Raw genomic sequence first — 57,671 nt, 5'->3', positions numbered from 1 at the left:
AGCTGAAAGGACCTATGTTCTTTGATATCGAAAAGTATCCGGTGGCTACTTTTGAGATTACAGGCGTAACAAACTTTAAACCTTCCGTAGGCAATGAAGTGCTGATGAAAGATGCGAACTATACCGTGCAGGGAAACCTGACAATGAAAGATTCAACTAAGAATATATCCTTCCCTGCTTATATCACAAGAGAGAAAGGCGTGATCAGGGCTGAGGCGAATTTCAATATCGACAGAACCCTCTGGGGCATGACCTACAGAGCCGATCAGTCCATGCAGGATAAGTTGATCAATTCACAGGTAAATATTCAGTTTAAACTCGTTGCAAAACAATAGAAAAAAGAGGTCGGAGAAAATTCAAACTTGATCCGGCCTCTTTTCATTTAGTTACTTTTCTGTTTTATAAAAACCGCCGGCTCGTCATCCAGTCTCATCTCCAGCCTGTTTATATCTCCATTATCATCCATGAGGAAGTGTATAACAGTCATATTTATTTCTATGAAATCAATTTCGCTGATCGCATCGAATATATCATATCCCCGATGTTTCAGATGCACCGTCTTAAACGGCAATTTTGCAAACAGTGAATCATGTTGCCGGGATACTTCAAAACTACCATATAGGTTATTTGTATAAGTGCCTGTCAGCTCTGCAAGTGGACGAAGCACGGTTGTGCCTTTTATTATAACCGTATCCTTTTTCTTTTGTTCCGCCGGAGGAACTGTATGCAGCTTCTTTTCTGCCTCTCCATACCAGTCTATCTTACTCAACTTCAGTGCCCTGTCTGCAAGTATATTATGTACAATATCAGGCACGAAAGATCCCCCCTGATTACACAGTACGACGATACCAATGCTATCGGTCGGAAACAAACAGGTAAGCGCAGTAAAACCGTCTATATTACCGCCATGCTCTGCCTGGTAGTGCCCTCTGTAAGAGCGCAGGAACCAGCCTAACCCATAGCCGTTAAAGTGCAGATCAGGATGTACTTTGTCTGGTTGGTTGTACCAGATAGCCATCTGTAAACCGGTAGCCTCCTGTACATAAGCCGCTGGCAATACTGTCTTCCCTTTGTATTTTCCACCATTGAGCCACATGCGCACCCAGTTGCCCATATCCAGCACATTGCTGTTAATACTGCCGGCAGGACCTATTACGTCAATATTGTGGTATTCCTGTTTTTTGATACTGCCATCCAGCGCTACCTTATATGGCAATGCCACATCCTGTTGCTTTACCATATCAATGACTGATAAGTTTGAATGTGACATTTCCAGCGGGTCAAAGAAATATTGGCGAATATTGTCTTCCCAGCTCTTCCCAGTCAGTTTCTCGGCCACCTTGCCCTGGGCCAGGTACATAAAGTTGTTGTACTCCCACTGTGAACGCAAGGGCGTGTGTGGTTTGAAATAGCGGATACGATACAGCAGGGTATCCCTGCTTTTGGGCGGGAAAAAGAACCAGGAGTTATCATAGCGCTGGATCCCTGTACGATGGGTCATCATATCGCGTAGGGTCACCTGCTCGTTCAGCTCATCGGTAGCAAAAACCAGTTCCGGCAGGAAATTACGCACAGGCTGTTCGAAGTCCAGCTTCCCCTGATCCCTGAGTATGCCCAGTAAACCAGCTGTAAACGCTTTTGTATTAGATCCTACAGCAAAGAGGGTATTAGGCGTTACAGGTACTTTGTGCTCGTAATCCCTAAAACCAAATCCTTTGGCATAGATGATCTTATCCTTTTCCACCACGGCAACAGCAAAACCGGCTACATGCCAGGTATTAAGGATCGCATTAAATTCTTTGTCTAATCCGGCAAACCGGGGATCTTCTATAGTGTGTGTCTGCGCATGTGCCTGAGAGAAAGACAAGGCTGCCATGCAAAACCAAAGGGTTAATTTATTCATGGTGTGGGAGTATTGCAGTAAGATACTAAAAGTATACTTACGTACAGGAGTTTTTCACAACGTGAAATGCTCAAGGCAATACTATACTGCGACTGCTTTCTCGTCGTAGATTACACTGGAAAACTCACATAGCTTTTCCAATAGGCCACAAAGCTCTACTCCATTTTCCGTAAGTGAGTAAATAACTTTAGGCGGCATGCCGGGAAACTGCTGACGCGTGATCAGTCCAGTCTTCTCCAGCGTCTTCAGCCGGTCTGACAGGATATGATCTGTAATGTATGTCAGCTCCTCCCTGATTCCTGAGAATCTATTATTGCCTGCTTCGATACAGAATAAAATATCTGTCGTCCAGCGACGGCTCATAGAAAACAACAACTCATTCAACGGACACTTGCTCTCCAGGAACGATTGATTCTGATAATTAGACGAATTAGTCTTTCTTTCTGCCATAGTGCTCTAAAATTCAAAGTTTACGATCGGGTTCGTCCTTTTAAAAAGTGACAGTATAGAAAAGATACTGCTATTATGGAAATTAGGCAAACTAAATTACTGTTAATTGATGAGTGGCAGCAACACAGCCAGCTCCCGGCAGCCTGAACCGGATTATTAGCAAAAGTACCGAAACCAAAAACAATTATTCCTACGTATGTTATCATACCGGCAATAGCAAATCTGTCGGCTGCACATGATCACTTTCCTAAAACTACTCTTCAGCGCTTTGTTAGTCTGGATGTGTTATGTAGTGATCACGACCAGCATGAAAAGCAGCCTGTTCAGAGAATGGAATTTCCTGGGAAGCATTCCCTGGATGCGGGCCACACTTTGGGACTTCTATACAAATGTACTAGTCATTTTTATATGGATCTGTTACAAGGAAAAAACAATTTTCAGCAAAGGAATCTGGCTCATATTACTAGTCACACTGGGTAGCATTGCCAGTTGCATATATATGCTGGTCCAGCTGTTCCGCCTCACGCCCAAAGAAGGTCTTAAAGAACTATTCGGAAAACAACATGGATAACCTTACAATTGTCTTACTACTCATCGTAGTATGCGGAATGATCATGGCCATGGTCTGGGGATGGGCGCACGCTATTCACAACGCCGGCGTAGTAGACATTTTCTGGTCTTACAACTTCCCGGTCATAGGCATCCTGTTATTACTCATGGCAGGTGGTAACCACATCCGTAAATACCTGATCTGTAGTATGGTCATCATAGCCGGTATCAGGCTGGGCACTCATCTGCTCTTCAGGGTCTCCGCACATCTGGATACGGAAGACGGCCGCTACCAGCAACTGAGAAAAGAGTGGGCACCTCATGCAGACAAAAAGTTCTTTTGGTTCTTCCAGTTCCAGGGACTTTCAAATGTACTGCTGTCCATACCATTTATCATCAGTGCACTCAATCACAAAACAGCATTAGGCATTCCAGAATATACCGGCATTGTACTTTGGGCCATCAGCGTGACAGGCGAAGCAATTGCAGACAGGCAATTACATTTATTCAAAAATAAAAACAAAGGCTTGGTATGCAACACCGGACTGTGGCGCTATTCCCGGCATCCCAATTACTTTTTCGAATGGATGATGTGGGTATCATACAGCGTATTCGCACTCGGCTCTCCCTATGGATACCTGGGTGTTATCAGTCCACTTATTATCCTTTACCTGCTCCTGAAAGTGACAGGTATACCAGCTACAGAAGAGCAATCATTGCGCTCCAAAGGAGAAGCCTATAAAGCCTATCAGCGCAGCACCAGCGCCTTCATTCCCTGGTTCCCTGCCAGACAATAAGATTCCGTTTTTACATATCGTGTTTATTACTTTTCAATCATATTTAACATGTGGTACGATACCCTCATTGAAAAAAATACCGTTCCTGATCTCCTGCTACGAAAAGGTATCAGGAAACTGCTAAAGCAAAGACTGGACGATGAGAACAAAGGAGACGCTGAAGCACAACAGGCGCACCTCATGTCACTGATCGATCAGCTGAAAGCCTCTCCTATTGCCGTAAATACAGCGGAAGCCAATACACAACATTACGAAGTACCTACTCTCTTTTATCAATATTGCTTAGGCAAACACCTGAAATATTCCTGCGGATACTGGCAGCCTGGCGTAAATGAACTGGACATAGCAGAAAGAGATATGCTGGAACTGACCTGCAAAAGAGCAGAGCTGGCAAACGGCATGGAAGTGCTGGAACTGGGTTGCGGTTGGGGCTCACTCTCACTCTACATGTCAGCAAAATTTCCGGGCAGCACATTCACCGTGGTATCCAACTCCCGCACTCAAAAAGAATACATCGACACCCAGGCCGCGGAACGCGGCATCACCAACCTGAAGGTGATCACTGCAGACATGAATATCTTTCATACAGATCAACAGTTCGACAGGGTGGTATCTGTAGAGATGTTTGAACATATGCGCAACTACGAGTTGCTGTTAAAAAAGGTCGCTTCCTTTTTAAAAGCAGAAGGGAAGCTGTTCATTCATATCTTTACACATAAAGAGTATACCTACCTTTTCGAAGTGAAGGACGAAACTGACTGGATGAGCCAGTATTTCTTTACTGGCGGCGTGATGCCGGGCGATGACCTGATGTTTTACTTTAACGATCATTTGTCCGTTTGTCAACACTGGCATGTGACCGGTACCCATTATGGTAAAACCGCAGAAGCATGGTTACGCAATATGGACAGTCATAAAGCGGAAATAATGCCGCTGTTCGAAGCTACCTACGGAAAGGACCAGGCACTGAAATGGTGGGTATACTGGCGCCTGTTTTATATGGCCTGCGCCGAACTATGGAATTATAACAAGGGGAATGAATGGATAGTCAGTCATTACCTGTTTCGCAAAAACACTGTATGATCCGTCTTATTTTAATGATTCTTTTGCTGCTGACTTCTTTACTCACAGTTATTAAAGCGCCTACTTACAACCTGTGGAAACTCGCTATTGGTGCCGCAGAATTTGCCTGGGTTTTTATCGCTATCACTATAGTGGTTTTATTGAGTGGCTACTTTGTACAACACTACAATACCCTGGGAACAATACTTGGCATCCTGGCCATTATACTATTTCTCTCGCCACTCTTCAAAGCCTATGATGTAGCCGGCCGCCTGCCCAAAGCCATGGACGAGGCACTGGGAGATCACTCAGACGCAACACCTTTGAGCCTGTCTGTCATCTTCTCCGGTTACAAAGAAGCACCTGTTGCATTCACAAGCCTGCCCTATTACGGCAATTTGCATATGGACTTCTACCCTGCCATTCATCCCGGCAATCATCCCTGTGTTGTAGTAGTGCATGGCGGATCGTGGAGCAGTGGCAATAGCCGGGATCTTCCGGAACTGAATATTTACCTGGCCAATCAGGGCTACCATGTAGCTGCTATCAATTACAGGCTGGCTCCGCAAAACATCTGCCCTGCACCGGTTGAAGATGTCTACCTGGCTATGGATTACCTGCGTGCGCATGCTGCTGAACTAAGAATTGATACAAACAATTTTGTGCTGATGGGACGTTCCGCCGGTGCACAGATTGCCCTGCTGGCAGCCTATCGCGAGCATGTACCCGGATTGAAAGGTGTAGTAGATTTCTATGGTCCTGCCGATATGGTATGGGGGTATTCACTGCCCGCAAGTCCGCTGGTAATGGACTCCCGCAAGGTAATGGAAAACTACCTGGGCGGTACTTACAGCGCTGTACCTGATAATTATGCTGCCAGTTCCCCCGTTGAATTCGTACACAAAAACACTGTACCTACCCTACTCATTCATGGTGAACAGGATGTACTCGTAGCATACGAACATAGCATCAGACTGGAAAAGAAACTACAGGAAAACGGTATTAAACATTTCTTTCTCTCACTGCCCTGGGCCACACACGGATTTGATTACAACCTGAAAGGGCCGGGCGGACAATTATCCACCTACTCGGTATTAAGATTTTTACACAATATATGTTACGAACAGCAATCATAGGCACCGGCATAGCCGGTATGGGATGCGGACATTTTCTCCATCCTACAGACGATATCACGTTTTATGAACAACTTGATTATGTAGGTGGTCATACAAACACAGTGACTGTAGACGAAGATGGAAAACCCGTATATATAGATACAGGATTTATGGTATTCAACTACCATACCTATCCCAACCTTTGTAAACTGTTCGAACAAATCAAAGCACCCGTGAAAAAGACAGACATGTCTTTCAGCGTGCAGCACATACCTTCTGGTCTTGAATACAGCGGTTCGGGCATCAATCACCTGTTTGCACAGCGCAAAAATATCTTCAGTCCCTCCTATATCAGGATGCTTATGCAGATTGCACGCTTCAATAAAGAAAGCGTCAGGATCCTGGACGATCCAAAATATGCTAACCATACCATCGGTCAGTACATCCGCGAAGGTGGTTATGGTGAAGACATGCTTTGGAAATACCTGGTACCCATGAGTTCCGCCGTATGGTCTACTCCTATGCAACAGATGCTGGACTTCCCGGCGGTCACCCTGATCCGCTTCTTCTACAACCACGGTTTCCTGGGCCTGCATACACAACACCAGTGGTACACGCTGGACAAAGGCAGCCAATCCTACAGAGAAATATTAATCGCCCCGTTCAGAGACCGCATTCACATCAACCGGAAAGCGGTGAAGATAACGCGTACGACTGATGGAAAAGTAATCGTACATGCAGCAGATGGCACAGCACAGGAATACGACAGGGTGATACTGGCCTGCCATGGCGATCAGGCACTGGCACTGCTGGACACACCTTCTGACATGGAGCAGCAATTACTCTCTGCATTCAAATATCAATACAACAAAGCAGTACTGCATACAGATGAAAAGACAATGCCTGCTAAGAAGCTTGCCTGGAGTAGCTGGAACTATCGTATAGAAGATAAACAGCCCAGCACTATTTACTGGATGAACAAGCTACAAGGTGTATCAAACAAGAAGAATTACTTTGTGTCTATCAATCCACATGCACAGCTGGATGCCGGCAAGATCATTAAAGAAATCGACTACGAGCACCCCCTGTTTGATCTGCCTGCCATTGAAGCCCAGTCTGCTTTGCCACAGCTGAATGCAAATGGCCCTGTTTACTTCTGCGGCAGTTACTTCAAATATGGTTTCCATGAAGATGCATTTACAAGCGCAGTCAATCTCTGTTCTCATTTGTTAAAGCGCCCTGTTATTTAATCCATACAGCACATTATTCCGTAGATATTTTCATGAGCGGGATCTTTATTCATTCATGTTTATACAGGGCACAGGTCATGCATCACAGGTTGTCGCCAAAGCGCCACCAGTTCAACTACCAGGTGTTCATGTTTTACATCGACCTGGATGAAATAGATTACCTGTCCAGGCACCTGCGCTTTATGAGCAGGAACCGCTTTAACTTATTTAATTTCCGGGACAAAGATCACCTGCAGATCAGTACAGGAAACGTCCGTGAACAGATCCTTGCATACCTGCAGCAGCAAGGCATTACAAAGCCTATCGGGCGCATTATGCTCCTGACTAATTTATGTACACTGGGTTATCAGTTCAATCCCGTTTCTTTCTATTATTGTTATGATACACAGGGAAACCCTGTCTGTTCAGTAGTAGAAGTATGTAATACATTCGGTGAACTGAAACCATATCTGTTAGACCATACAACACGCACCCGAAATGGGTTCCGGCTGTATACAGGAAAGTACTTCTACGTCTCTCCTTTCTCAGATATGGATACCCAATTCGATTTTGACTTAGGTATACCAGGAGAACAATTGAACATACGCATCGATGATTGTCATAAGAGTGGAGAAAGATTTTTAATCAGCACGCTAAAAGGGGAAAGAAAACCGCTGACAGATGGAATGCTCCTGTATTACTTTTTCAGCTTTCCGCTTATTACATTCAAGGTAATCTGGAGTATTCACTGGCAGGCACTTCGCCTATGGTTAAAGAAGTTACCCTATCACGCAAAATCAGCACACAAAGAATTACAAAGAGACTTATACAGACCTTATAAATCTTAATCCTATTCATTAACAAGGGAAACTATTAACAGGAGTTAATGGTAATGGCATTCCCATATTTATACTGATATGCAAACAGGCACCCTTCCATATGCAAAAAAGAGTAAAAGTATCTACCAGGATCTCGTACTGAAAGTAATGGCTGGTATGAACCAGGGATTACTACATCTTACATTGCAGGATGGAGAGAAAATCATAATCGGCAATGGTGATGCTCCGTTCAGTGCCAATATGCGGATCAACGATGCAGCATTTTATAGCCGGATTTTGCTTTATGGAGATGTGGGGTTTGGCGAAGCTTATGTAGATGGACTCTGGGATACAGACAATATCACCAACGTGATCAAATGGGCATTGCTGAATGTAGAAAACACACCGGGATTATCAGGTAGCCAGACGAAGAAATTTGCTTATAATCTCTTCAGCTGGTGCAATAGATGGTACCATAACAGAAGGGCAAACACACTGAACGGATCACGGAAAAACATCTCTGCGCATTATGACCTGAACAACGATTTCTTTGCCAGCTTCCTGGATCCGACCATGACCTATTCAAGTGCCTATTATTATAAAGACGGACTATCCCTGGAAGAAGCACAATTGGCGAAATATGAAAGATTGTGTCAGCAACTGCGTCTCACCAAAGATGATCATGTACTGGAAATAGGTAGTGGATGGGGTGGCAATGCCATCTATATGGCCAGGACCTATGGTTGTAAAGTTACTTCCCTGACTATTTCACAGGAGCAGTATAAGCTGGCACTGGAGCGCGTAGCCAATGAAAAGCTGCAGGATAAAGTCACTATTTTACTACAGGATTACAGGATGATGACAGGCAGCTTCGACAAGATCGTATCTATCGAAATGCTGGAAGCTGTAGGACATGATTACCTGCCGGTGTACTTTGCAAAGTGCCATGAGTTGTTGAAGAAGGATGGCATCTTAGCCATACAGGTGATCACCGCACCTGATTCGAGATATGATAGCCTGAGAAAAGGAGTAGACTGGATTCAGAAACATATCTTCCCCGGCTCGCTTTTGCCTTCTGTCGGGGCCATTAATAGTGCTGTGAATAAAAGCGGCGATCTGACAATGGTAGATCTGAAAGATTTAGGATTGGACTATGCCAGGACATTGAAGGCATGGTTCGATGCCTTCAATGACAATTTGCTGCCTGATATGGGCGCTGCATTTATTCGCAAATGGAATTACTACCTCTGCTATTGCGAGGCGGCATTTGCCATGAGAAATATCAATGTAATGCAACTGGTATATACCAGGCCCAATAATATGAGACGATAATTGATAACCTATAGATGGATGTGGAGAAGAAGGCAACCTGTAATGGGTTGCTTTTTTCATTTACACCGCGTCAGGAACGAAGTTAATCTCTGACTCGTCTGTAAATGCTACATACACCCGCTTCCATGGCTGGTCATCTATCAGCTGCCATTTATGGCCACTGCCAGTAGTATCCATCGCAATCAGGATATCTCCCGGTTGTAATGTAAAGGTTTCACCCGGGCCGGTTTCAAACAACAAGGTACCGGAAAGCGTAATTACATATTGTGTAGTAGGTGCCGGATGCCAGTCATAATAACTATGCGCCGGTGTTTCGTTGAACATAATTGATGCAGCAGGATTCACCTGCAGATTCGAGACTGTGCCTACCTGTACATAAGAATGGCCATCATTGCCTGTGTATAACTTATACGCCCTGATCATAATTATTTAAACATTTTTCTAAATGATTCCAGCAATCTCACCGGCAATGATTTTGCGCGGGAGAATGCCTTTTCCGAAGCCTTACGTTCCTGCAGTATTTCTGTATTGATCACAGGATCTACTTTTATATAGCGCGAAAGACGTTTCACCAATCTAACTCTTTTTCTCCTTACATGTATAAGCTGTATCAGCTCCTCATTGCCAATTTCACCCCTCATCTCCTTCCTTTGCAGGTCCGGCACAGGATTGTTGCCTGCTATAATACTGTTAATTTTTTGCATGTAGCCCCACCCTACCTGCTGCCTGCTATGCACCCGGTAGCGGATCAATGGCTCTTCTATATACCCAAGCATCTTTGCATTTGCAGCTACCAGCGCAATCCACGCATCGTGCCAGATCTTGTGCACCAGGCGGAATGGCAGGATCTGTCCAAGACTATCTTTTTTCAGTGCCAGCGTCGCCCCCGTTACTATACGACCATGCTTTAATAAGTAACGCAGCAGATCGTCCTTCGTCTGCACATGCGCCCTTACCTCCGCCGTGAATCCCACTACATCCCACAAGGTAGCAGGCAGCTTAGCACTGTTTTCATCCATAAAGACAGCATTGGTAAACACAACTTTGTCTTGCGGATGGGTATTAAAATAGGCCACCACCTTCTCTACTTTCCCGGGCAACCAGCAGTCATCATGATCACTCAGAAAGATAATCTCCCCTTTCGTCTCCGCCAGCGCACGCTCGAAATTTTTACGCGCCCCCCTGTTCTTTTCATTGCGGATGATGCGGAAAAGATCCGGGTATCGATTAGCATAATCATTCAAAATTCCGATAGTCTGATCAGTAGAAGCATCGTCGATCACTACGATTTCATTCACCCTAAGGGTCTGGTGAATGATGGTTTCCAGTTGCTCCGGAAGGTATTTTTCACTGTTGTAGGTGCAGAGTCCGACGGATATCATCACTGTTCTTGTATTTGCCTGCAATATATAAAAAAAGGGGCCGCTGTTCCAGCGGCCCCTGCATTCTTTATGCTACTTCTGCATCGGATATTTTATCCTGCAATTCTTTTACGGTCATATTGTAAAGCACACTATGCCTGTTGTTCACCCTCTGTACCAGGTGCACATGCGCAATGAACTGTTGTACCACAGAGATCTTATCACTAGGCGTTACTACCAGCAGCTGCAGATGCAACTGCTTACACAGCTCCATCAGGTAAGTGGCCTTTTCCTCATCCTGGTTACTGAAGCTCTCATCCACTGCAATGAAGCGGAGACTGCGGGTATTCTTACCTTCTCTCGTGATGCCAAACTGGTACGCGATGGCACTACAGAGGATGGTGTATGTGAGCTGTGCTTTCTCACCACCTGACAATTGTCCCATCTGGCGGTAGATCTTCTTCGATTCATTGGTAGTACGATACCTTTCATCTGCCCAGAATTCAAACCAGTTACGTGCATCCATTACCCTGCTTCTGTAAGTTTCGCTTTCATCCAGTGCGGCAATCAGCGGCATCACTCTTTCCCTGAAGTGCGTAGCCTTCTCCTCGAAGGTGCTCTGCTGCCAGTTAGCCGCCTGTGGTAAGGCATCGAGTAAGCGGCTTTTGAACTCTCTTACTTCTGTACCTGTTGGCACAGGCCGTTTCACCAGCTGGATATAGGTATCCGGCAGGCGGTTGAAGTTGATGCCACTCAGAGACTGGTTCAGCTTCTGGATCGTATTGGAGATATCACGCTCCCACTTCTCCATCTCTTCATTCAGACCACCAATCTTGTAAGTGATAGTCACATTGATATAGCTTTCAAAGTCCTTCTTGAAACGGGGCAGGTTATCATTGCTCAGTTTATCCAGCCATTCGATGTATTCGCCCGCATTTTTCGCTTCTTCTGACATCGCATGTACATCTGCACTCCAGTCGGGGAAACGCGCTAATAACTCCGGAGAAGGGTTTTTAAGACGATTGATACTGCGGTTCAGCAATACCTCTTCCTTATGACTGGCTTCTTCCGCCTGTTTCAGTTGCTGTTCCTTGGTTTCTCTCAGCGATTTGTAGATGCTGCCGATATTGTCCAGGGTCACTTCACTCAGCTGCTGGCTGTGCTGCTGCTGGAATTCCAGCAATGCATCCTTATCAGCATCGGTAATGTGCTGCAACAGGTGCTGCAGGTTCTCCTGCTCTGTCTCCATATCGGAGATGCTGCGTTGCGCCAGCGCTTCGTTCCTGATCAGGGTCGCCTGGGCCTCCTGCACATGCTGCTTTGAACGTTCTATGTCCTGCAGCTGTTCTGTCATAGCATCCAGCTCATTGTTTTCATCACGCATAGAAGCGATCTGCTCTTCTGCCTTGTGAATGTTCTTCTGGATTTTAGGAATATTCAGTTCTTCAAAACCCTTGTGTTCCTTTAAGCGGCCGGCAGCATAGAATTGCTTTTGCAGGCGGGCAGAACGGGTCTTGCAGGTTTGTAATATTTCAGTGCTGGATGTAATGGCTTCATTCAGCTTATTACGTTTAGCGATCAGGGCTTCCTTCTTGCGGTCATTGTTCCAACCCATTACATAGCGGCTCTCATCGTTCCTGCCGGAGCGGTCATCCTTTTCGTGGCGATCCCTGTTCTTGATCAGGCCTTCGATCGTGATGGCCATATCATAACGCTGCAGGGCCTTTTCGTTTTCTACACAGGTGTAGTTGAAGTGCTGGATGATTTGTTGCTCTACCCACTCGGTGAGTTTGTGATCAGGATGGAAATCCAGTTTTTCGTAGACTGTATTTTCATCCGGGTACAATGTCAATGCTGATTCCTTGATCTGGTAGTAGACCAGGCGGGTACGCATGTTATTGTTGTTCACATAACTGGTTACCTTCTTGTAATGCTTATCCGGTACCAGCAGGCGCAATGAGAATGAATGTAACAGTTTCTCTATCGCAGGCTGCCAGTGCTGTTCTTCAGGTTTCACCTGGATCAGCTCACCGGCAAAGAGAATCTCTCCTTCATCTATCCGCAGTGTATTGCACATGTCTTTGCGCAACTGCATCAGGTGAGATGGAATGTTGTTCTTAGACTGGTGCAGGAGTTCTATTTCCTTTTCCAGGCTGTCTCTTTCGCTATCTGCTTTTTCTTTTACGCGCTTGGCGCTATATTCATCTTCTTCGTTGAGACGCTGTTCTGTTTCCAGTTTCAGTGCCGCACGGCCAGCTTCTTTCAGGAGACGTGTATAGGTAGCTTCATCATTGATCTCGTTATCTTTGATGTGCAGGGTCTCGCACCAGGTCATGAATTCCTGGAGATTGGCTTCGGCTGCTACTTTCTTCTGGCGCAGTTCATCGATGGTCTTTTCCAGCTGTGCCATGCGTTGGCCAGCTTTGTTCTGCTCCATCATATTGCGTGTAGTACGCTCCTGCTCCAGCAGCTCATTCATCTGTCGCTTGGATTCTTCAATATTGCGGAGCAGGGCAACCACTTCTTCACGTTTCTCCTGCAAGGCCTGGCCCAGCAACTGGCTGCGTGTGTAACTGTTCCAGATGGTCGCCGTGTTCAGGTCCTGCTTGTAGCCGGAAATCTTTGCAGCGTAACTGGCGAAATTCGCATGGTGCTCCTTGATAGGCTCCAGCATGCGGATCTGCTCTTCTGCCTTTTCAATATTACGCTGTGCATCGAGTAAGGTGGTCAGGTGCTTTTTCAGTTCCTGGAACTGCTCTTCCATATTACGTGGCTCCAGCATGTTGGTACGGATAAAGTCATCCAGGTTCCCCAACACCTTGATACCTACAGTCTGGTTAAAGAGCTGCAATGCCTGGATACTCTGCATACCCAGGGCATCTACCAGTCGCTGTGCATATTTGCTGGCGGCATCAAACCATTCTACCTGTTTGCGCGCACCCTTGTTGTAAAGCTGATCGATCCGTTTCTTCCACTGACCGCCCAGGTCAAATGGACGAAAATCTTCTGAGATGTGCATAGCCCTGTGCGCCACTCCGAAGATCTTACGCATATCGCCATTCACGAAGTAGCGCACCTGGAAAATAGTCACAAACTGTTCTGCCTCATTGGCAAAATTTGCCAGCAGAATGCTGTAAGCCTCTTCTTTGTTCTCTCGCAGGTACAGGGTTTTGGTTACGCCTGTAGCTTCGTTGTTGATCATACCATAGCCGCCCATTACATAGGAGTCTTCGGTACGGTCACCCTTCTTTTCACTACCACTACTCTGGTTGTAAAAACGATATTTCTTTTCCGGCACCATCAGTGTGAGCAGGGCATCAATGAAGGTGGTCTTGCCGCTACCATTGGCACCGGTGAGCAGACTGGTTTCCCCTTCCGGCCTGATGGTATGAATGTGTTCATCAAAGGTTCCCCAGTTGAACACTTCCATATATTGCAGGCGGAAGCCGGTCTTCTGACTATCTGTACTGAATACGTTTAGTTGCATTGGATTGTTGGTTTTTCTTACTCAGCCTCCACAGGTGTTTCCTGGTGTGCGAGCAGTTGTTGCTGGAATTGTTCCAGCGCTTCGCTGTCTACTTTAGCTTTGATGATCTTTCTGATGCGGAACTTCTGCTCATCGATCAGATCGTGGTTTTCTATTTTTTGCAGGAAACCGTTTTCTTCCACTTTATCGATCAGCCTGTCTATATCCTTAAGGAAACGGATGCGGCTTGCCCCTTCCTTGAAAAAGAGTTCTGCATATTCCTTGATCTCTCTTCTCTTTTTGATCAACTCACGGGAAGAGGAGTCACTGATTTCAAATTCGGCCATCATCTCGCGCAGCAATACCAGCATAATGCTCTCTTCATAGCTGAAAGAGCGGCGCTGTACCCAGCTCACATAGGCTTCTTCGTCTTCAGACATGGCATGCTTTACAAATGCGTAGCCATCCTGCTCATCCAGTACCAGGGTGAGGCCCAGTTGCTGCAGAAAGATGATCAGTTCCACCTTGTATTGCAACAGTTTCTCCCAGGCACTTTTTTCTACATATTCTACGGGTCCTTTGAGCAACTTGACTACTAAGGAAGCGTAGGGTAATATTTTGACAGGTGTACTCATACTGGTTTATTTTCCGAATAAAAGATAAGGTACTTCCAAAAAGCGGGTCTGCTCCGCATTGAGAGGTATCAGTTCTGTAGTGTTTTGCACGGTGTATGCCTTGCCTCCTTTCTCCCTTACAAAGTCGTAATAGCTGATGATCTCAGCGAGACCATATTCCAGCGGGGAGGCTTCCAGCACTTCCTTGAGTGTTGCAGTCTGCTTGTCTTTCAGCACGCTTTCCACTTTCGTCCACAAATATTTTTTGTTGATGTGAGAGGTGTTGAGCAGGCGGCTGAAGCGTGTCATGTCCTCAATCTTCTCTGTAGCAGTAGCAGGCTGCTTTACTTCTGCAAGTGTTTTCTTCTGGTCCAATGTAAGCCTGCGTTCCAGGATCATCCTGATTTCAGCACTGTCATCGATGCTGATACCGGCATCCACATCCTCTTCTTCTTCCTTGAGGCCAAACACCAGTTCCTTGATGCTGTTGATCTGCTTGCGCAGGCGGCGGTGCCGGGCAATTTCTTTTTCTGAGATAATGCGGCTGAGTTTTTCTGCCATCTTATCGTTGGCATCGTATACGTTCTTTCCCTGTTCCAGCAGCAGTGATTTGATGTTGGTCAGGAAAGATTCATCGGCCTGAATGCCTCTTTCACCTACCAGGTGCATGAGCTGTTCGGTGAGTTCGCGCCATTCTTCCTGTCCTGCACGGGAGATGAGGAAATCCCAGAAGGCGTAGAAGCTCTTGCCCTGGTTACTGTTGCGCAGGGAATCGTAGGCCTCGAATGCGAAACCGATGATGGCACCTTTGCTTTGTTCAGCGCGTGTATGCTGCTCTACGATTGTGCGGTGGATCTGTTTGAAATTATCTTCCACCTCACGGAAATCGCTGATCAGTTCGTAGCAAAGCCGGGTAAAGAGTTCCAGGCGCTCCTGTACCTGGGCATTATTGTACCTGTCCGGTGTGATACCCAGTTCAAGTGCCTTGATTTCCTTATCAATTTCGGCCCGCTTGTTCTTGAGAATTTCCAGTTTCTTACCCCTGTCATCTTCCGTGTTTTCCACGATATCGCGGAGGGAGTTGAAGAGGAGTTTGAAGCGGCTTTCAGTACCTACGTGCTGTCGCAACTGCAGGGTCTGCATCCACTGGAATACTTTTTCAGTATAAGCGCTCAGCTGATAGCGGGTATTCCCCTCGGCATCCGGCAGGTCCTGCAGGATGCGTTTCTGTACCCAGTTGAGTATATATTTTCGGCTACGTGTTTCTTCATCTTCACCAAAGTTGATCCTTGCTTCTTCCAGGTCTTCCACACCATCTTCCTGTAGGCTGAGCGTTTCGGCCAGCATTTGTACCAGCTGGGACTCAGGGATAGAGAAACGGTTCTCTTCCTTGAACACACTGTACAGGAATGGAAGTATCCAATGGGTGTTGCGCAGGCGCAGCATCTGGATAGCAGGTGAAGAGGAAATGAGCCAGAATAAATCGTCTTTGTTCATAGAGGGTGCAAATTGTAGAAAAAAATGGAGTGAACAAAGAAGGAGTTACCCCCATTAGCTGTTGAAAAATAGTGTCGCCTTGTAATCCTCTGTACGGGCGATCCATTCCTGCGGAATCTGTTCAGTACCAGCGGATAAGGCGACTATGCTTCCCACGATGGCACAGGTGGTATCCCGGTCGCCCAGACCATTTACGGTAGTCCAGATAGCAGCCTCAAAATCATGCAGATGGTGGGCAGCACACCAGAGGGCAAAAGGAACCGTATCCTGGGCGAGCATTTTCACGCCGCTCCCAAGTACAGAAACGATGGTCCGGATATCGTAATTGGCTGCTAAAGTGGCTGCTTTTTGAATTTTGGACCGGGTATCGCTATCCGGTGTGTGCTGAATGATGAAAGCGAAAAAATCAGCCGCGGAGATGTCAGGCTGCCGGATCACAATACCCGCAGCCAGGGCCACGGCAATTGCACCGGCAATGGCTTCTTCATTGTAGTGGGTCACTGCTGCTGAGAGGCGGGCCTGCTGTTTGAGGACTTCCACATCATCGTGGAAGTAGGCACCCAGGGGAGCTACCCGCATGGCTGCACCATTGCCCATAGAGCCCATGCCGTCAAAGACATTGCTGCTCACAGTTTTCCAGTCTTCGCCCTCCCCTATTGCACGCAAAATAGCGTGAGCAGTACCACCGTAACCACGGTAATCATCCAGCTGGTAGTTACGGGCAAATTCCGCTGCAAGTTTTACCTGGTCAATCTTTCCGTCCTGTTCCAGCATTTTGTAAATGCCAATAGCCATGACCGTATCGTCAGTAATGTTCCAGGGGCCAGGTTTTAATTCCTTGTAAATAAGTCTTTTGGTGATGAGGTCTTCATTGCCGAAGAAGGTTTCTCCAAAGGCATCTCCTATTGATAGACCAAAAAGAGAGAGGCTGGCGAGGCGTAGTTTTTCGTCTATGGTCATAGGGTATAAAGATACTAATATATGCCTTCTGCACATATTAGTATCTTTTACTGTTATTGCTTTTCCACGGCCTTCAATCTGGCCTCCATCGCATCCATTTGCTTTTGCTGCCGGATGATATACAGCGTGAGCTCTTCCACCTTCTGTAATAATGCTTTATTCATTGCCCCCAGATCCTGCCCTTCTTTTTCAACCTGCGCAGCAGACGGGATCTCCGGCAGGTGTTTATTGGCTTTGATAAAATTTTCTACTTCTGCAAGGGTAGGCAGCTGGTAATGCTCATCAAATACAAAATCAGCCCATCCGTTAGCTGTTACCTGTATTTTCTTAGCTGTAATTGTACCATTTACAGCCAGCAAAGACTGAGGTGCCTTTGTTCCAATCCCCAGGTTGCCACCAATTATATAGCTATTGCCATATGTGTTCAGGTATACCTGTCTTGTCCCCTGATGACTTAAGGCAAAGCCATGTTCCCCGGCATTGTTGTTGGTATACCATTCAAGTGTGCCATCTACAGGGGAATACAGTTTTTTATCGGAAGAAGTTCCGTCAAATCCAATACCTCCCCCCTTAATGGTCAAAACCTGATCAGGGCTGGCAGTACCAATCCCTACTTTGCCTCCGTTAGGGTTCAACAGCAAACTACCATCCATTGCAGATGAAGAAAATGCCTGGATCAGCCCACTGTTATTCTGACCAATAGTCATGGCCATACCACCTGTAAACCGGGTGTTGTGGAATTCCAGGTGACTACCATACTGGAAGATATTATTGCCTTCTATGGCAGCATTCAGGTATAGTCGTTTGGTAAGGGAAGCCCCACCATTTACCTGGAGGGCCGTGCTGCCGTCATCTGTAGCGTTAGCAATGAGGGTACGACTATTGGTGGTAATAGTAGCACCATTCAATGCGAGGGGCAGGAATGCAGTAGTCGTTCGGTTGTACGTTTGTAAAAATCCGGTACCACTCAGATATCCCAGTTCCAGACCGGGGCCGGTAAGTGTAAATGGTATGTTAGCTCCTGTAATACGGATTAGATAGTTAGTAGTATCTCCTGCGGAGGTAACATTCTGAAGGGCTTGGCCCTGGGCAAGGTTTACAAAAACTAAGCAGGTCATCACTGCCAGATAGATTTTTTTCATGGTATAGATCTATTATTTAAATTATAGAGTTATCAATGCCGAATACATATTACCCTGCCCATAAGCAGAAGCACGTTCACTTAATTTTTTAATCTTCCTGCCAGGAAAATGGGTGGACAATTTGCTATAACTCACCGGGAAAGGCACCCAGGTAGGTACTGGTTTTTCTATATCGTATTCAATGATAATAAGACGGTCGGTATGATTTTTCAGTTTCCGTACAAATGCGGCCTGGTCTTTTACATAATGCAATGAATTGGCCATCAGTACCCCATCAATCTGCCCAAAAGGCAGTGGATCGAACACAAAATCGAGATTGAATATTTTAATCCCATGCCCGGCAATCCTCGTAGCCGGTTTATGATCTATTGCATAGATCGTACTTCCTTCAGGCAGGTAATGCGCCAGTGCCGTAGAAAACAGGCCACTGCCACAGCCCAGGTCAGCCCACTGGCTGATGCCTGCATGCTGCAACACATCACATTGTATAAACTGAATGGCTTCGGATAATTCCATGGCTAAAGGCTATCTGTATTCAACATGGCTTTGAGGATATTCGCTTCTATATCCACATCACTGAGGTTCTGCAGGAAGTTCACATCATCAATCTTATTATGGTAGTCTGATATCAGCTTCCTAATATCAGGCGGGATCTGTGTTTTTATCACGCTGGCAGTACTTTGCAGCTGGTCGTTCTTGTCCGCTATTTCCTGGATGATCCTGGCTTTCTTGGAAATATTGTTGTGCAGATCTATGCCCGACAGCTCCGCCAGTTCGAGGAAGAGAAATAAATTGCGGGAGGGTACAAACAGGAAATACCTGTCTACACCCACGATGTGGTATACTTCCAGGATCAGGCTCCCCGCTGTCAACCCGCAATAGAATTCACTTTTAAAATCCACTTTGTTCAGGATGCCCATCAGCTTCCTGTGGATGGTAGCATATGCATTGCGGTATACTTCTGCCGGGTTATAGTCTGTAAGTTTTTCTACCAGGTCAAAGGGGATATCGTAGAAGAAATCGGCCGCGAAACGGGCACTGAATGCATTGATATTTTTAGAGAAAGGAGATTCATCCTTTTCCTCTGACAATAGCTGGAAAAGCCGGCGCAGGGACTGGTTGACTTTCAGTGCCTGTCGCTGCTTTTCCAGGTTATAACTTTGTTCTGTGAATACGTTGCTATTCAGCTTGTCAATAAGGTCTCTGTTGAGCTGGATCTCATCATGAAGGATGAGTACATTCCGCTCGTTGGCACTTTTGATTTTCCTGAGCAGTTCGATGATGGTCAACGAATATTGAACATGAAAGAGTTCGAGCTTATTCACATCCAGGTCCGGATTGTTCTCAAATAATTTATGGATCACCTGCGTACGCAGAAAGATCTTATAGACTATTTCATCCTCAAAAAACACCGACAGCAGCTGCAATTTGCTGATTGTCCTGTTTGACTCACTTAATATGACGGCCCGGTTCTCCTCCATTAGCTAGCGTTCCTTATACGTTGGTTACGTTCTTTCTCAGCTCTGTTTCAAGTGACTGCAGTTCTGTATTCAGTTGTTTTCTGTTTTCAGTACCCTGGTCATGGATGCGTTTCACTTCTGCAAGTGTTTCAATCAGGGAAGAAGTGGTACGTTTCAGCGTCTCGATAGATACGACTGTACTTTCATTCTGCTTTGCTACTTCGATACTGTTTTGTTTCAGCATGTCCGCATTCTTCTGCAGGATAGTATTGGTAGTATCTGCCACTTTCTTCTGCATTTCCACATTCGCCTTTTGTCTTTGCAGGGCAACGGCGATCGTCAGCTGGTTCTTCCACACAGGAATGGTGGTTGATACGATTGACTGTGCTTTTTCAGCAATGGCAGTATTGTTGTTCTGCACCACTCTGATCTGCGCCAGGGATTGCATCATGATAAAGCGTACAATCTTCATATCGGCCAGGCGTTTGTCCAGGCGATGCAGGAACTCACGCATATCAGAGATTTCGTAATCCTGGTACGCTGTAGGGTTACCTTCCATTTCAGCCAGTTTAATACTTAGCTGATTATATTTGTACTGACCGGAGATGATCAGTTCTTCCATCTGCTTGATGTAGTTCACATTGTTGTCAAACATCGTCTGCAGGGCAGTATTGTCCTTCAGGGAGTTGATACGACCCGCTTTGATCTTGTTCGTGATCTTGTCTACATTGGCAATAACGGTATCATACTTCTGGAACATCGCTTTTACATCCACTACCAGTTTTTTGAAGAATGGTATTTTGGACATGAAAGACTTGAACCCGCCCTGTTCCAGTTCATCTACATCTATATAGTTCAGTTCTGTCAGCAGATCATTGATGTGATTACCTACCTCTCCGGAGTTGAAGGTACGTACGGAGGTGAGAAAGTCATTGCTGTACTTATCCATGGATTTCTCCACTTCTGCACCATAGTTCAGGATGGCGTTTACGTCACCCGGAACGAGGGATTTGCTGACCTCTTCGTACTTTTTACTTTCGTCCGAGGTGACGGTGGTGAGGTCTACATTGCCTTCCCTGTCTATGTGCGGGGTGGCAATGACTACATCAGTTGTCGTATTTGCATTAATATCCATACGCAAATTTTTTAGTCTATAAGTATTGGCGGGTTACTGTATCAACAGTTTCCTGCAATTTTCTGTCTTTGGTAGCTTCCCCGATGGCATTGAATTTCCATTCGCCATTCTTCCTGTAGAATACTCCCATGACCATGGAAACGTGGCCGGCAAAGGCTGCATCGTGTGCAATGTCATACTTTGCAAATACTTCGGTCACTCTGCTGGGTGTACCTTCGTAAATGCGGATAGATGCAAATGGGATGGTACCGAAATCCTGCCCCCTGAAGCTATTGAGCACAAATGCCACATAGTTTACAGAAGGATTCAGGATAGAGAAATCCAGTGTGATTACCTCGTTATCCAGCCCGTCGTTACCATTTACATCCCCGGTGAGGTCGTCACCGCTATGTCTTACCGCCCTGTCTTTGGATTGCAAGTTACCAAAATAGACAACTTCCAGGGCCTGTTTATTCTCGTTGTATAATATACAGCTACCATCCAGGTCTACAGCTTCTTTTGTCTTGCCGAGTCCGAATAATCCTTTCTTTTCAATAGCTCCCCAGTTGATACCTACGCAGATCCTTTCCAGCCTGGTACCATTGCTTTTTTCGAGGGAGATGCGTTGTCCTTTCTGTAAGTTGATAGCCATGATAATTAGTTGTATTTATTCAGATAATCCTGTAAACCGCCTTTCATACCGGCACCTACAGCTTCAAATTTCCATTCGTTGTTTCTCTTGTAGATACGGCCAAACTCAACGGCAGTTTCAATAGAGAAATCTTCTTCCAGTTCATACTTAAGCAGTACCTGGTTATTGGAAGCATCAACGATGCGCACATAGCTGTTTCTTACCTGGCCAAAGTTCTGCCTTCTTTGCTCTGCTTCATGAATAGTGACTACCACGCAGATCTCAGTTACATTCGGATCGATTTTGGACAGGTCTACTTTGATCTGCTCATCATCGCCCGCACCCTCACCAGTCAGGTTATCGCCGGAATGCTCAATGGCGCTGTCCGGAGATTTTTTGTTGTTATAGAATACAAAATGAGCATCTGAAAGAATCTTTTTATTTTCACCGAGAATGAATACAGATGCATCCAGGTCAAAGCTGCCGCCCGTGGAAGAACTGTTGGTATCCCAACCCAGCCCGATTGTAAACTTAGGCGCATTGATTGCCTCTCTTTGTCCTTTTTGAAGGTTAATTGCCATTTTCTAAGCTTTTATATTATTTGTCGGATATATACATCTTTTGATGAAGCCGAGGTTACGGGCGTAAGCGTCTATCGTGTGGTACCCGTTGCCCACGGCCATGTTATACAACAGATTGATAAAGGTTTCCGTTTGATTTTGTAAAAAGATACAAAATGAATCGTAATCATAGTTGAGTATGTACTTGACAATCCTCGTATTGATAAAGAAACTGTCTCCCTGTATAATCTTTTCCAGATCGAATATAGACTTTACATGATGATAATTCAGCTGATTCTCAATATTTGGATGAATAGCCGGATTAGCCAGTTCTGCAAAGTACAGGAGGTAAATATCATTCTTTAATTCGTATTCCTCCACCATCCGCAGGATCATTTTTTCATGACTACCCGTAATCCGGATATCATCCAGGAAAATTAAGGTTTTTCCTTCCAGGAAGGACCTGTCTATATGGAATGCATCATTACCAATGAGTCTTAGCCGCTCAGCCGCATTCAGCTCACCATAGTCCTCCTTGTAGGTAATGGTACGGTGCACCTTTGCCTCCTGGATCACCGGGTATCCTTCTTCCGCCAGCCAGCTGTTGAGCCGGAAAACGAAATGATTCTTCATCGCAAAGGTAGCAGTAGGAATGAAAGCGTATGGGCTGGAAATAACAACCAGTTGCTTTTCCAGACCCGCATAGCGCAGACGATCCCTGATAAAACCTTCGGCAAGAGCTGTACCAAAAGCCCTGGCTACAGTATCATCTCCAAATTTAAAGCGGCTATAGGCATCCGGAGAGAAACCGAAACTATCAGGGTGGTGGATCTTATGTAATGAATAGGTAAATGTCATTAGTTTAACAAACTTTTTTAGTTCATAAGGTAATTTACAATACAATCAACGCCTGGTTTTGGGTCCATAGCTTTTTTGTCCCTCTAGTCAACTTTTTAAAAATAACGAGATTTTTCGGGTTACGTTAATTTGAACTTTAATATTTAATGAACTTTTGGTACAAATGGGAAAATTAGGAAGCAAACGGTTAACATCACAAACAAAATAAAAAGTTTACATATTACATTTTTCAATTTAATTTATATAAAAAAAGGCACCGGAATGCCCGGTGCCTTTTCGATTCAGGGTTTAAATGCCACTTTTCAGAAGTATTTTGCCTGCACTAAGCCCTTTCGCCTTAACCTCCACCACTATCTCACCTGCCTGTTCTTTCGACTGGACAATGGCCGTCAACTCGCCGTTAAATGCATGCATCCGGGGTAGATGAAACAAATCCAGGGAGCTGGCATCTCCATTGGCAGCAGCCTTGTAAGTGCCCGCTCCTGATACACTAATGTTGACCAGGCGCTGATCTGCCGGGCAAACATTGCCATCCTTATCTACTATTTTCACCCGGATATAAGCCAGGTCTTTGCCATCCGCCACTATCGCGTCCCTGTTAGCTTCCAGCACGATGTGATGTGGCTTACCTGCTGTACGCACAACCTCTTCTGCCGCCGCCTTCCCATTTGCATCATATGCTACTACCTTTATTTCACCCGGTTCATAAATGGCATTCATCCACATTAAGCGATAACGGTGCTGTGTGGTAGAATCATTCTTGAATCGCTTTCCATAACTTTTCCCATTGATGAATAATTCGGCTGAAGGGTAACTGGTATAAGCAAATACCGGTGTCTCCTGCCCTTCCCTACCCGGCCAGGTCCAATGTGGCAATACATGCAAGGTTGGTGACTGCCTATTCCATACACTCCTGTACAGGTAATAACGATCCTTGGGAATACTGGCCAGATCAATGATGCCAAACATAGAACTATGATTGGGCCAGCCATCTACATCGTAAGGAGACGGCTCTCCTAAATAGTCAAAACCTGTCCATACAAACTGCCCGATGGACCATTCATTATCTTCCGCCATCGCCAGATCTTCGTCCGGCAGGTTGGACCAGGAACAATATTCAAAGTCGTAAGATGATGACTGATGATCTTTGTATACCGCATCCGCTTTCCTCACTACCGGGAACTTATATACGCTCCTGGAACTAACTGTGGATGATGTCTCTGTACCTAAGACCAGGTTCTGCGGCAATTTGCCATATGCCTCTTTATACCGGTGTACACGGTAATTGAAACCCGGTAAATCGATCATGGAAGCAAAGCCATTACTCAGCACACAACTTACCTGGTCCATGCCACAGGTTACAGGCCTGGTAGGATCTTCCCTGTGACAAATGTCCTGCAGGAAAGATGCTACCTTGTATCCATCAGGACTACATTGCGTAGGTACTTCATTCCCGATACTCCACATCACCACACTCGGATCATTGCGGTAGTGGCGTAACATATTCACCATGTCTTTCTCCGCCCAGTCAGCAAAGAAACGATGATAACCATTTTCACATTTGGCAATGTCCCATTCATCAAATGGTTCTATCATCATCATAAAGCCCATTTCATTACACAGGGCTACCAACTCGGGAGCAGGCATATTGTGTGATGTCCTGATGGCATCACAACCCATCTCCTTCAGCAGTGTCAGCTGATAACGCAGTGCTGCTGTATTGATCGCAGCCCCCAGTGGACCCAGGTCATGGTGATTACATACCCCCTGGAACTTGCGCAATTTTCCATTCAAAAAGAATCCCTTATCTGCCACAAACCTTATATCACGGATCCCAAAACGGGTGCTGTAAGTATCTACCTGCACACCATTCATATAGATCACAGATCGTGCTGTATATAAAACAGGTGTTTCAGGAGACCACAAGGCAGGCTGGTTCACGATGAAGTTCTGTTCAAATGGTTGGCCATGCGTTACTTTCTGCACATTTTCCTTTATCGCTACCCGCACTCCTTTTGCATCGAGGATTTCGGTGATCACCTTGACATCCGCATCGCCGGTATTGTCAATAGCTGTCTTAAGATTCACGGCAGCATATGCATCGGATACAAACGGAGTTGTAATGTAAGTGCCCCATACCGGAACATGTGCTTTACCAGTTGTGATCACATGTACATTCCTATACAAACCTGCACCGGAATACCAGCGGGAAGATTGTGGCTTATTTTCTAAACGAACTGCTACCAGGTTATTCTTTCCATCAGCAGTGAGATAAGGCGTTACATCTACAGAAAAAGAATTATAGCCATTCGGCCAGAAACAAGCCTCTTTACCATTCACATACACCCGGGCTTCGCTCATCGCACCGTCAAACAACAGTGATACAGTTGTACCTGTGGGTACATCAAAATGATTGCGATACCAGCCGACACCTACATAGGGCAGACCACCTGTTCTACCAGTCTTCGTGCTGGCCACCGTTTCTCCATTCTGTTTTATAGCTACCTCCTGCAGGTCATTGTTACGGTCAAAAGGACCGTAAATGGCCCAGTCATGCGGCACTGAAACAGTCTTCCAATCCTTGTCGTTAAAGGTCTGCTCCATAGCACCCGATGGATCGCCCTGGGTAAACTGCCAGTTCTTCTCCAGCAAAAATTCCTTCCGGTCCTGTGCCTGTAAGCAATTTGCGATCAGCACAAATAGCAGACACCATCGTAATATCATCATATCGTCTGTTTATTTAAATGCGTCCAGGGCTTCAGTGGGTTTTCCTGAGTCGTCGAATGCGCCCATCGTGTAGTTCTTCCAGGCACCGTATGCCTCCGGCTCCCAGTAAAATACGCCTAATACTTTGTTATCGGATACAGATTTTGATTTGGCTATCAGGTCTGTCAGGAATTCTTTGGCAGTGGCTGCCTGCTCCTGGTCCATTCCTACTTCGCAGATCATGATGGAAGAACCATAGCGGGCAATCATATCCTGCATGTTCTGGTAGCAGGCTGTATTCAATGCCGCCCAGTTATCTTTTGTAGGATACAGGGACATACCAATCACATCCCACTTTCCACCATTAGCTTTCAACCCGTCAAAGAGCCATCTGAACAATGAATTATCATTACCGTTCTGCAGGTGCACAATTACTTTGGCATCCGGGAAGACCGCTTTCACTGCATCATAACCGGCATTCGTAAGGGTAGCGTAATTAGCCATATTTGTAGCGGCCTTACCATCATTCCAAAGCATGCCATTACCTGTTTCATTACCTACCTGCACCCACTCAGGCGTGATACCTTTTTCTTTTAACAGTGTAAGTACTTCCTTGGTATGATCAGCTACTGCTGTTTTTAATTCATCAAAACTCATATTGGCCCATGCAGCAGGCTTTGTTTGCTGACTTGGATCTGCCCAGGTATCGCTATAGTGGAAATCAATCATGATCCGCATACCCAGGCTCTTAGCACGATATGCTTTTACCAGCAGATCGCTTTGATTGCACCAGCCATCTGAAGGATTGACCCATACCCGCAAGCGCACTGCATTCGCGCCCAGACTTTGCAGGAGCCTGATACCATCCATCTCTGTCCCCCCGGCATTGTAAAACTTTTTGCCGGACGCTTCCATCTCTGTAATCCAACTCACATCTGCCCCCTTGGCGAATCCCGAGGTATCTGTAGTACTTGTTGTAGCGCCGTCATTCTTATTGCAGGCGAACAACAGTATAATAGCTGCTAATATTCCTAATTGCTTCATTCTACTGAATATTTAAACTTCTGTGGATCACTCAGGTCCAGCTTTAATGTGTAGGTACCTACTTTTGTATATGGGAACCCATTTGCGTCTGCGGTGTATAAAGTACATACACCTGCTTCATCACTGGTACCGAAGAACCAGCTCCAGCTTTGATTGACCAGTACTTTGATCCCCCATTGCTCTGCGGAAGTCGTGGTGATGGTAGCCGTCCATACCTTGTTGACAGCATCGTAGGTCATAGGAGTCGCAGTAGTACTCCAACTGTTAAAGTCACCTACTACGCTGAGAGAGTTTACCACTGTTTCACTCCAGGTGAGCGTATTTGTATTGGCAGCGATGTAGAGGTAGCCGCCATTGGAGGTCCACAAATTCCAGTGATCACCCGCAGCTGATAATACATACTGGTTGCCATCTGCAGGATAGCTACCATAGATTACTGAAGCACTGTTGCTTTCTTCGTTTGTAAGCAGGAAATTGTACCACTGGTCTACCTTCACAAACCCATCATATTTACCATCTTTATTCCTTGCACAGAGTTTCCATGGAAAAGAAGTCAGATCAGTGCTGGCCATGTACAGGTAAGCAGCATCACTACCTGCTTCGTAAGGAGTGATCTTTAGTGTAAGGACATTGCTGTATTTAGAAGATGTATTGGCAGCAAGCGTCGTTTTTAAACGTACATACAAATTACCACTTTCACCCGCTGTCAGGCCAAATCCGATCACTAAATTGTTTAGGACAGCAGTGGTGTAAGAGATAGCTGAACTGGTGACTGTCACCTCTTTTTTAATATTGCTGAAATCAGCGTCCAGTGCATATTGCACAGTAGTTTGCAGAAGTGATTCTTCTACGGAATAACCATTGGAGACACTTAGTTTTCCCGCATCCCACATGAGCTGCAGGACCACGCTATCTTTTGCAGATTGTGACAATGTCAGTTGCGTAGCAGTCGCAGTCAGTGCCCCATCCTGATAACCAGATAACACTGCTTGTGATCCTTCCTTTTTACAACTGATGAAAAGGAAGATACTCAGTATATAGAGAAGTATTTTTTTCATGAAATTGTGTTTAGTAGCCTGAATTTTGGATAAGGTTAGGATTAGAAGCCAGGTCAGTTGTTGGAATCGGATACAGGTTATATTTCGTATCTACAGACTGCCCGTTTACAGATCCACCTTTCCATTGCCATAAGTAATCACCGCCTGTAAACTTGCCGTAGCGGATCAGGTCTGTACGGCGGGTACATTCCCAGAACAGTTCACGGCCACGTTCAGCCAGGATGAAGTCCAGCGTCAGGGTAGAAGCATTGATATCGCCGGCAGTATTCTGATACGCACGTTCCCGCAGTTGATTCACATAGTTTACAGCATCGCCTACTGTACCACCGGTGCCGCCTCTCAATACAGCTTCTGCATACATGAGGTATACATCTGCCAGGCGGAACATAGGAAAATCAGTATTAACCAAACCACCGTCAGTAGTATAAGTGCCATCATCATTCAGGTTCGTAAATTTCACGATAGAATAACCCTGGCTGGAAGAAGACGGATCATCTACATCCAGGCTCTGTCCATCTGTCCAGAAGGCCCCACGGGTGTCAGTATTACCACTATGGTCAGGGAATAAATTCACGAACTCCCTGAGAGTGCGGATACTGGACCATCCTGATACCACACCGTAGTCAGATGCCTTCATAGAGCCTACAATAGGGCCATTCACCAGGTAGGTCGTAGCACCCCAGGTAGTAGTATGTGCTACATCTGCTTCAATCGGGAAGATGATTTCATTGGTGGTACGTTTATCATTATCACCGTTGAATAGTTTTTTATACACAGGCTCTAATGAATAACCACCTGCGATGATCTTATTACAATAGGTAATGCAATTTGTATAATCCGCTGATCCGGTATACACGGCAGCATTCAGGTAGTTCTTTGCCAGCAATGTCCATGCAGCTGCCCTGCTCACGCGGCCATATTCATTTTGCAATGGTGCTGGCAGCACATCTTCTATATCCTGCAATTCAGACTGGATGTATGCATAGAGGTCAGCTCTCTTGATGCGTGGAGGTGTGAAAGCACCTGCCTGATCTGCTTCGGTTACGAAAGGCACATTGCCATACAGATCCATGGCATGCGTATAAGCCAGTGCACGCAGGAAGCGGGCTTCAGCCCTGAAAACTTTCAGACTGGCCTGATCTGCTTCGGAAAAGGAAGCGATCTTTGCGTCAGTTGCATTCCTCAGGAATTCATTACAGAGCGCTACGGTATAATATATACGATAATACATCGCGCTCACCCAGGTGTCAGAAGCACCCCAGGTCATGTATTGAATATTTGTGAGGTTATCACCGCCAGCCCAGGTATACACCACTTCGTCAGTAGGTATTTCCTGCAGGTTGAAGTAGACTCTCAGATAGCCCCAGGATGCAGTGCTGCTGGCCATATCCGCATTCCCATCGCCCTTTTCAATACCCGCCACTGCAAAGGCGGAGTAGAGTTTAGCCAATACGGATTTATAATTTGCAAGACTCGTGTATACAGACTCAGAAGTCTCTTCCACGCTGGGCACCTGGTTCAGATCCTTGGTGCAGGATACCAGCATGGTGATCAATAATATGAAGGATAAGATCTTTTTCATAATCGTTAGAACTCAAGGTTAATGTTGATGGAATAAGTACGTGGACGGGGATAGAAAGCACTTTCAAATCCATTGGTTACTTCAGGATCCTGTCCGCTGTATTTGGTGATGGTGAATACATTCTGTGCGATGGCACCGATACGCATATTCACGTGCTTCACTACTTTTCCAAGGTTATAAGCGACTGACATATTATCCATTCTCAGGAAAGAGGCGTTCTCTACATAATAGTCTGAATAGTACTGACGGGTTTTGAAACCTGTGTTCAGGTAATCTTTATGCAGGTTGTTCAGCGCCGCATCCACATACTGTACAGTTTCCCAGGCACTCAGGCTCATTTTTGTATTGTTGTATACATAGTTGCCCAGGTTTGCGCGCAAAGTGAATCCGGCAGACCATTTTTTATAGGTAGCCTGCGTGTTGAAGCCCAGCATCCAGGTAGCAGCAGGTGAATGATAGCGGTACAGGTCACTTTCGTTGATCACGCCATCATGGTTCAGGTCAGCGTACACTCCTTCCAGTGGTTTGCCTGATGCATCGTATACCTGTTTGTATACATAGAACATGTTAGGCTGGTAACCGGGCGTAAGGATCTGGATCCCTCTGCCAGCCACTGAAGGACCTGAATAAGTACCGACTGTAGTGGCTCCTTTTACCAGTGTAATATTGGTTACTTTCGTGTACTGGTTGGTAGCGTTGAAATTCACATCCAGTTTAAAATCGCGCTTGCTGATTGGAGTGGTGTTGAGTTGGAATTCAAAACCATGGCTCTCAATATTACCAACGTTCGTAGTAGCTGTCTGGTCAAAGTTAGTACCGGCAGGTACTGATACATTCGCCAGCAGATCGTAGGTTTTGCGGGTGTAATATTCAACAGCACCAGAGATCCTGTTGTTCAGGAAACCGAAGTCCAGACCATAGTTGAAAGCTTTTGTAGTTTCCCATTTCAGATCGTATACATAGACAGATGGTCTGTATACATATAAGTATTCGTCCCCAAAGCGATACTGTGCGTAATTGTTCCCCTGTTGATACACGGACATGTAGCTATAGTTGCCTATGCCATCCTGTTGTCCGGTTACACCATAACTGGCCCTTAATTTAAGGTTGCTAAGTACATTGCTGTTTTTAAGGAAGTTTTCATCGATTACGTTCCAGGCCAGTGCCACAGAAGGGAAAGTTCCCCACCTGTTCTCAGGACTGAAGCGGGAGGTACCATCTCTTCTGATAGTTCCTGTGATCATGTATTTAGAGAATAAGGTATAGTTCACTCTTCCATAGTAAGAGAGCAACACATGGCGTTCATCAGTTGCTTTCGCAGTAGACTGCAGTTCTCCTTTTTCATTGTAGTAAGTGATAGCAGGACTTTTTGCGCTCCAGTGCTGGTAGTCATAACCGGCAGTAGCGTCAAACTTGTGAATACCGATATTCCTGCTGTAATTCAGGTAGCCTGTAAACAGTTTGTTCTTCAGGGTCTGGGAGTAATCATTGTTGGAACCACCTACACTATAACCATTTGCGGAAGCAGCGGGGATCCATACGGAGCCTTCCCCTTTACTGTAATCGTAACCTACGGTGACGTGGGCTTTCAGATCAGGGAGGAAATGGAACCTGTAATCCGCATCGAAGTTACCGATGCTTCTGTATACATCGCTTTTGCGTGTTTCCTGATCCAATAGGCCTACAGGGTTCCGGTTAGCGCCGGTAGCAGGAATGCCGTTGTTGTCGAGGCTTTCGTAAAATCCGCCGAAAGCTGATTTACCGGAGTAGACAGGCTGTGTTGGATTGAAAGCAACGGAAGACCAGATGGCACTAGTGTTTGCAAACCGGTTATTATTAGCTGCACCTTTCAGGTTGAAAGTCAGGTTCAGGTGTTTATCGAAGAAGCTGGGTGTCACCACCAGTGATCCCGTGAAGCGGCGTGTCTTATCGGTTTGCAGGTTACCATCCTGGTTGTAATAGCCTACAGATGCACGGAAAGGCACTGATTTCGCAATCTTGCCGGTCAGGCCCAGGTTATTATCGGTACCCATGGCATTCTTAAATACTTCTTTCTGCCAGTCAGTATTGCTGTCACCTAAGAGGGCTTTTTGCGCATCAGTACCTGCTGCATTGATCACCTCCCTGAACTGTGCGGGAGACATCATGTCTGCCACATTCTTTCTTTGTTGTAAGGTGACAACGGAGGAGAAGTTAAGTTTCAGCTGATCGCCTTTTCCTTTCTTGGTGGTGATCATCAACACCCCGTTGGATGCCCTGGAACCGTAGATGGCAGTGGAGGCTGCATCTTTCAGTACAGTGATACTTTCGATATCATTAGGGTTGATCATGCTCAGGAAGTTGTCAGTGTTTCCGCTGATACCACCGGTTTCCAGTGGCACCCCATCCAGTACGATCAGGGGTGCATTGCTGGCACTTAAAGAGGCACCACCACGTATGCGGATGGTGCTACCGGCGGTAGGAGAACCACCATTGGTCATAATCTGCACACCGGAAGATTTACCACTGATCAGTTGTTCTGATGAACCGACTAAACCAGGGTTAAACTCTTTGCTGCTGACGCTGACAGCGGAACCTGTCATATCTTTTTTAGTCTTGGTACCATAGCCGATAACGACTATTTCATCCAGTTTTTTGTCTTCAAAAGACATCACTACATGTAGGGTATCGCCCGCTGCTTTCACTATTTTTTTAGCAGCACCTACATAGGTAAATTCCAGTACATCTTTTCCCGGAGGCAGTGTTACGGTGAACCATCCGGAAGCATTGGTAATGGTACTGATGGCAGTGCCGCTTACTAATACTGACACTCTTTCGAGCGCTTTCCCGCCTTCGTCGGTCACAGCACCTTTTACGGTACGGCTCTGCTCCTGGGCATTTACACCCAGGCTGCTGATTACCATGCATAGGCAGAATAGGAATTTGCGGAAAATTGATTTCTTCATATTGTGGAATTAAAAATTTTATACGATCTGTTTATTCAAGCCAAATTGCTCCAATGTCTATGGAAGCTTTGTCCGGCACCTTGTCTGATGTGGAAATGTTTAATGTTTCAATTTGATTAATGTCAAAGTCAATGTTGGTTTTTGGTACGAAATATTGATTCAGGAAAACAGGATATGGACGAGGCAATAGCGCGGTACTATCCTGTTGTAGCGTGCCTATTGGCACTTTATATACTTGCTGATTTTTGTAAATTGAAATGCGTTGTGAATAGGTATATCCATCTGTGGTAATAAATCCAAGATTCAGTTCAGTAAGTGTGGATGTTGGAATATATACACAGAGATAGTTTTTATTTTGAAAAGATCTTTCCCTGCTGATATTTTTCCGCCAGAAGAAGCGGGCACTGTCTGCTTTTACATGCATGGTATATCGTTGAACAGGGGCATTATATGGCTGATCCCTGTGTATGTCAGCCTGCACAAAAGCACTCTCAGACATTGAATAACTTTCCAGCTCTCCACCCAGTATAACAGGCTCTTTCGGGGCAGCGATGCTTGTTTCCCAATAATGTGCTGCAGTAAAATCCCAATCAAGGGGAGCGCCTTCCTGATTACCAGGGAACGTATATGTTTTGCCGTTATTATATACAGTGATTGTATATTTCAAGGTGCTGCCTTTAATCAGGCCGGCAGGAATGGTGCCTTCCCAGGTGTAGCCATGGATGCGTTTGAGGCGTACAGATGGATTGTGATCGGACCAGAAAGAGACATGATCTGTTTGCAGGATGACAGAGTCAGGGAAGGCGGGTCCGGCAATGTCTGCCTGGATTGTTATATTTTGCCCGCTATCAGCCGCTGTTAAAGGCGTATGTATAACTGTGAATTGTTTGAGATGAGCAGGCGGTGCCACGAACTCGCCCAGTTTAATATGCCCCCATTCAGAAGAAGCAGACCATCGCCGGGTATCTTCTTTCATCAGCAAATAAACACCAGGACTGATATTAAAAACACCTTTTGTGGCGATGGAATCTCTTTTGTCAGAATTGAGGCTCCGGATAATAAAATGATTCCCCAGGTCAGGTACCTGCAATTGCATAGGCCATTGGTTCCAGGCAATGCTTACGACTTCTTTGCCGGGGGAAGGTTTGGCGAAGGGATCTGCCACCTGGATAGCATCGGGCATGAGTTCTAATCGCCATACACCGTTTTCCAGTTTGTCCAGGAAGTAAGCACCGATACCTTCATAGCTCACGATAGGCGAGTTGCCATAGCCAGCAATAGCAGTCAGCTGGTCGGGGGCTACGGGAGGGGTACTGGTATTGTTAGTGTAAAAGTATTGCTGCGGTGTGTTGAGCAGGCTCAGGTCTTGCCGGTAACTCACCAGGAAGTCTCCGAAAGCAGTATCAGCCGGGTAGGCAGGAAATTGCTCCCCACGTTTTATGCTTGTGGCTACGGCTGCAGCTATTTTCATGCTGAGGGCCTTCCTGGGAGTGTAGGCAAGATTTAAGAAGTGTGTCTGGTACTCGGTATTATAAGCTGCAATATCGATGGGGTCATAGGCAAACTGGGTGATCCATTGGAATCCCTGGCTACGGAATGTGCGGGTCATAGCCGGGTACATATAACTATAGGTGATGTCGGCAGGATCGAATTCGTAGATGGCCTTAGCTTTGGAAGCAAATCCTTTTTCGCTGGAGAAAGGGATGTTATATTGGTCTACGTAGGGCAGAAAATTCCCTTTGCGGGTGTGGCCGGCTACCAGGCCTATGGGGTACCATTGGTAGGTAGTGCCTTGAATATCAGAGGCATAATAAGCAGGAACATGGTCCCTGTTATGACTGACATTATAGAAGATCGGCTTTTTATTGCCCGTTGATTTGATAGCGGCGACCATGGTAGCGATGTACTTTTTGGTCAACGTAGGAGATTCTACATGGCAGGGCTCATTATTGATCTCAAAACCTACGATGGCAGGATCATTTTTATACGCTTTGCCGGTGTAGGGATTGACATGGTTGAGTAGTTGGCGGACATAAGTTTCCTGAGCAGCAATGGCTTTGGGATTCTTATGAACGTCACATTTGTCATATAAATAGGAGAAGCCGCCGGTGGGTTCATTCCTTTCCGGGTAGCCATTCCCAAAATTGGTCATGCAGGTGATCAGCACCCTGATTCCCCTTTGTTGGACCTTGGAGACCAGGTAATCGAGAAGATCGAGGTGCTCATTTTGTTGTAAGCGGCCTATGGAGTCTGTGATTTCAACATCCCAGATGTGGATGCGGTAAGCATTGAATCCAAGGCGGGAGAAGTGGTAGATGTCCTTGTCGATAGCTGTCTTATGGTCGTGGACTGAACGGTAGGCATGGGCGAATGGGAGGGTGTAGTTGACCCCGTAGAAGGAGGCTTCTTTTTTAGAGTCTGACCAGCGCATTACCCCAGCTTTATCTACATAGATAGGTTGCTGAGCGAACGTGGCTGTGAAATACAAGCACATGCAAAGGAGTGGAATCGTCTTTAGGGACATATATAACCGTATCAGTTTTTCGTACGGTCCGAAGCTATTTAAGAATGGTTTTTAAGCGGGGTTGATATCGGACATAATAGGATAAAATTCAGACAAGACGGATATATATTGCATTTTCATATTTATAATATAATAATTACAATTAGATTATGAATTTAGCCTTAGGAATTGTTCTTTATAAACTGGGAAGGGGTTTGTCCGAATTCTGCCTGGAAGCATTTGGAGAAATAGGAGGCTTCTGAGAAGCCGACCATATACATCACTTCCGCCACGGAGAATTTATTCTTTTGGAGGAGGAAGGCGGCTTTTTTCATCCGGATGGAGCGGATGTATTCTACGGGGGTGAGGCTGGTAAGTTGTTTTATTTTCCGGTAGAGTTGTTTCGGGTTGGTGAAGCTAAGTTCACTGAGTACCTGGACGTTGAATTGTGGGTCGTCCATTTTTTCCTCTATGATTTGGGTGATGTCGGAGAGGAATTGTTCATCCCGGGAGAGGGGATTTTCTTCGCTTGGGTTAGTGAGGGCTGAGATTCTCAGCTGGTTTTCCAGGTCTTCTTTGCGTTTGAGGAGTTGTTCGATCCTGGAGAGGAGGATGGAGATGTCGAAGGGTTTGGACATGAAGGCATCCGCACCGAGGTCGATGCTGTCTAATTCGGTTTTTTTGTCGTCTTTGGCGGTTAGTAATATAATAGGGATAGTGGCGGTTTTGACTTGTTTTTTGAGGCGTTTGCTCATTTCGAGGCCATTCATGACAGGCATCATAACATCGACGATGATGAGGTCGGGTTGGTATTCAAGGCTGAGGGTTTCGCCTTGTTTGCCGTCGTGGGCGGTGAGGGTGTGGTATTGTGGGGTGAGGGCCTGTTGGAGGAATTCGGTGATTTCCTGGTTGTCGTCGACGATGAGGATTTTTTTGCGGGAGCCTGCGCCCGGGGCAGGGTGCTGGTACTGATCTTGTTTTTGGTCCTCGTCCTGTTGCAGGTTTAGCTGCTCGTTCTGATCCTGGTTTTGGTTTTGATGATAGTGATATTGCTGGTTTTGGTCCTCGTCCTGGTTTAGGTATTGGTGATGGTTTTGGTGTTCGTCCTCTTCATTTGGATGAATAAGGATTTGTTCCTGATTGTTTACATCATTTTTTGCTCCTTCCTCTCTCAGATCAATGGCGTTTTCCTCCTTGTCCCGTACAGGCAAAGTCACCGTGACCGTAGTCCCTTCTCCCTCCACAGATGCTATATTCACATATCCCCCCAACTGCTCCGCATAATTCTTCACCAAATAAAGCCCAATCCCCGATCCCTCTTTATTTTTCGCCGTAATCGAAGACTTAAAAAACCGCTCAAACACATAAGGCAGGTCCGCAGCCGGAATACCAATCCCGGTATCTGTCACCTTTATAACAACTACATTATTCTTCCTGTTGAGGTCCAAATGTATCGCCCCGCCATCACCTGTATAACGGCAGGCATTGGATAGCAGGTTACTGATAATCGCCTCCGTCCTGATAATATCCGTATCAATATACATCTCCTCCCTATTACAACTAAATGTAAAAGTGACCTGCTTATTAATAAAGGAATCATACAGCTTCCTGGCGAAAGTTACCAGTTCCAGCTTTGACAATACCAGCGCAGACAGTGCACTACTATCCGCCCGGTTGAAATTCAGCACCCTATGAATCAGGGCATTGAGTTTCAGCGCATTTTGCTGGATGCCTTCCAGCTGTTTCTTTTTCAGCGGACTCCTGGTCTCCGCAATCATCTGGCTTACTGGGGCCAGGATCAAACTCAATGGTGTTTTCAACTCATGGGAGATATCCGTGAAAAAGTTCATCTTCAGGTTGGTCAGTTCAACCGTCTTTTGCTTTTCTATTCTTTCGATTTTCAGGTTATGCCTTACCCTAAAGAAATTGATCGCCCAGAGTACGAGTCCCACTACAATCAGGAAATAAATCGCCTTGGCGAGATTGGTATAATACCAGGGTGGAATAATGGTAATGGATAATTTTAAAGGGTTCGCGTACGGCTTTCCATAAGCATCCAGTTTACTTACCAGCAGGGTGTAATGCCCGTAGCTAAGATTGTTATAGATGATCAGGTTATTATTAAGCGGCAAGGTATTCCAGTCATCATCCATCTGCGTGATCCTGTATACATAGCGGGTGCCTTCAGGGTCGGAATAATTCAGGTCTGAGATAGCAAAAGCCAGGTTATTCTGCTCATGGCTCAGCCGGATTTCATCTTTGTACCTGATGGAACCGGATAACTTACCGTTGATGTACATAGCAGTGGGGTACAATCTGGCACCATCACCTGTAGCAGGTTGAATAGCAGCGGAGGTAATCCCTAATTCATCTGGTCCACCCATATATACCTCATGAAGGTCGCGGTCGTAATACATGGATGTAAAGGCAGACTGGCTGCTATTGAACCTTTGGACCTGTGTGGTATTCCTGTCTATCATCCAGATGCCTTCATTGGTGGAGATCCAGATTTTCCCTTCTACCTGTTCCATGCTTAGGATCTCATCCGCTTTGAATGGAATGGTCTTTATTGCGCCGTCCTTTATTCTTGTGATACTTCTTTGGCAGCCGATCCATATGATGCCTGCATCATCGGCGATCATGTAGGATGGATGGGTGGAGCCATCCATTACGGTTTCGACTTTGAAAGTATGTGGATTGATTTTATGTACGGCCCTGTTGTAGATCAGTGCCCAGATATTTCCCTGTTGGTCCCTGGTGAGCTGGTTGACGGAATTGCCGGCCAGGCCGTTGTGGGCGGCGAGGTTGCGGACGGCTATGATTGGGGCAGTATTAGGATTGCCTGCAACCATATTAGTGCTCCCATTAAGCCGGTCCCTATCTCCAACGATCTTTCTCCCGCTCAAGCCCTCCCTGTCTACAACAAAAATTCCTCCCAGGTAGGTCGCGATCCACAACCGCTGCTGATCATCTTCCTGGATACTATACGCCCAGTTAGCATTACGGGCCTGGGAGCTGTCAATAATATTATAATTAACAAACGCCTTTGTCTGCCGGTCATACCTGTTAATCCCTCCATCAGTCGCCACCCATACATTCCTGTTCTTATCCTCAAAGATATCCCTGATGCGGTTGTGCGAAATTGGCAGCGCCTTATCCCCCATCTTATACCAGGCAGATACGACCTCATGCCCACCGGGAGAGCTGGACCGGATGATGCCATTCGTTCCTCCTAACCAATATTCTCCATAGGAATCTTTGTAAATATTATAAAACCTGTTCCCATCTTTCTCATGGGTAATTTCAAAAATAGGGATGACCTGCAGGCTATTCTGATTCTGCAAGAGGGAAATTCCATAGTCAGTACCCAGCCAGACATTGGACTCCTTATCCCTAAAAAGGCTCCAGATGATATTGTTGACGATGGATCCTTTATTCCGGGCATCGTGTACAATGTGCTCTAATTGTTCCGTGGCAGGGGTGTATATATAAAACCCCGCATCTGTTCCGATCAGGAGCTTATTCCTGTTATCCGTAGTCAGTGATTTTATGGAGTGATCCTGCAGGATTGGCAACTTGACAGCGATGTTAAGGTGAAAATTGTAATAATAGATGCCTCCTTCAGTTCCGATCCAGATCATGTTCCGGCTTGTATCTTCAAATAGTGCGTTGACAAAGAGGTTGCTGCGTTTATGAGGGTCGGACAATGGGATCTGGCGGATCTGTGATTTATCGGCAGGGAGGCAATAGAGGCCATTGTAAGTACCTATCAGGATGTCGCCGTTGCTGGCGCGGGTCAGGGAGTAAATGGTGTGGTTGGACAAGCCTTTGTAAGCGACGCTTTCCAGTTTTTTGGAGCGAAGGTTATATTTAAAGAGGCCTTTGAAAGAGCCGATCCACAAATGATCGTTTTCCAGGAGCAGGGTCCGGACATCAGTAGGGAATTGTACCGGGGTGGTTTCGTATTGATCTTTTTGATAGTTGTAAAAGAAGATGCCATTCTCCATGGCCAGGCACATCAGTTCTTTATTGATGACGATGATATCGTATACGAAGGTTTTGTGGGAGGTGTCGTTGCCGAGGTGCGATTGAACAGAAAAGCCGTCATAGCTATAGAGGCCGTTATTGGTACCCAGCCACATGAGGCCAAGGCTATCCTGGGCGAAAGCGTTGATGGTGGTTGCTTCCGGCCCGATGGCGATGTTTTTGAATGTATGGTATTGGTAGTTCTGTCCCCAAAGTAGATGTACGTACAATGCGAGGATTGCGGTACAAATAAGTCGCTTAAGCATAACGTCACAAATCTAGGGGGAAAATTTGGAACTGGTAATAGGCCGGAAAGAGACATCTGCAGATTCACACAATCTCATATAACTATTTGACAATCAGAAACGACGGCTCCAATAGTAACATGAAAATGTACAATAACTTTCATTATGTTATCATGCATTTTTATGTTACTATTAATACCTGACAACAATAACAGCTTCTAAATTGATCATAAATTAAAGAAGGAACACCAGATGGTGTTCCTTCTTATTTGTAGCCTCGACAGGAATCGAACCTGTATCTGGAGCTTCGGAAACTCTTATACTATCCATTGTACTACGAGGCCAAAACGCCCTCTCTCTTTGAGCAAGGAAGGCAAAACTAATGTTTTTGATCTCAATTACAAAAACTACAGGTTAAGATTACTCTTAAATATCTTCACTGCGATCGCCAAAAGGATCACCCCAAAGAACTTACGAACCACCATCAAACCCGCTTTACCCAATATCCGCTCTATAAAGCTCAAAGAGCGAAGCACTATATAAATGATAATCAAATTAATAAGAATCCCCGCAAAAATATTCCACTGGTCGAAGTTCGCCTTCAGTGACATAATCGTAGTCAGCGTACCTGAACCCGCGATCAATGGGAATGCAATAGGAATCAAACTCCCTGTTTTCGTATCCTTCTCACTCTTGAAAAACTCCACACCAAGAATCATCTCAAGCCCGATTACAAAGATCACAATCGAACCTGCTACCGCAAATGAATGCACATCCACACTCAATAATTTCAGAAAAGGCTCCCCTACCAAAAGGAAAAGAATCATCAGCACACCGGAAGCAAGGGTCGCCTTGCCCGAATCAATGTGCCCCAATTTCTCTTTCATCGAAATAAGTACGGGTATAGAACCAACAATATCAATTACAGCAAAGAGTGTAAAGGTGATGGCTAAGATCTGGTCAAAATGAAACATGCAGGGTTCGTATTTCCTGCAAATGTAATATTTAATTGGCTATTAAATATTGTCGTAAGCCCGGTAAGTATTGTACCTATTAAAACAAAAGGGCGCTCCGTACAGGAGCGCCCTTTTGTTTTAATAGCCATAGCCCGGATCAACCCGGCATACGGGAAATATATTTATCCATTTCCTTGATCTGACTGACGATCTGTGCAGTAGTCGGCTTCTGCGCCTTTGCCCTGCGGAAAAAGTCCTTTGCAGTCTTAAAATCCCTGCGGCTCATCGCGATAGATGCCAGTGTCAGCAGCGCGGCAGCAGTATTCTCCTTATCAGGCAGCCCCATTCTTACCGCTTTCTTCAGGTTGGAATCCGCTTCTTTCAGGTCATTCTTCTGGTATGCAATCGTACCCAGCTGGAAATACTGCATTCCTTCATACTCCTTCATCGGGCTCCCAGACTTGATGCTCTGGCGGATAGTCGCCTCTGCCTTGTCCAGGTCCTTATTATACATCGCCAGGTTACTCTGCATAAAGTAATAAACAGACTGAATTGGCTTATATAACAATTTAGGGAATTTAATGGTATTCATCATCGCCATAGCAGTATCGATATCACCAGCTTCAACAGCTTCCTGTACCAGGCGCATAGGGCCAAACATGAAATGGGTAACCAGGCAGATGACAGCCAGTACCAGTACGATTGTGGCTTCCCACCAACCTACTGAAGCACCCAGTGCAATCCCGCCCAACAAAAGAATGATACCCAGTGGTAACCTATAACGAATAAATAAGTTTAATGCTTTCATCTGTCAAATCTATTACAAGAGGCGCAAAGATAAATAAAAAAAGATGTGAGGATTTAAAAGGAATTACTACCTTTGAATCATCAGATGATATGATGAATAAACAATCCTTACCAATCAGGCGAAACAGCCTCACAGACGAGGTTGCACAGCGCCTACAGGAGCAGATCTCCCTGGGAACTTATAAAACAGGAGAAAAATTACCTACCGAACCGGCGTTGATGGAGACGTTTGGAGTAGGTCGCTCCACCATCCGGGAAGCCGTACGCATCCTGGCCAATAGTGGGGTACTCAGGGTACAGCAGGGCTTAGGCACTTTTGTGGAAGAGCAGGCCGGTATTGCAGAACCCCTCCCCCAGCGACTCAAACGCGCACAGTTTGAAGACCTGGACGAAGTAAGGCAACTGATGGAACTGAAAATAGCACAGAAGGCAGCGCTGAACAGAACGGAAGAAGATATAGAGCGGATGAAGGCTGCACTGAAAAAAAGAAAGGAATATGGTGCGGCCAATGATGTGGCTGCCTGTATTGATGCCGATATTGAGTTTCACCTTGCAATAGCACAGGCTTCGAATAACAGTATCCTGACGGATTTGTATAAAACGGTTGCTATGCACCTGAAGGCAAAGTTCCTGGAGCGGTTTAAGACGACGGATACATTTGTAAATACGCAGCAACTACATAAAAATCTATTGAATAATATCGTGGCACAGGATGATCAGAAAGCATGGCAATGTGTACAGAAGATCATCGACCATAACGATAGCAGGTACCTTTAAAGATTACCAGACAAGGAAATGAGAGAGAGAGTATAAATAACACTCATTATATCTTTTAATTTATAACCAGTGTACTTGTTCTTTGATAATTCCAATGAGCATTGAAAATTATCAGGCACAAATACAGACAAATCCAAATTCTCAACCAGTAATACCAATTCCGGTTATTTCCGCCCCCCACTGCAGGGAAGCGGTCCAGGGATGTTATTACCTATTTTTTCACTGATACATTATATGGAAAAGATCGCCACTGCTAAAGCACCTGTACAACAGGCCGCTGAGAGGACCGTATTCTCTGTTCTATTGGCCCTCAGCTTCTCTCATCTGATCAATGATGCTATCCAGTCACTGATCCCTGCCATTTATCCAATCGTAAAAGATTCACTGCATCTCAACTTTAGCCAGGTAGGCTACATCACGCTGACTTACCAGCTCACCGCCTCCCTGCTGCAACCACTGGTAGGCTTGTACACCGACAAAAAACCACAGCCTTATTCCCTGATCATAGGCATGGGCTTTACTTTACTAGGTCTTGTATGTCTCTCACAGGCCCACAACTTCTACTTTGTATTATTCTCTGTAGGCCTTGTAGGTGTCGGTTCCTCCGTATTCCATCCTGAATCCAGCCGCCTGGCGCATATGGCTTCCGGCGGACAGCATGGCCTGGCTCAATCACTCTTCCAGCTGGGTGGTAATGCCGGTAGCTCTCTGGGACCCCTGCTGGCAGCGATGATTATAGTACCACATGGACAGTCCAGCCTGAGCTGGTTCTCCGTACTGGCCATCCTTGCAATTGTGGTAATGATCAATATCGGCTCCTGGTATAAACAAAATACACATCGCCTGAAACCTAAAAAAGTACAGGTACATACAGACAATCACCTTTCCCGTGGCAGGGTGATTTTTGCACTGAGCATCCTGCTGGTCCTGGTCTTCTCCAAGTACTTCTACATGGCAGGTATGACCAGCTACTATACTTTCTATCTCATGCACAAGTTTAATATAAGCGTACAGTCTTCACAGATCTACCTGTTTGTATTCCTCTTTGCCGTAGCAGCAGGCACCTTCTTTGGCGGGCCACTGGGCGACCGGATCGGACGTAAATATGTGATCTGGATTTCCATCCTTGGCGTAGCCCCTTTCTCATTGCTGCTGCCACATGCAAACCTGATGTGGACATGCGTGCTGAGTATATTCATAGGAGTTATACTATCATCTGCTTTCTCTGCAATACTGGTATATGCGCAGGAGTTAGTGCCCGGCAAGGTAGGGATGATAGCCGGTCTGTTCTTCGGACTTGCATTCGGTATGGGAGGTATCGGCTCCGCCGTACTGGGAAACATTGCGGATAGTAGGGGCATAGATTACGTATTCCAGTTATGCGCCTATCTGCCATTGATAGGCTTATTAACAGGATTACTGCCGGATATCGAGAAATCCAGGAAGTAGTTTGTTGTAAAAACCAGCTCACCGGTCCCTAATGATAAAGGATAAGTTTATCACCAGGGACTGGTGAGTGCATTATTAAACAAAACGCCCTGGGTTTCATCAATTAAATAACCATTAAGACACAATCTTTGAATATCGTTGCGTGTGATGATCGTCAATAAGTTTAAGTGTAATCCGTGGAATGTCGTAATGCGCTGATCTGGTAGTTATAATGTTGCTAGTAGTCTGTCTGTTAGGTTGTCTGATCAAAATTAACCGGTTCTGCTGAAATGTTATTGCAGTTGTTGTGGCCCCCGGGATATTTCAAAAAAATTATCTATATTTAGTGACGCGCCTATCTTTTAAACCACGAAACATATGGAAACTACACAACAAAGGGATGAAAGGCTCTGGAAGATTGCAAAATCCAGAATAGCGTTTAAGAATTCCCTGATTGTATACCTCGTTATGAACCTCTTCTTCTGGGCTATCTGGTATGCTACCACTGGTCACTATTATGGAGGTACACCATGGCCGGTATGGCCAGGACTGGGATGGGGTTTGGCCATTGCATTCCAATACTTCAATGCCTTCCACCGCGACCCGTTTGGTGATACACTCAAAGAATATGAGCGATTGCAAGCGGAGAAGGAACACAGAGGCCTGTAATAAACCAAAAGCAATATGACTGATCAGCCAAGGAGATTATTCGACATCATTGCATACCAGCTGGCGCACTTTCCAAAAGCTGACATGCTGGTAGGAAAAGAAAACAACGTCTGGAAGAAATACAGCACACAGGATGTAGCCGATCTGACACTCCGCTTTAGTGCAGGCTTGTTGAAATTAGGAATTGGAAAGACCGACCGCTCCCCGGAAGCAGTGGACAAAATAGCCATCCTATCCCCCAACCGCCCCGAGTGGCTCATTACGGATCTGGCCTGCCAGCAGGCAGGAGCCGTACTCGCCCCGATTTACCCAACACTGAGCGATCACGACCTGGAATACATCCTGAACGATGCCGCCGCCAGCCTGCTCTTTGTAAGCGACAAAGACCTTTACGACAAAGTCTCGGCCATCCGCAGCAAGCTACCACACCTCAGGGAAGTATTTACCTTCAACCAGGTGCCCGGTACACGCCACTGGCTGGAAATTCCCGCCATGGCCGACGAAGCGGACTTCCCAAAAATAGCAGCTATCAGGGACAGCATCGATCCGGCACAATTAGCTACCGTCATTTATACCTCAGGTACTACCGGAACCCCCAAAGGCGTGATGCTGACCCACGAAAATATCATGAGCAATGTACATGCCTGTACCCCCTGCCTGCCCGTGAACTCTTCTGCCAAAGCCTTAAGTTTCCTCCCCCTCAATCATATCTTCGAACGCACTGTCTCGTATGTATACCTGACTGCCGGCGTACCCATTTACTATGCGGAAAGCCTGGAAACCATCGCGGATAACCTGCGGGAAGTAAAGCCCAGCATCTTCACCACCGTACCACGGTTGCTGGAGAAAGTGTATGAAAGGATCATGGGCAAAGGACTGGAACTGAAAGGCATCAAAAGAGCCCTCTTCTTCTGGGCGGTAGACCTGGGTAAGAAATTTGATATCAATAAAGACCAGAACTGGTGGTATAAGGTACAACTGGCCATGGCCAACAAGCTCGTATTCAGCAAATGGCGGGAAGCACTGGGTGGAAACATCGATGTGATCGTAGTCGGCTCTGCCGCCTGCCAGGTAAGATTGCTGAAAATCTTTACCGCCGCAAAGATCCCGATCCTGGAAGGATACGGACTGACGGAAACTTCACCCGTAATCAGCGTGAACCGCACAGAAGAAAAAGACCGCATGTTTGGCACCGTAGGCCCACTGATTAACAACGTGGAGGTGAAGATCGCCGAAGATGGGGAGATCCTGGTAAAAGGCCCGAATGTGACCATCGGCTACTATAAACGCCCCGACCTGACTGCCGAAGCCATTAAAGATGGCTGGTTCCATACAGGAGATATCGGGGTGCTGGTCAATAACAAATACTTGAAGATCACCGACCGTAAAAAGGAACTGTTCAAAACCTCTGGTGGTAAGTTCGTAGCCCCCCAGCCGATTGAAAACAAGTTCAAGGAATCGATCTTCATCGAGCAGATGATGGTGGTGGGCGAAGACCGGAAATTTACCGGGGCACTGATTGTACCTTCCTTCCCCCAACTGGAACGCTGGGCGCATAAAAAAGGGATCCAGCTGAGTGATCATGAGGCACTGTGCCGCCTGCCGGAGGTACAGACCCTGTACCAACAGATTGTGGAAAAATACAATGCCTACTTTAGCCATATTGAGCAGGTGAAGAAGTTCGAGTTACTACCTGCGGAGTGGACGATTGCCAAAGGAGAGCTGTCGGGGACACTGAAAGTAAAGCGGAAAGTGATTGCCCAGAAATATGCAGATCAGATTGAGAAAATCTATAATTAATTAATTGTGTGAAGGAATTTTGGAAAAATCCTTTACTTTTGCACTCCGCTAAAGGAGGGTTTTTCCTAAAGTGACGGCCCGGTAGTTCAATGGATAGAATAGAAGTTTCCTAAACTTTAGATACAAGTTCGATTCTTGTCCGGGCTACAAAAAAGATTTTAAAGGCAATGCCGGTTTATCTGGTATTGCCTTTTTCTTTTGCCGTGTCGGGGTTAAAAAAAAGAAAACTATACTCTGAAGTTCCCTACCCCAGCCACATATCAATCGTTTTTCAATTAAATCATTTTATCATCCAGACTACCTGCTTATCTATTATAAATAAGTTATAACTTACATGTCCTATACCCTATGTAAATAATGCCTGTAAGAATATTACTGATATTAACCCTTATATTCTATGCTCCAGTCCGAAGCTTAAGTCAGATAAAACGCCCCCCGGTACCGCAGCAGAATAATTACCAGCCCATTGGCACTCCTTTGAAAGTGAATGGATGGCCTATTAGTTCAAACAATAGTATAAAGGCCGCCAACATCGATTCTATTATTGCAAAAAAACAAGAAGAAATAGCCGCCCTGCTCCAAAACACGCGAGAACGATCTGGCTATGCATCAACACAAGATCATCACTATCCTGTGGCGCATACTGAAAATTTTCAACTGGCGCTTAACCAATTGAAAGATATGCTGACAGGCAAGACGCAACTGTCTTTGGCAAATGCCTATTACATAATTGAAAAGGCATATGGCAACGTTTACCTGACCAAAGAACAATATGATAATATTGTCGCTCAGTCGGCAGCATTCATTAAAACATGGATGGTTCAGAACAAATTAAATTTAAAGGATAGCTATATGGTACAATATGCTATTCAACGATTCATGTCTGAACCGCTGGTTATTAGTAAAATTGTTAACCATAAAGATAAAGGTGCCACAATGGAGGTAATTCAACACGAACCATTCCATTATGACTACAACGATTACACAGGAACAGCAGACTACCGTAACACGTTTCTCACCAAATGTTTAGCCACAGGGTTTGGACAATGTGGGTCAATGCCGGCTGTATATTTATTGCTGGCTGAGGCTATGGGTGTAAAAGCTTATCTTTCTGCTACACCACATCATTCTTTTATAAAGTACCCGGACAATAAAGGTAATATTGTTAATTATGAGGCAACAACCAACTGGGAAATATCTGACAAATGGTATATGGATAACATGTTCATCAGTAAGGATGCCATTGTTTCAGGTATTTATCTTGATACCCTTAATACACGTCAAATAATTGCTAACTGTATATTTGACCTGGCTGTTGAATATGTAATAACAGACAAAACCGGAGACGATACCTTTTTATTAAACTGCCTGGAGGCCGGCAATCCATACTTCCCACAAAATAATAATCTCACCTCCCTGTTTCTATATAGTATGCATCTTAAAAATGAGCTGTTAAGATTAATGCGAAGTAATCATATCAGCAGTATTGATGATATTGACAACGTACCATTGGCGCAGAAATACTATCAGCAATACTTAAAAACTGAAGCACATATAACAACATTGGGATACAGGGAACTGCCTGAAGGAATGTATAAAGAATTAATGCTGCAGCAGGAAGCCAAAGCAAAGACCCAAAACCACTATAACATTAGTGGAAAACATACTAAAAACCTATTCATTAAAGGCGAATACAATAACTAATCATGAGATCTCTATTACCTATTACCCTCTTTGTAATCTTAACTGCATTGTCGGCTAAGGCAGAGCAGGATACAACCGCCGGATCATATTTTCACATTGCAAAACAGCATTTGGAAGCCATGTTAAATGGCCATGAAAAGATGGATTACGAGGAAGCTATATATGAAATTGAAAATGCCTGGTGGGAAGGAGGAGTTGACCACGATTCATATAAGACGATACTCGATTTGCATGCCAATAACATTATGCAGCTTTATGAAACATTGAAAGACAGCTCCGGCCAGCAACCAACAGGCAAGCTGCTGGAGAATAAAAAACTGAAACGTGAGGAATATGAAAAAGCGTTAATGAACTATGCCATCTACAGTTATATTACAAAACCCGGTATAATACTATGGCCCGAGAAAAAATTATTCAAGTATAAGCAATTCAAGTATGCTTATAATGATCCCCTGGGCACCAACGACTGGCGGAACACCCAGGTTATTAATCTGTTGAATAAGCAAACGGGGAACTGTTTCGCATTGGCCTCACTGTTTAAAATTTTCTCAGAAAGATTTAATACAGATGCAGCGCTTTGTACCGCACCCGGACATATCTATATCGTTCATAAGGATAATAATGGCATAAAATACAACATTGAACTTTCAAACGGATCGTTCCCTGGCGTTGGCACTATTGAAACACTTACACATAGTACGACCGAATCTGTAAAAAATGGAATTGCCCTGAGAGAATTAGATCTTAAGCAATCGATCACACTTTGTTTAATATACCTTGCCAAGGGGTATGAATATAAATTTGGCATTCATGACGATTATTTCCTCGATTCCTGCGTAAAAACGGCCTTAAAGTATGACGACCATAACCTGAACGCGATGCTGTTTAAGTCGGCATTACTGGAAGGCAGATTGACGCAGCAACATCAAACATTTAAACAACTTGAAACTACACGGGAGTTTACAGCATACCAACAATGGATCAGTCATGTATATGATATGGGCTATAGAGAAATGCCTGCTAATGTAAAAAACATGCTGCTTAATGGCTGGCAGCAAGATACAATTATTCATATCTCCAAACGGCTGAAAAACACCCGGTATATTGGACTATCAAACGGACTATTTGATGAGGAGATTACTACCAGGAGAAAAGAAATATTTGGTCACACTGAATTCGATACCCAAACCAGAAAAATCACTGCTTTTCTAAAAGAAGATGCTGTTCATAATCAATACAATTTTGATCTGGCCATTTTTGGGTGGAGTATAGACCCTATGGCGAAGAAATTCCCTAACGCATCTCCCTATAACTTTGTAGAAAATAATCCCATAAGCCGTGTTGATCCTGATGGAGACGACTGGATATTATCTACGGGAAATAAGATATTTTGGTATGGAGGACAATACGGTGATAAAAAAAATCTCTTAGCCGTTTACAAAGCAACCTCTGGCATGGATAAAACAATTCAAACTTCAACATGGCCTGATGGTCATAAAGAATATAAAATAGTAGATACCCGAATAGCGATGTATCAGGATAAAAGTGATGTAGGGCCTACTCCTGAAGGGAAATATAAAATAAATCTAAAACCGGACTTTGACCGGGTAGCAAATGCAAACGACAAAGGCGACTTGGTGGGAAGTCCCGAAGGCGGCATAGAAAAAATACCAGACTTTGTGATGAATCCCGATCCAAAAAAGAAGGGCTGGAGATGGACCTATGCAGATTGGGGAAAGAAACGTGCACATCTTGATCCAGTCAATGTTACAGGCGCAACTTCAAAGCAAAGAAATTTAAATTCTTTTTATTTTCATGACTCAGAAAAAGGCTATTCGCATGGATGCACGGAGTGTGAAACAACCCTTTTTGATAAACTGAAAGAATATAAAGAGGCTGGTAATGATCAGATCGAGGTGATGGTTAAATACCCATCCCCTAATCATAAAACAGTTGGCGGAACAAAAAAGGATACCAAAACAAGCTCATGAGAAAAATAATGTTCATATTCATACTTATAATGTTTGCCGGAAAATTGTATGGCCAGAGCCAGCCTATGATTATTAAGGCATCTAATATATCAGCTGACAGCGCTTTACTGGAAGTTCAAAACGTTTCTTTAAATGATACACTTTTCTTCTCAATATATAAACAACAATTATTTGGTAAAAAGTGGGTATCTAACGATTATGACGTTTTTTGCAATGTTGAAAATCCTAATACTACCGTTGCAAGAATTTTACCTAATGAAACCTTGACGTTTAGGGTGTTAATAGGGACTACCATCTATTCCGGTGAAGTCACAAAAAAAGATGCCAGAAAAACAAAGGAGACAATTGTCAGATATATGTTCCTGACCACCATAGGAGATCATCCCGCGGAACACAAACTATATTCTAATATTATAGTATCCCGGTAAAGCCAGAGTTCAGCCAGCTGGCTATAAATAAAGTCAGCAAACCTTGCGTAAGCGACCGGGGCTGAAACAGTATTATTTTAAGAGTAAACGGGCGTAAGATAAATTTCCCGGGGCTACAAAAAAGGAGATGAATATTTTTCATCTCCTTTTTTGTTATGACTTTTGCTGTTTCTTTGCTTCCTTGGCTGCTTGCTTATTCTTCCAGTAAGTTTCCAATTCAGCTTTATCAATAAAACCATCCTTATTCACATCAACTTTGGCAAAGTGATCTTTCAGTTTACCTTTTTCAGCTTTATCTGCTTCGTCTTTGCTGATCTTTCCATCGTTATTTGCATCTAATTTCTTGATGTACTTTTCGGGATCTTTCTTATGATCTTTATGATCTTGTGCGTTCACACTTACTGATACAAATGCACATGCTACTAAAAGACTTACTGATAACAGGATTTTCTTGCTCATAATTTGTATGTTTTAATAATCAGACTAGTTACAAATTAAGTAGTTTAAAGCAAACTATAGTTAAATAATGTTAATTCAGCATCAATTTTGGCCCATTAATGGATTTTATTGATCAATCCGGTAACTGAAAAGTTGTTGTAAACACTTTCAAATCAAACTGTTTTACTCCATTAACCAGGTTGTCAAAAAACTAAGCTCCCGTCAAAAAAAGCATTCTCCATCTGAATCATTTTATTATGTAGTTAAACCAAAGGCCATGGAAAGGTTCTGATCTCCTATCTGGCTTTTATACCATCCTATCATCAAAAGAACACTATAAGTACACTATAAGGTCACTTCAATATCGAATTGATATTGAAGTGACCTTATAGTGTCGGTAATATGATGTATTAGTACTCAATTAGTATAAAAGACGCAGGGTATCTGACTACTATTCTTTAACATTGATTATTGTTAGCTCCAAACCCCAAAACCAATTTTATGGCTATCATTAAAGACAATATTCTTTTCGAATGCGTCAGTGGATCACTGGGCGATCAAATCACCATTTACAAACGGAACGGCCAGATCATCATGGCCAAGAAGCGCGGCCGGTCAAATAAAAAACCGACTGACAAACAGCTGGAGGCAAGGTTTAAGATGCAATTAGCGGCAGCTTATGCAAAGGAGATCCTGAAAGATCCTGAGCTGAAGGCGTATTATAAATCCAAAGCCGGTGCGGGACAGAATGCCTGGAATATGGCGATAAAAGATGCCTATAACTCACCGGAGATCCAGCAAATCCGCCTGGAAGACGAAGAAGTGATAGTGCGGGCAAAAGACGATTTCAGGATCGCTGAGGTGGAGGTAAAGGTTATAGATGCCGAAGGTGTCATCATGGAAAAAGGAAAGGCTGTATTAGGCAGGAACGGCGTGGACTGGCATTATAAAGTGGCTATTCTGCCACCAGGTGCCAGAATAGTAGTAACGGCAGTGGATTTGCCGGGAAATGAGACGGTGAAAGAGCTGTTGATGTAAAACCAGGAATAGCAAACTATAAAATGCTGAAAGCAAACTAATAAAATATTCATGAGCTGAAAAAGTGCTGAAACAGTACTGAAGGCAAATTCATAAAAGAACCACAGGCAAAAGAACATAGCTATAATTTAAAAAACTCGCATTTCTGCCCCCGGATGCTTAATTTCAACTCATCGTAAATCTTAAGTATCCTGCTATGAGATGGATTGTCCTATTGTTTTTACTACCTACCTGGCATATCTGTGCCCAGCAATCAACTACCATCCCACTCGATCAGAGCTATGGCCCTACACAACTGAGTGTATCTGCCAATGAGCAATTCAGGGTGAGCAATGGATTGAATGATGTGGCTATTGCAGACGCACTGGATGGCCCCTGGCAGGTAATACAATCAACACAAAGACATTCCGACTCCTTTGAAAAAAGCATCTTTTTCAATCGCGACACCGGCTTTTTATACGGCAATATCTCCATTAACGACAGCAAGAAATTCATTTATCATACACAAAATGGTGGCAAAACCTGGACTCCCATCAACATCGGCATTGACGGCGAGGCCAACAATGCCTGGGTGCTCGCCAATGGAGAAGCCTGGATCTGCATCGGAGGAAGGATATTTGCCTATTCAAAAGATTATGGACTTAGCTGGACACTACTCCCTGTGTATGATGAACGCCAATTCTATCATACCATCTATTTCAATCCAAAACACGAAGGCATGATTGGCTCCGTATGGAATTCCATTGCCTATACTTCCAATAACTGCAAACCCTGGAAAAAACTTCCCACACCACTTGATCAACAGGCCTATCGCAAAACTGATCTGAAACGCCGGCCGGAAATAGATAAAGTGAGTATCTATAAAGACCTCCTGCTTGTCAGCGAAGAAGGCATGATCTTCTATTCCAAAAAGGATAGCATTCATTGGAACTACCTGCCTGGTTATACCAATTTCAGTACTGATGCAACGAATACCGCATTGTACTTTTTAACCAGTAAAGGACAGGTTGTTAAAACTGATGAAACACTGCTACCACAAATAGTAACGAAGATCCCGGTGAAAATAAAAGAACTCTTCACCAGGAACGGTCGCCTGTTCATCCAATCAGATTCAAGCATCCTGGCTGTAAATAACGAAGGGAAATTAAAGCAGTATTTAATTCGTAAACCAGGACCTCCGGACGAGGATACTGTGGAGCTACACGAAGCTTATACTAATAAGATCTATGGTGCCGCGGGGAACAAAATCTTCAGGCAAACAAAAGAGGAAGAATGGGAATATGCATTTACCCTGCCATTCCCGGTGGATCGTCCTAAAGACATAAGGATTATCAAAGGAGAGTTATCTTATGAATCTAATGATTCCGTTTACTTTTTTAATATCCGTAAACAAACAAACAAAGCCACCACTACACAGGCAATGCTGGATGAATTCCGCAAGCACCCGGTAAAGCAGATTACCTTCTCTACCGGATATTTCAACTGCGATGGAAGCGGCGAGTATGCCATCAGTTACACCCGCCATAAAAATGAATTTGTACTATCCAGAATCGACACCGGGAAGGTGCAGTATGCTTCTATCAAACTGAAGCCAGAGATTACAGGCATACCATCAAAAAATATAGCGAAATTCGTAGAAGAAATCTGCCTGCATTACAAAAGACAACCTGTACTGAAAGATATTGTTTTCTCTGAAGCCGACTACCAACAATGTAAACAGGATATAAAGAGATACCAGCAATACAACCTTTTCAACTACCCCCACGTTGTAGGAGGGCCTGATACCTTATTCTACTTTGACCAAAACAACATTGACTTCGACAAACTCATCGCCTGTGTAGACAGTGTTAAAAATATAGATTCCGCCAGCCTCAACCAGGCATTATCCAATATAGATAGCCATATATTTAATCTACACTACTGGATCACTGTTTATCTTGAAAACGATGCCGGCAGCAAACTTACTATCACCAATTCCTACATGAATCCGAATGCGCTTTACATTCCATGGAAGATCTATATAGATCGCTCAACAGTCACAACTTCGTCTACCTCTCCTGGCATCCTCCCTTTCTTCCAGGAAAACTGCCCATCCTTACTGGCTACACACAATAAAGTGCCCATTCTGCACGAACTGGTGAAGTACCTGTATTCCTGGCCTTCAAATAACCAGTAAGGTCATCTGCTGGGGGATCCTTCCTAATTGTGTAAACTAACGGTAATGGATGACTGATCCGTAACTGTGAATTTCGTGCTTGCATATGTAGGATAAGCCGGCACATTGTTAGAAAGGCCATAGGGTTCTACCGGCACAGACATCACCTTGTCCAGGGTCTTGTTACTATTCAGATCCTGGAAGATCGTCACTGCATAATCACCCGCAGGCAGCTTGGTAAAGACAACGCCGTTCTTCACACGACTGGCCGGTATTTTGATCTTTGAATAAGGCACTTTCATAAAATCGCCTTCTTTGTTGTAAAGCGCGAAATAGAAATCCCCCTTATTGATCAATACATTTTTCACATTAACTTTTATGGAGCAATTCCGCTGTGCGAAGCCGGTAATAAAGGTCAACAACAGCGCAGCTGTAAATAATATTTTCATTTCAGGTTAATTATGGATTAAGAATCTGTTTTTATAAAGCAGCTGCACATCTGCGAGCGGCCGCTCAATGATAGCATCGCTATTATTATTGTCAAACAAATGGAAGACCTCTTTTTCCAGCTCCATCAGCTTGTAATTTTCTTTGTTTAATACATAGTACCTGTCATCCAGGATAAACAAACCAATCCTGTCATTGATACGCAAATCTACTTTCTCCACTGGCATCAAAGCCGGAGCCGCCACTTCCAAATTTAGGTAACGATGCAGGAACATCCAGCCTTCCCACTGCATAGTATAGGTCTGCAATGCATTTTCCAGAATGCTATACAGGTAGCGAATACTCTCTTCTACATAGGCCGCAGGCTCCTTCACACCCTTAGGCGGTGCAATAGGGTCATATACATTCCACCTGGGCTGTAAGCGCTCGTCATAGTAAGACAACATCGGTATGATAGGCACTTTCAGGTAAAAAGATAAAGTAGGCAAACCCGTTCTTACAAAAATCTCCTGCCCGAAAAATGGCACTGGCAAACTATTATCCCGGTTATGATAACCATTGGAACCCGCATTGCCATCTATATAAGCCAGTACGGAATATCCCTGTTTCATCTTCCCCATGATCTGAAGGGTAAGGTCTGCTTTGTCCGCAGGGAATACGATGAATTCAGAAGTAGAATTGAAGGCATCCTTCACCTGCTGGAACTGCTGCAACATCTTTTCCAGGCTGTATTTATAGGCCAGGGGATCTGCGATGAGCACTACATTGATATTGTACTTTACAAGAAAAGCAATCGCTGATCTGTAAGACCCGGTATGATAAGAAACAAACAATGCCGGTAAATGCTTCCTGATTTCGTCGTAGTTAAACTCATTAAAATCATCTATATCGCTGAACTTCGAGCTAAACTGTGTATCGATGCCCTGTAGCACCTTGTAAGAGAGAATATCAAAATAAGCACTTTTGTGTTTGGCTTCCGGGAGATGGGGCAAACATTTCGAAAGGTTGGCAGACAGGAACTGGAAGGTCTGCAGATTGTGGGTTTCCCACTTCTTGTCGAGAGACGCTTTCAGTTCCTGCTTGCTTTCCTCAAATATTTCGAGCCTTAAATTGCTAGATGGCATATTCCTCAGTTTTTAGGAATTGGTGAATGTGATGAAACATTTTCGTCGGATCGATGATATGTGCTTCTCCAATCAACTTTTTAAAACTCAGATTCTCTAAATATTCATGTAAGCTATCCAGTGTATCCATATCGATCATCCTGTCTTCTGATCCATAGATCAGCATGGTCCTGGTAGGCTGCTTCCGAATCTCGATCCGTGCTGTACGGATAATGTGATTCATTTGCTGGATGATAGGTACCTTGTCAGGAATAGAGAGTTTCAGGTTTGAAAACTTCTGTAATCCGATCAAAGGATTCTTGTTGAAATCTTCATAACCGTGAGAGAAGAGGCTCAGTACCCGACAGAACAGATACATGTCTACATCACTCACTTTTTTCAGTACAGACAACAGCTCTTTATCTCTTGCCAGGATCCTGTTTGCACAGGCGATCAGTACGGCTGACTTGATATTTTGACGGTTCAGATTCAGCAAGTGCTGCACCAGGAGACCACCGTAACTATAACCGACCAGGTGTATGGGTTTATGAATATTTTCCAGTACTTCCTTATCGATATATTGGGCCAGTTCCTTAAAATTCTCCAGCTTGATAAATGGCCTGTTGTAGCCAGGATATTCGTAAAATATGACCTCAAAGCGTTCCAATAGATCCTTCGGAATATTGGTCGTCCAGAAGCGGCTGTCTGAACTCATGGGGTTAAAGAATATCAGGCATTCATCCGCATTTTTGTTTATGCTCTGTACCATTTTACACGTTTTAATATGACGTTTGAAAATAGCTTCCTGTACTTCCGGGTAAACAGTGAGATGATCACAATAGTCACGACGCGTTTGAGCACTTCAATGGCTGTCTCGAAATTAAAACTTAGGTAAGGCAGGTACCTGATCAGTGCGATTGTCTTCAATATAGAGGCATATACAAAGGCAAATGCCATAAAGGTGACAAAGACGATGAACGATACGCGAATGATGGTATATACAACCAGCAAGATTTTTTTGAGACTATAGTCCCGCGGCTTTTCTTCTTCAAAAGGATCTTTTTTAGTGACCGCATTCAGGAGAAGCTGATTGGATGTCTTTATCAGGTTGGGTACTCCCAGGAAATCTGACAAGACCCAGTAGCCGTCGAGCTTTAAGAGTGGTACAAGGTTCGCTGCCATCAGGACACTATTGAAGATATAGATCTTCCATACAAAGCTTTGCGCAAAGTCATTGCTGATAGTATGCAATGCTGCTACAAGGCCCAGGTTGATGATCAGCTGAATGTAGATGCCTGCCAGGTTAATTTTGATCCTATTGCTTTTGGAGACTGTCCATACATCCGTCAGGTCTGTATACATGGCGGGCATGATGGTATAGAATCCCAGGCCTATGCTTCTGGCACTGATGCCCGATTTGTAGGCTGCAGCGGTGTGTCCCAGTTCATGTACGAACATGATGAAGAACAAAGAGAAGTAAGAGGCGACCCAGGTCAGGATCTCAGTTCCCAATGGCAGATCATCGTTGGCTACAATACTGTGTGTACGGGAATAAAGTGCAATGTTTACCCCTGTCAGTAACAGGAACAGGAAGTAGAATGATTTGCCAAACAGGAAGGACAATGGTTTGGCCAGTGTGGTGGATTGCCTGCTGGAAAGAACTTGTTTCTTATACCAGAATCCATCATCGGGCGCTTCACTGGCCGTTGCCGCTGTGGTTTTGAAGATGGGTAGAATCTTTGTGTCAATGATTTCCTTGAGGCCGGCCAGGCTTACATTTGCGACATTACCTAGTTGAGCATGCAGATCTTCCAGGTATTTGGCTTGCTGGCCCGCCCTTAAGATCTGATACATGAATTCTCCTATCTTAAAGTACCGGCCCTGGTAGGCCAATACAAATTCATTGGAGGCACTGGTGATTGAATAATCATAGTTCAACAAGGAATTTTCTGTTTTTAAAGGATTCAAATTCATATAAACTGATTTGAAGGGTTTTGAAATGATGGGCATTTTTATCAAATGCCCATCATTAGTGATCATATATTGCCGGGTAACATACACCAACACCAACTTTGGGTAATGATTTATAACAGCTATACATAGTATTAGATTTTGGACTGTTATAATTGTGGTTTCGCGTGTTCCTGCCGGTGGTTACAGGCTGCTGTGATTAGCAGTTGATAGTGATAGAATCAATCACAGATGCTGCCGCCAGCTCAACGCGAGATTCCAGTTCTACGATATTTGTTTCTTGCATTTTGTTAGATTTTAATTGATTGAAAAAATGGATTAGCAATTGATAGTGATAGAGTCGATTACTGAAGCAGCGGCGAGTTCTACACGGCTTTCCAGTTCTAAGATGTTAGTTTCCTGCATGGGATTTAAGATTTAATTGGTTTGAAAAATTGTGATTTGAATGGCTACTGAATAGCCGGGGTGGATTAGCAATTGATAGTGATATCTACCAGTGCTGCGGCGGCGGCCTGCTCCAGGCGGCTTTCCAGTTCTACTACGTTTAACTCTTGCATGGGATGAATTTTTTGAAGGGTTTGAAAATCTGTGATTCGAATGGCTATTGAATAGCCGGGGTGGATTAGCAATTGATAGTGATATCTACCAGTGCTGCTGCTGCGGCCTGCTCCAGGCGGCTTTCCAGTTCTACTACGTTTAACTCTTGCATGGGATTTAAGATTTAATTGGTTTAAAAATCTGTGATTCGAATGGCTATTGAATAGCCAGGGTGGATTAGCAGTTGATAGTGATATCTACCAGTGCTGCTGCGGCGGCCTGCTCCAGGCGGCTTTCCAGTTCTACTACGTTTAATTCCTGCATGGGATTTAAGATTTAATTGGTTTGAAAATCTGTGATTCGAATGGCTATTGAATAGCCAGGGTGGATTAGCA

46 protein-coding genes and 2 tRNA genes (1 of these 48 running past the window's edge) are annotated in these 57,671 nt (G+C 44.7%); 18 read left to right on the top strand and 30 right to left on the bottom strand.

Features of this window, described 5'->3' with window-relative positions; translation table 11 throughout:
• Positions 1–335, top strand: partial view of a YceI family protein gene (locus DXN04_RS11230; RefSeq protein WP_116853457.1) — the 3' portion only. The gene continues 328 nt to the left of window position 1, outside the view; 335 of the gene's 663 nt are visible here — the last part of the coding sequence; the start codon falls outside the window, past its left edge; it ends in the stop codon at positions 333–335.
• Positions 336–382: 47 nt separating this feature from the next.
• Here DXN04_RS11230 and DXN04_RS11225 read toward each other — a convergent pair whose 3' ends face one another.
• Positions 383–1,903 (bottom strand): serine hydrolase, encoded by a 1,521-nt coding sequence (locus tag DXN04_RS11225; protein WP_116853456.1) that lies wholly within the window; start codon positions 1,901–1,903, stop codon positions 383–385.
• An 81-nt stretch (positions 1,904–1,984) separates the two neighbouring features.
• The gene (locus DXN04_RS11220) at positions 1,985–2,353 is read right to left on the bottom strand and encodes a winged helix-turn-helix transcriptional regulator (protein ID WP_072365711.1); all 369 of its coding nucleotides are present in this window, start codon (positions 2,351–2,353) and stop codon (positions 1,985–1,987) included.
• Positions 2,354–2,588: 235 nt separating this feature from the next.
• Here DXN04_RS11220 and DXN04_RS11215 point away from each other — a divergent pair, with 235 nt between their 5' ends.
• From DXN04_RS11215 to DXN04_RS11185, 7 genes are all read left to right on the top strand, one after another.
• Positions 2,589–2,924: a DUF1475 family protein gene (locus DXN04_RS11215; RefSeq protein WP_116853455.1), complete on the top strand. Its 336-nt coding sequence runs from the start codon at positions 2,589–2,591 to the stop codon at positions 2,922–2,924.
• Positions 2,917–3,699 (top strand): DUF1295 domain-containing protein, encoded by a 783-nt coding sequence (locus tag DXN04_RS11210; protein WP_116853454.1) that lies wholly within the window; start codon positions 2,917–2,919, stop codon positions 3,697–3,699. Before DXN04_RS11215 ends, DXN04_RS11210 begins: the two co-directional genes overlap by 8 nt.
• Before the next feature lie 48 nt (positions 3,700–3,747).
• Positions 3,748–4,782 (top strand): SAM-dependent methyltransferase, encoded by a 1,035-nt coding sequence (locus tag DXN04_RS11205; protein WP_116853453.1) that lies wholly within the window; start codon positions 3,748–3,750, stop codon positions 4,780–4,782.
• Entirely contained in the window at positions 4,779–5,897 is a 1,119-nt protein-coding gene (locus DXN04_RS11200) for an alpha/beta hydrolase (RefSeq protein ID WP_116853452.1), read from the top strand. The genes DXN04_RS11205 and DXN04_RS11200 overlap by 4 nt, the downstream gene beginning before the upstream one ends.
• Positions 5,876–7,126, top strand: a complete 1,251-nt coding sequence (locus DXN04_RS11195) for an NAD(P)/FAD-dependent oxidoreductase (protein ID WP_116853451.1) — start codon at positions 5,876–5,878, stop codon at positions 7,124–7,126. The genes DXN04_RS11200 and DXN04_RS11195 overlap by 22 nt, the downstream gene beginning before the upstream one ends.
• Positions 7,127–7,158: 32 nt before the next feature.
• A complete protein-coding gene (locus tag DXN04_RS11190) occupies positions 7,159–7,953 on the top strand; it encodes a DUF1365 domain-containing protein (protein WP_199415025.1) in 795 nt (264 codons plus the stop codon).
• Between the two features lie 69 nt (positions 7,954–8,022).
• Positions 8,023–9,255 carry an SAM-dependent methyltransferase gene (locus DXN04_RS11185; protein WP_199415024.1) on the top strand — a complete coding sequence of 411 codons (1,233 nt, stop codon included), beginning with the start codon at positions 8,023–8,025 and terminating at the stop codon, positions 9,253–9,255.
• A gap of 60 nt (positions 9,256–9,315) precedes the next feature.
• Here the strand turns inward: DXN04_RS11185 and DXN04_RS11180 are convergent, their stop codons facing one another.
• The 23 genes from DXN04_RS11180 to DXN04_RS11060 form a co-directional block, all read right to left on the bottom strand.
• Positions 9,316–9,678, bottom strand: a complete 363-nt coding sequence (locus tag DXN04_RS11180; protein ID WP_116853450.1) for a cupin domain-containing protein — start codon at positions 9,676–9,678, stop codon at positions 9,316–9,318.
• 2 nt (positions 9,679–9,680) lie between these two features.
• Positions 9,681–10,637 (bottom strand): glycosyltransferase, encoded by a 957-nt coding sequence (locus tag DXN04_RS11175; RefSeq protein ID WP_116853449.1) that lies wholly within the window; start codon positions 10,635–10,637, stop codon positions 9,681–9,683.
• A gap of 67 nt (positions 10,638–10,704) precedes the next feature.
• Entirely contained in the window at positions 10,705–14,103 is a 3,399-nt protein-coding gene (locus DXN04_RS11170; protein WP_116853448.1) for an ATP-binding protein, read from the bottom strand.
• 17 nt (positions 14,104–14,120) lie between these two features.
• Positions 14,121–14,717 (bottom strand): DUF4194 domain-containing protein, encoded by a 597-nt coding sequence (locus DXN04_RS11165; RefSeq protein WP_116853447.1) that lies wholly within the window; start codon positions 14,715–14,717, stop codon positions 14,121–14,123.
• A 6-nt stretch (positions 14,718–14,723) separates the two neighbouring features.
• Positions 14,724–16,193, bottom strand: coding sequence for a DUF3375 domain-containing protein (locus tag DXN04_RS11160; RefSeq protein ID WP_116853446.1), 1,470 nt, complete (start codon positions 16,191–16,193; stop codon positions 14,724–14,726).
• Positions 16,194–16,247: 54 nt separating this feature from the next.
• Positions 16,248–17,153, bottom strand: coding sequence for an ADP-ribosylglycohydrolase family protein (locus DXN04_RS11155; protein WP_116853445.1), 906 nt, complete (start codon positions 17,151–17,153; stop codon positions 16,248–16,250).
• Positions 17,154–17,206: 53 nt separating this feature from the next.
• Complete coding sequence (locus DXN04_RS11150) at positions 17,207–18,295, bottom strand: hypothetical protein (RefSeq protein ID WP_116853444.1); 1,089 nt, start codon at positions 18,293–18,295, stop codon at positions 17,207–17,209.
• A 21-nt stretch (positions 18,296–18,316) separates the two neighbouring features.
• A complete protein-coding gene (locus tag DXN04_RS11145) occupies positions 18,317–18,811 on the bottom strand; it encodes a class I SAM-dependent methyltransferase (protein WP_116853443.1) in 495 nt (164 codons plus the stop codon).
• Positions 18,812–18,813: 2 nt separating this feature from the next.
• Positions 18,814–19,776 (bottom strand): hypothetical protein, encoded by a 963-nt coding sequence (locus tag DXN04_RS11140; protein ID WP_116853442.1) that lies wholly within the window; start codon positions 19,774–19,776, stop codon positions 18,814–18,816.
• Between the two features lie 13 nt (positions 19,777–19,789).
• Positions 19,790–20,890, bottom strand: coding sequence for a toxic anion resistance protein (locus DXN04_RS11135; protein ID WP_116853441.1), 1,101 nt, complete (start codon positions 20,888–20,890; stop codon positions 19,790–19,792).
• A 16-nt stretch (positions 20,891–20,906) separates the two neighbouring features.
• Positions 20,907–21,521, bottom strand: coding sequence for a TerD family protein (locus DXN04_RS11130; protein WP_116853440.1), 615 nt, complete (start codon positions 21,519–21,521; stop codon positions 20,907–20,909).
• A 5-nt stretch (positions 21,522–21,526) separates the two neighbouring features.
• Positions 21,527–22,081 (bottom strand): TerD family protein, encoded by a 555-nt coding sequence (locus DXN04_RS11125; protein WP_116853439.1) that lies wholly within the window; start codon positions 22,079–22,081, stop codon positions 21,527–21,529.
• 3 nt (positions 22,082–22,084) lie between these two features.
• The gene (locus DXN04_RS11120; protein WP_116853438.1) at positions 22,085–22,918 is read right to left on the bottom strand and encodes a phosphoribosyltransferase family protein; all 834 of its coding nucleotides are present in this window, start codon (positions 22,916–22,918) and stop codon (positions 22,085–22,087) included.
• Positions 22,919–23,206: 288 nt separating this feature from the next.
• Positions 23,207–25,645 (bottom strand): DUF4982 domain-containing protein, encoded by a 2,439-nt coding sequence (locus DXN04_RS11115; protein WP_199415023.1) that lies wholly within the window; start codon positions 25,643–25,645, stop codon positions 23,207–23,209.
• Between the two features lie 9 nt (positions 25,646–25,654).
• Positions 25,655–26,668: a glycoside hydrolase family 53 protein gene (locus DXN04_RS11110; RefSeq protein ID WP_116853436.1), complete on the bottom strand. Its 1,014-nt coding sequence runs from the start codon at positions 26,666–26,668 to the stop codon at positions 25,655–25,657.
• Positions 26,665–27,726 carry a DUF5111 domain-containing protein gene (locus DXN04_RS11105; RefSeq protein WP_116853435.1) on the bottom strand — a complete coding sequence of 354 codons (1,062 nt, stop codon included), beginning with the start codon at positions 27,724–27,726 and terminating at the stop codon, positions 26,665–26,667. Before DXN04_RS11105 ends, DXN04_RS11110 begins: the two co-directional genes overlap by 4 nt.
• Before the next feature lie 10 nt (positions 27,727–27,736).
• Positions 27,737–29,308, bottom strand: a complete 1,572-nt coding sequence (locus DXN04_RS11100) for a RagB/SusD family nutrient uptake outer membrane protein (RefSeq protein WP_116853434.1) — start codon at positions 29,306–29,308, stop codon at positions 27,737–27,739.
• 5 nt (positions 29,309–29,313) lie between these two features.
• Positions 29,314–32,253, bottom strand: a complete 2,940-nt coding sequence (locus DXN04_RS11095) for a SusC/RagA family TonB-linked outer membrane protein (protein WP_116853433.1) — start codon at positions 32,251–32,253, stop codon at positions 29,314–29,316.
• Between the two features lie 31 nt (positions 32,254–32,284).
• On the bottom strand, positions 32,285–34,777 hold the full coding sequence (locus tag DXN04_RS11090; RefSeq protein ID WP_199415022.1) for a cellulase family glycosylhydrolase: 2,493 nt from the start codon (positions 34,775–34,777) through the stop codon (positions 32,285–32,287).
• Between the two features lie 161 nt (positions 34,778–34,938).
• On the bottom strand, positions 34,939–39,048 hold the full coding sequence (locus tag DXN04_RS34760) for a hybrid sensor histidine kinase/response regulator transcription factor (RefSeq protein ID WP_158568965.1): 4,110 nt from the start codon (positions 39,046–39,048) through the stop codon (positions 34,939–34,941).
• A gap of 251 nt (positions 39,049–39,299) precedes the next feature.
• A tRNA-Arg gene (locus DXN04_RS11070) sits at positions 39,300–39,371 on the bottom strand.
• A 63-nt stretch (positions 39,372–39,434) separates the two neighbouring features.
• The gene (locus DXN04_RS11065; RefSeq protein WP_116853431.1) at positions 39,435–40,001 is read right to left on the bottom strand and encodes a MarC family protein; all 567 of its coding nucleotides are present in this window, start codon (positions 39,999–40,001) and stop codon (positions 39,435–39,437) included.
• 139 nt (positions 40,002–40,140) lie between these two features.
• The gene (locus DXN04_RS11060; protein WP_116853430.1) at positions 40,141–40,791 is read right to left on the bottom strand and encodes a tetratricopeptide repeat protein; all 651 of its coding nucleotides are present in this window, start codon (positions 40,789–40,791) and stop codon (positions 40,141–40,143) included.
• A gap of 89 nt (positions 40,792–40,880) precedes the next feature.
• Here DXN04_RS11060 and DXN04_RS11055 point away from each other — a divergent pair, with 89 nt between their 5' ends.
• From DXN04_RS11055 to DXN04_RS11020, 8 genes are all read left to right on the top strand, one after another.
• Positions 40,881–41,567 (top strand): FadR/GntR family transcriptional regulator, encoded by a 687-nt coding sequence (locus DXN04_RS11055; protein ID WP_116853429.1) that lies wholly within the window; start codon positions 40,881–40,883, stop codon positions 41,565–41,567.
• A 234-nt stretch (positions 41,568–41,801) separates the two neighbouring features.
• Positions 41,802–43,016, top strand: coding sequence for an MFS transporter (locus tag DXN04_RS11050; RefSeq protein WP_116853598.1), 1,215 nt, complete (start codon positions 41,802–41,804; stop codon positions 43,014–43,016).
• A 357-nt stretch (positions 43,017–43,373) separates the two neighbouring features.
• Positions 43,374–43,664 (top strand): 2TM domain-containing protein, encoded by a 291-nt coding sequence (locus DXN04_RS11045; RefSeq protein ID WP_116853428.1) that lies wholly within the window; start codon positions 43,374–43,376, stop codon positions 43,662–43,664.
• Between the two features lie 15 nt (positions 43,665–43,679).
• Positions 43,680–45,464, top strand: a complete 1,785-nt coding sequence (locus DXN04_RS11040; protein ID WP_116853427.1) for an AMP-dependent synthetase/ligase — start codon at positions 43,680–43,682, stop codon at positions 45,462–45,464.
• 75 nt (positions 45,465–45,539) lie between these two features.
• Positions 45,540–45,611 (top strand) — tRNA-Arg (locus DXN04_RS11035).
• 210 nt (positions 45,612–45,821) lie between these two features.
• On the top strand, positions 45,822–47,168 hold the full coding sequence (locus tag DXN04_RS11030) for a hypothetical protein (RefSeq protein ID WP_116853426.1): 1,347 nt from the start codon (positions 45,822–45,824) through the stop codon (positions 47,166–47,168).
• Between the two features lie 2 nt (positions 47,169–47,170).
• On the top strand, positions 47,171–49,159 hold the full coding sequence (locus DXN04_RS11025; RefSeq protein ID WP_116853425.1) for a hypothetical protein: 1,989 nt from the start codon (positions 47,171–47,173) through the stop codon (positions 49,157–49,159).
• Positions 49,156–49,587, top strand: a complete 432-nt coding sequence (locus tag DXN04_RS11020; RefSeq protein ID WP_116853424.1) for a hypothetical protein — start codon at positions 49,156–49,158, stop codon at positions 49,585–49,587. Before DXN04_RS11025 ends, DXN04_RS11020 begins: the two co-directional genes overlap by 4 nt.
• Positions 49,588–49,740: 153 nt before the next feature.
• Here DXN04_RS11020 and DXN04_RS11015 read toward each other — a convergent pair whose 3' ends face one another.
• A complete protein-coding gene (locus DXN04_RS11015) occupies positions 49,741–50,046 on the bottom strand; it encodes an EF-hand domain-containing protein (protein WP_116853423.1) in 306 nt (101 codons plus the stop codon).
• A gap of 480 nt (positions 50,047–50,526) precedes the next feature.
• Between DXN04_RS11015 and DXN04_RS11010 the strand changes: the two genes are divergently transcribed.
• A complete protein-coding gene (locus tag DXN04_RS11010; RefSeq protein ID WP_116853422.1) occupies positions 50,527–51,063 on the top strand; it encodes a hypothetical protein in 537 nt (178 codons plus the stop codon).
• A 196-nt stretch (positions 51,064–51,259) separates the two neighbouring features.
• A complete protein-coding gene (locus DXN04_RS11005; protein ID WP_116853421.1) occupies positions 51,260–53,239 on the top strand; it encodes a WD40/YVTN/BNR-like repeat-containing protein in 1,980 nt (659 codons plus the stop codon).
• 23 nt (positions 53,240–53,262) lie between these two features.
• Here DXN04_RS11005 and DXN04_RS11000 read toward each other — a convergent pair whose 3' ends face one another.
• Genes DXN04_RS11000 through DXN04_RS10985 form a run of 4 tightly spaced genes read right to left on the bottom strand, consistent with a single transcriptional unit; the run spans position 53,263 to position 56,742 of the window.
• Positions 53,263–53,667 (bottom strand): DUF2141 domain-containing protein, encoded by a 405-nt coding sequence (locus tag DXN04_RS11000; RefSeq protein WP_116853420.1) that lies wholly within the window; start codon positions 53,665–53,667, stop codon positions 53,263–53,265.
• Between the two features lie 6 nt (positions 53,668–53,673).
• On the bottom strand, positions 53,674–54,789 hold the full coding sequence (locus DXN04_RS10995; protein ID WP_116853419.1) for a lysophospholipid acyltransferase family protein: 1,116 nt from the start codon (positions 54,787–54,789) through the stop codon (positions 53,674–53,676).
• Positions 54,779–55,537 carry an alpha/beta fold hydrolase gene (locus DXN04_RS10990; RefSeq protein ID WP_116853418.1) on the bottom strand — a complete coding sequence of 253 codons (759 nt, stop codon included), beginning with the start codon at positions 55,535–55,537 and terminating at the stop codon, positions 54,779–54,781. The genes DXN04_RS10995 and DXN04_RS10990 overlap by 11 nt, the downstream gene beginning before the upstream one ends.
• The gene (locus tag DXN04_RS10985; protein WP_147319897.1) at positions 55,522–56,742 is read right to left on the bottom strand and encodes a M50 family metallopeptidase; all 1,221 of its coding nucleotides are present in this window, start codon (positions 56,740–56,742) and stop codon (positions 55,522–55,524) included. Before DXN04_RS10985 ends, DXN04_RS10990 begins: the two co-directional genes overlap by 16 nt.
• Positions 56,743–57,671 lie beyond the last annotated feature (929 nt).

Origin of the sequence: Chitinophaga silvisoli (genome assembly GCF_003412465.1) — a bacterium.
Lineage (GTDB): Bacteria > Bacteroidota > Bacteroidia > Chitinophagales > Chitinophagaceae > Chitinophaga > Chitinophaga silvisoli.
This window is presented reverse-complemented; position numbering and strand designations above follow the sequence as displayed.

Coding starts and splice junctions, on each gene's coding strand:
- DXN04_RS11140 (WP_116853442.1), bottom strand. CDS start 19,776: ATGGAGGAGAACCGGGCCGTCATATTAAGTGAGTCAAACAGGACAATC.
- DXN04_RS11055 (WP_116853429.1), top strand. CDS start 40,881: ATGATGAATAAACAATCCTTACCAATCAGGCGAAACAGCCTCACAGAC.
- DXN04_RS11095 (WP_116853433.1), bottom strand. CDS start 32,253: ATGAAGAAATCAATTTTCCGCAAATTCCTATTCTGCCTATGCATGGTA.
- DXN04_RS11130 (WP_116853440.1), bottom strand. CDS start 21,521: ATGGCTATCAACTTACAGAAAGGACAACGCATCTCCCTCGAAAAAAGC.
- DXN04_RS11155 (WP_116853445.1), bottom strand. CDS start 17,153: ATGACCATAGACGAAAAACTACGCCTCGCCAGCCTCTCTCTTTTTGGT.
- DXN04_RS11005 (WP_116853421.1), top strand. CDS start 51,260: ATGAGATGGATTGTCCTATTGTTTTTACTACCTACCTGGCATATCTGT.
- DXN04_RS11215 (WP_116853455.1), top strand. CDS start 2,589: ATGATCACTTTCCTAAAACTACTCTTCAGCGCTTTGTTAGTCTGGATG.
- DXN04_RS11060 (WP_116853430.1), bottom strand. CDS start 40,791: ATGAAAGCATTAAACTTATTTATTCGTTATAGGTTACCACTGGGTATC.
- DXN04_RS11050 (WP_116853598.1), top strand. CDS start 41,802: ATGGAAAAGATCGCCACTGCTAAAGCACCTGTACAACAGGCCGCTGAG.
- DXN04_RS11165 (WP_116853447.1), bottom strand. CDS start 14,717: ATGAGTACACCTGTCAAAATATTACCCTACGCTTCCTTAGTAGTCAAG.
- DXN04_RS11030 (WP_116853426.1), top strand. CDS start 45,822: ATGCCTGTAAGAATATTACTGATATTAACCCTTATATTCTATGCTCCA.
- DXN04_RS11120 (WP_116853438.1), bottom strand. CDS start 22,918: ATGACATTTACCTATTCATTACATAAGATCCACCACCCTGATAGTTTC.
- DXN04_RS11000 (WP_116853420.1), bottom strand. CDS start 53,667: ATGAAAATATTATTTACAGCTGCGCTGTTGTTGACCTTTATTACCGGC.
- DXN04_RS11115 (WP_199415023.1), bottom strand. CDS start 25,645: ATGATGATATTACGATGGTGTCTGCTATTTGTGCTGATCGCAAATTGC.
- DXN04_RS11190 (WP_199415025.1), top strand. CDS start 7,159: ATGAGCGGGATCTTTATTCATTCATGTTTATACAGGGCACAGGTCATG.
- DXN04_RS11210 (WP_116853454.1), top strand. CDS start 2,917: ATGGATAACCTTACAATTGTCTTACTACTCATCGTAGTATGCGGAATG.
- DXN04_RS11105 (WP_116853435.1), bottom strand. CDS start 27,726: ATGAAAAAAATACTTCTCTATATACTGAGTATCTTCCTTTTCATCAGT.
- DXN04_RS34760 (WP_158568965.1), bottom strand. CDS start 39,048: ATGCTTAAGCGACTTATTTGTACCGCAATCCTCGCATTGTACGTACAT.
- DXN04_RS11025 (WP_116853425.1), top strand. CDS start 47,171: ATGAGATCTCTATTACCTATTACCCTCTTTGTAATCTTAACTGCATTG.
- DXN04_RS11145 (WP_116853443.1), bottom strand. CDS start 18,811: ATGGAATTATCCGAAGCCATTCAGTTTATACAATGTGATGTGTTGCAG.
- DXN04_RS11180 (WP_116853450.1), bottom strand. CDS start 9,678: ATGATCAGGGCGTATAAGTTATACACAGGCAATGATGGCCATTCTTAT.
- DXN04_RS11170 (WP_116853448.1), bottom strand. CDS start 14,103: ATGCAACTAAACGTATTCAGTACAGATAGTCAGAAGACCGGCTTCCGC.
- DXN04_RS11015 (WP_116853423.1), bottom strand. CDS start 50,046: ATGAGCAAGAAAATCCTGTTATCAGTAAGTCTTTTAGTAGCATGTGCA.
- DXN04_RS10990 (WP_116853418.1), bottom strand. CDS start 55,537: ATGGTACAGAGCATAAACAAAAATGCGGATGAATGCCTGATATTCTTT.
- DXN04_RS11010 (WP_116853422.1), top strand. CDS start 50,527: ATGGCTATCATTAAAGACAATATTCTTTTCGAATGCGTCAGTGGATCA.
- DXN04_RS11225 (WP_116853456.1), bottom strand. CDS start 1,903: ATGAATAAATTAACCCTTTGGTTTTGCATGGCAGCCTTGTCTTTCTCT.
- DXN04_RS10995 (WP_116853419.1), bottom strand. CDS start 54,789: ATGCCATCTAGCAATTTAAGGCTCGAAATATTTGAGGAAAGCAAGCAG.
- DXN04_RS11185 (WP_199415024.1), top strand. CDS start 8,023: ATGCAAACAGGCACCCTTCCATATGCAAAAAAGAGTAAAAGTATCTAC.
- DXN04_RS11160 (WP_116853446.1), bottom strand. CDS start 16,193: ATGAACAAAGACGATTTATTCTGGCTCATTTCCTCTTCACCTGCTATC.
- DXN04_RS11065 (WP_116853431.1), bottom strand. CDS start 40,001: ATGTTTCATTTTGACCAGATCTTAGCCATCACCTTTACACTCTTTGCT.
- DXN04_RS11020 (WP_116853424.1), top strand. CDS start 49,156: ATGAGAAAAATAATGTTCATATTCATACTTATAATGTTTGCCGGAAAA.
- DXN04_RS10985 (WP_147319897.1), bottom strand. CDS start 56,742: ATGAATTTGAATCCTTTAAAAACAGAAAATTCCTTGTTGAACTATGAT.
- DXN04_RS11090 (WP_199415022.1), bottom strand. CDS start 34,777: ATGTCCCTAAAGACGATTCCACTCCTTTGCATGTGCTTGTATTTCACA.
- DXN04_RS11045 (WP_116853428.1), top strand. CDS start 43,374: ATGGAAACTACACAACAAAGGGATGAAAGGCTCTGGAAGATTGCAAAA.
- DXN04_RS11135 (WP_116853441.1), bottom strand. CDS start 20,890: ATGGATATTAATGCAAATACGACAACTGATGTAGTCATTGCCACCCCG.
- DXN04_RS11220 (WP_072365711.1), bottom strand. CDS start 2,353: ATGGCAGAAAGAAAGACTAATTCGTCTAATTATCAGAATCAATCGTTC.
- DXN04_RS11040 (WP_116853427.1), top strand. CDS start 43,680: ATGACTGATCAGCCAAGGAGATTATTCGACATCATTGCATACCAGCTG.
- DXN04_RS11205 (WP_116853453.1), top strand. CDS start 3,748: ATGTGGTACGATACCCTCATTGAAAAAAATACCGTTCCTGATCTCCTG.
- DXN04_RS11125 (WP_116853439.1), bottom strand. CDS start 22,081: ATGGCAATTAACCTTCAAAAAGGACAAAGAGAGGCAATCAATGCGCCT.
- DXN04_RS11100 (WP_116853434.1), bottom strand. CDS start 29,308: ATGAAAAAGATCTTATCCTTCATATTATTGATCACCATGCTGGTATCC.
- DXN04_RS11175 (WP_116853449.1), bottom strand. CDS start 10,637: ATGATATCCGTCGGACTCTGCACCTACAACAGTGAAAAATACCTTCCG.
- DXN04_RS11200 (WP_116853452.1), top strand. CDS start 4,779: ATGATCCGTCTTATTTTAATGATTCTTTTGCTGCTGACTTCTTTACTC.
- DXN04_RS11195 (WP_116853451.1), top strand. CDS start 5,876: ATGTTACGAACAGCAATCATAGGCACCGGCATAGCCGGTATGGGATGC.
- DXN04_RS11110 (WP_116853436.1), bottom strand. CDS start 26,668: ATGAAGCAATTAGGAATATTAGCAGCTATTATACTGTTGTTCGCCTGC.
- DXN04_RS11150 (WP_116853444.1), bottom strand. CDS start 18,295: ATGAAAAAAATCTATCTGGCAGTGATGACCTGCTTAGTTTTTGTAAAC.